Source organism: Streptomyces polygonati (assembly GCF_042650325.1).
GTDB lineage: Bacteria > Actinomycetota > Actinomycetes > Streptomycetales > Streptomycetaceae > Actinacidiphila > Actinacidiphila polygonati.
In genome coordinates this window covers 1-44,810 of record NZ_JBHSBB010000017.1, presented here as the reverse complement: position 1 = coordinate 44,810, position 44,810 = coordinate 1, and the positions used below count along the sequence as shown (strand labels likewise).

Here is a 44,810-nt window from a genome sequence, read left to right as displayed (position 1 = left end):
CCGCCCTCGTCAAAGCCGTCCTCACCCTGCATCTGGCCAGCTCAGAGCCATGATGGAAAAGCCTCACTGAGGCTTTCTCAGCGGTGATCAGTTCCATGCGCTGTGGACGAGGTTCTGGGCTTGATCCGCTTTGACGGACATCCGCGATCAGGGGTTCTGCCCCGGGAGGATGTCCATCATGGAGAGCACGGGGAAGAAGAAGCCACGCCCTCGCCGCTCGTTCACGCCGGAGTTCAAGACCGAGATCGTCGAGCTGTGCCGGCGCGGTGACCGCTCGATGGGTCAGGTCGCCAAGGACTTCGATCTGACCGAGACAGCGGTGCGCGACTGGGTCAGGCAGGCTGAGGTCGACGCGGGTGAGCGTGACGGCCTGACCAGCGGCGAACGCGAGGAACTGGCCGCCCTGCGGCGGGAGAACCGCCGCCTGCGCGAGGACGTCGACATCCTCAAGCGGGCCACCTTAACCAACCACCTGGGATCCGGACCTCGCCCCGGCCATGCAGCAGGCGAATCGTGCCCTCTACGAAGAGGCTGTCTCCGATGCGCTCCTCAACCATCTGGGCGCCACCATCCCGAACTGACAAACGTGAACCTTCGCTTGGCACAGACCACGTCGCGCAGGCCCTTCCCGGTCCCAACCAGGAGCGTCCAGGGGCCTGTTATCATGTCGCCGGGCCATGGGCTCCGGCCCGTCAAGCTGTCGTTGTCGGTGGGGCCGCCTAGGATCAGTGCATGGCAACTGGCAGACACTGGCTTGGGCCAATCAGATTCCAGCAGTGTGAGGCCTATACCTCACCCCGCTTGATGGAGCCGTGATCGGATGCCGAAGCGCAGCGTCCAGCAGCGGGCCGGATACCGAGGTGAGGCATTCGTCGACACACCGACCGGGAGGTCTCCGGGGTTGCCGTCCTGGCCCAGGTGAAGGCCACAGAGGTCGGATTCACAGGCGAGACTGCTGCTGGGTTCAAGTTCACCTGCAAGGCCGACCACATCGATTACTGGCTTCGGCTGGGCCGGCCGGTCGTGCTGATCTGCGTTGACCTGCGTGTCCAGCAGGCATGGTGGAAGCGCGTCGACACCTGGTTCGCCGACCCCGAGCGCAAGGCGCGACACGTCGTCCAGTTCGACAAGAACGCCGACCGCTTCGACCCCGACGTCTTCAGCCGGCTGTCGGCTCTGGGCGTTCCCGCCGGCGAGCCGCTACCCCGGCTCGCGAGCAGCGAGCAACTGATCTCGAACCTGCTTATCGTCGAGGGGTTCGCCCCCGTCATCTACGAGGCTTCGACGCCGTGCCGCGACCGCGGCGAAGCGTGGGAGCGGATGCGCTCGAACAGCAACACGTTCGAGAGCGGCTTCCTTCTGGCCGCCGGACGCATCTTCTCACTGCGCCGTCCGGATCAGGGTCCGCTTGCCGTGCTGGTCGACGGCCCGGTGAAGACGGTCCCGACCGCTTCCTGGGCGAATTCCGAAGACCCTGATGTGCAGCGTCGCTTCGTGTCTCTGTTGAACTTCACCCTGCGCGCGGCGCACCATCCCGAGCTGGTCTGGCATGCCAAGAAGAAGGTCGTCTTCATGCAGGCGCCGCCAGACCGCTCGAACCGGAGGATTAAGGGTCGCTATCGGGGCAGCCGCGGACGCAGCTTCTTCACCCCGTACTTCGGCAAGAACGACGACACCAAGATCAGCTTCTGCCGTCACTATGCCGCCGGCTTGTACTTCCGTCGCTGGGGCAGCCAATGGTTCCTGGAGATCAACCCCACGTACCACTTCACCATAGACGGCCGACGCGACTCGTTCTATGACGCGGAGTACGTCAAGAAGATCAAACGCATGGAACGCAACAACGCCGTCTACCAGCTTGTACGCGCCTGGGCCGACTATCTGCAAGGCGACGACAACCTGTTCAGCAACAGGGACGAACGCATCCGGTTCGGCCCCCTCCTGGAGCTGGACTGCGACGCCGCGATCGACGAGACGATCTGGATCCCGCAGGAGGCCCCGAAGCCGGGCGGAAACGGGCTGGCCGAAGGACTATGGGAGCTACCGGAATGAGAGCGCACGTGCTGCACGAGCCGGAGCTGGAGTTTCGCGCGGGAAACCGGCACATCGACCCCCGCTACGGCATCAGCGTTTTCGGCCCCGCCGACGCCGACTCCCCGACCGCGCCACACCGCATCCCGATCGGCGTAGTCGGTCCAACCCAGGCCGTCGACGGCATCCGCTCCTGGTTGCTGCGCTGCCAGGAGCGGATCGAGGCCAAAGACACGAAAAGCGGGCAGGAGAACCTGCACCAGCTGTTCCCCGGTTTCGCCGCAGACTCCCCGTTCGGTGCCGAGCTCGTCTTCGACGACTCTCTCGTCCGTGAGATCCCCGAACGCCAACTGCGCCGCTTGGCCCGCACCGACTTCGCCTCCGCCACCGCCGAGGCGGTAGAGATCTATGCCGACGCCGCCCGCTCGCTGGCCGAGACCGGCCGCTGCCGCGTCGTAATCTGCGCCCGCCCCGAAGAGCTCAACGACAGCGAAGACCGGCCGCCAGCCGCAGGAGGCGCGTCCGAACACGATGAGGAACAAGAGGAGCGCGACACGGGCGGTGATTTCCACGACCTGCTCAAAGCCGCCGCGCTCACGCTGTCAGCACCGCTGCAGTTGATGCGCAAGGAGACCTGGACCGGTACTCCGGCAAGGACAGGCAGCCAAGCAGGCCGGCCCCTGCAGGACGAAGCCACCAGGGCGTGGAACCTGCACACCGCCCTGTACTACAAAGCGGGCGGCACGCCCTGGCGCATGCAGCGCCACAGCTCCGACATGGCTACCTGCTACGTCGGTGTGAGCTTCTACCGCACCGCCAAAGAACAGGAGCTGCACACCGCCGTCGCACAGGTATTCAACGAGCGCGGCGACGGCGTCGTTGTACGCGGCGGCACTGCCCAGATATCCAAGAGCGACCTACAGCCCCACCTACCAACCGCCGACGCCCGGCGGCTTCTGCTGGACGCGCTGACCGAGTACCGCAGCACCCACGGCCACCAGCCCGCGCGCATTGTCGTGCACAAGACCTCGAACTTCACTCCGAGCGAGATCGAAGGTTTCCACAACGCCGCCGACGAACGCGACATCGACCACGTCGACATGCTGTGGATCCAGCGGCGAGGCGCCCCGCACCTGTACCGGACCGGGCAACTCCCGCCGCTGCGCGGCACCACAGTCCAGCTGGACGCACGCTCCCTGCTGCTCTACACCCGCGGTTCGGTGCCGTACTTCCGGACCTACCCGGGAATGTACGTCCCGCAGCCGCTGCTCATCCGATCCGCATCGCAGGGCACCGACCCGCTGATCGCCGGCACCGACATACTCGCCCTGTCCAAGATGAACTGGAACAACGCACAGCTCGACGAACGCGACCCGCTCACCCTGCGCACCGCCTTCCGCGTCGGCTCCATCCTCAAACACCTACCAGCCGATGCCCGAATCGCCACCCGCTACGCCTACTACATGTAGTAGGTACGCCCATCAAGACCCGGAGGCACGAGGTCCCGAATAGGCACGCTGACATCGGATGACCATTGAGGACGAGAGCGTCGGACGAAGTCCGCGAAGTCCCTTGGGCCGGGCAGCTTCAGATGGATCCGCTGGCGACTGTCAGCCCACCATATCTCGAACTCGGCAACAATGCCTTCCGCCGGCCGGCCCTCACTCTGCTCCCGGAGCATCAGAACGTCAACGAACTCTCCACCCGGCGCCCATTTCCACAAAGATCACGACCACACCCGGCCGAGGAACTTCCACTGTCGAGTTGGCGCTCTATTCGTCCGAATCGGCGGGCCGGTCGTAGGAGGTCAGCAAGCCCTCGATGCGCTGGTTGTTGATGGACTGCCGGTCGTAGAGGCATTTCGCGTAGCGGGACAGGAGGACCTCAACGCTGTTCCCGGCCCGCTGTGCGACCTCCGCGCGGTCTGCTCCCGCGCACAGCCAGGTGGACAGGGCAGAATGCCTCAGGTCGTACGGGCGCCGTGCAAGCGGTGTACCGGCCAGTGCCGGCGCTAGGGCCAGTTCTCTGGTCTCCTGCCAGACCCGGTAGTAGCTGATGATGCCGCCGCGCTCGGTGAAGAACAGCCTCCCGTCGTCGGCGGTGCAGAACGTGGCGACGCTGTCCCGCCACATGGCCACCAGGTGCGGCGGCAGGGGTACGACTCTCGTCTCCCCCGGCGGCCGGTTCTTCAGACCGCGCTCGTCGTGCAGCAGACCAGTATCGGTCCACCGCTTGCCCGCCTGCGGCAAAGTGCGGTTCGCGATCAGCCGCCCCCATCCACTCGACGGCAGACGGCAGTCCGGAAGAGCGACAGCAATGGCCTCCTCCGGCCGCAGCCCCGCGTAGTACATGCCGGCGAACAGACCCACCAGCCGCCGACCGCGCGCCCGCCGGTACCCACCGACGTAGGACATGGCGGTCAGCAGGTCCCGAGCCTGATGCGGGTTGGCCACCACCCTCGGATCCACCGACACAGCCGCCTTCGGCAGCCTCCAGCGAACCTTCGCCAGAGGATGGGCACCCAACTCTCCCCGCTCGACTGCGTAGTGCAGGGCATGCACCAGCACCTTCCGCTTACGGCGCATCGTCTCCACGGCCGCCTCACCACCGTCGATCCGGCGCCGCAACGACTCCAGCACGGCACGCGCCAGCACCGGATCGTGCAGATCGATCAGGGGCCGGGACGCCTTCGCCACCCAGGCCAGCACCAGTTGGTCCTCCCGGGGTACCTCCTCCATCCCCGGCAGCACAAAGGCCCAGCGGCGCAGCGCACACCGCAGCACGTTCTCCCTCGGCCGGCCGGGGACATCACAGAGCATCGCCAGGGTGACCGCGGTCAGCGCATCACTCACCTCGTTCCTGGTCTTCGCCGCCCGGCCCGGCCAGTGCGCCCGCGCATACTCGGTCGCGAAGACATACCAGCTCATCTGCGACGGACCCCGGGCCCCGTAGGCAGAGCCCGTACCCTGCGCCAGCCCGGCACGAAGGGCCCGCACCAGCTCCGCGCCGAACTCGCCCGACATCTCAGCAACCGAGCTGTCACGCCCCCGTGTACGACATCCCCGCCTTCCTGAGTCAGGCCCTCGTCCACCGGGGGCTCGGCCCCTTCCGCCCCTCGATCGTCCCGGTCCTCGTTCACACCCATGCCCGCCTCCTCGTGATCGACAGACGCATCAATGCCCGCACAAGCGAGCCAGACATCCACCATTTCGAGCGCACCCGGACCACGCCGAATTGACGCCCAGCCCCAGAACCCTCGCAAGCCAACCTCCAGCGCCCGCCACGGAGATCTGCAGGCCAGCCACAGAGCGGAACAGCCCTCCGCCGCCCTCATCGGAGACTCTCCACCCCCGTCCGCCAGCCGGGAGGATGAACGACTGCCCGCGGGCAGCCCGCGCTCCCCCGAAACGCACCACCCCCCGTGCGCCCCCTGTACTCCATCACGCCACCCTTCACCCGCATGGTCCGCGGGAGCCACGGAATCCTTCAAAGGTGGCCTCCAGCCAGCACGAGATCACGACCCCGAGGAAAAAACGGCTGAAAAGGGACATTCACGTAGCGTGGGCTATTGGTGGGCCGAGCCGACTGACGTACCCTCAGATAATGCTCTGACCTGCGATTACTTTCTGTAAACCAACGGCCTCCGGAGCCGTTGCTCTTTTTTGCCCCGCCGAGCTTCCTCGGCGTGCGGGCCTTCGCTCTCGACTGAGGTGGCTTGTCACTCTCTCCTCGACGCCGCGCCCACTCATCGCACCGAGGCACCAACTGCCCCTTCTTGGCGTCACGTGCGCGCTTACCAGTTCCGTCCGCGACGTGCCCCGCTGGTGCCACGCTGCGAGTGCCCGGCCGACTGGCAACAGCCTTCCGACGGGCTGATAACACGGAAAATGCCGTCAGGCAAAACGCATTTCCTGATGAAGATGGAAACGAGACCCCGGTTCAGCTGGTGGCTGTTCTCCTGTGGAGAACAGCCACCGCCTGGCTGGACTTGGAAGGGCTTCCGCCCATCGTTGGGTCTTGTTCCTGAAGCCGACATCAAGGAAGTGCATTGCCGCAGGACTCCGCCATACCAACAACTGACACGGGCGCGCCCCCGCACCCCGTCGAAGTCGCCCCGGCAAGGCTGCGGGCGTCACCGCTGCTGACCACCGAGGAGGTGGCCCGGCTGCTGCGGGTCGATCCGTCCTCGGTGCGACGGTGGCGGGCCGAACAGCCGCCGCAGGGACCTCCGTTCATCCGCTTGTCGGAGCGCGTCGTCCTCTACGACACCGGCGACCTGCAGGACTGGCTTGATGAGCGGCGCACCGCACCCGGTACCCGGCGAAGGGCGGCGTGAGTGCCCTACCGCCACCAACTCCCAATCGCGGTCCCGCTGTCGCACGACATCGAGCACCGCCCCGGCCGCAAGCTCCCCTACAAGGCACGCGTTCGCTGGACCGACCCCTCCACCAAACAGCGCCGCTCGGTCGCCCAGATGCACCCCGACCAGGAGTCGGCGCAGGAGTGGATCGACTCCCTGCTCGCCTCCGCATCCCGCGGAATCAACCCGGCCACCGCGACCCAGACGCTCGCCGAATACGGCACCACCCACATGACGCTGGCGCTGCGCGGCCTGGAAGCCAAGACCACCGACCCGTATCTGGCCGGCTGGCGGCTGCGCGTCGTGCCCGCGCTGGGACATCTGCCGGTCACCATGGTCACCAACGGCGCCGTCGACCGCACCGCCTACGCCTGGATCGCCGACGGCGAAGGCCGCTCCACCGTCAAGAACACCCTCGCCGTCCTGGTCCGTGTCATGGAACAAGCCGTCCACGACGGCCTCATCACCGCCAACCCCGCCCGCATCACAGGGTGGCAGCGCCAGTACCAGCTCGCCGAGGACGAACTCGACGACCCCCGCGCCCTCGCCCTGCCCGACTGGGACGCCCTCCAGGAACTCGCCGCAGCACTCGTCGCGCGCTCCGCCGACCAGTACCCCGGCTGGGGTGACGTGGTGACCTTCGCCGCCTGCACCGCCGCCCGCATCGGCGAGGTCTCCGGCGTGCGGGTCAAGGACATCGACACCACGAACTGGATCTGGACCCTGCGCCGCCAGACCACCCCCTCCCCCGGCGGCCTCGCCGACAAGAACACCAAGGGCAAGGTCGCCCGACGCGTCCCGCTGATCGAGGAGGTACGCCCCATGGTGGCCCAACGCCTCCTGACCCTGCGGGACAAGCCCGACGCCCGCCTGTTCACCGGCCCCCGAGGCGGACGCATCACCACCGCCGTCCTACGCGACGCCACCCACTGGGACGACGCCGTCCAGTCCCTCGGCTACGAACACCTGCGCCGCCACGACCTGCGCCACACCGGCCTGACATGGATGGCCGACGCCGGCGTCCCCCTGCACGTCCTGCGCCTCATCGCCGGACACGGCTCCCCGCACACCACCCAGCGCTACCTCCACCCCGACCTGCAGTCCGTGGTCCACGCAGGCCGCACCCTCAGCAACCACCTGACCACCACCCCCGGCCTCCCGCCGCCCGCCCCCGGCATGTCCGCGACCCTCCGGAGGTTGTAGGAACCGGACAACCCTGCTCACGGTGGAGACGGTCCCGGCTCCTGACAAAACTGCCCTGACCTGCGGGTTTTCCGCGACCGTGGTCCCCAGGTGTGGTCCCCAGAAACCTGACACCCCGTCACATGAAAACCGCTGCCGACAAGCCGAAGAGCCCGCTGACCTGGCTTTACGCCAGCCCAGCGGGCCCTTCTCGCACCGTCGGGACGACAGGATTTGAACCTGCGACCCCTTGACCCCCAGCGTTCGGAAATAAGTGCGATGGGTGTTCACCAGTCCAATTACGCAGGTCAGGGCCTATCTCATCCACCCCGCATGACACCTGATAACACCTCATGACGCACAGTCCGTGAGAGCCGCGTGAGAGGCAGGTGCGCTGCAGTGAGTTGTCGTATCGCGGGCGCGACCGTGCTCGGTCCCGGCTCCCCGTTCCGGCTCAGATACCTTGAGCCACATGCCAAGGCGACCCGTACGTGCCTGCACCGGGAGGCCGAGGTCGTCGACATCATGCACTTCGCGGCCGCCCAGACCGCGCTGCGGATGGCGGAGGCAGTCAACAGCCGATGCTCGATCAGTACGACCGCTGGCGATCACCGCACGGTGGTGCCCCACGGACCCGCGGCCGCGGGGTCGACCACTGCGAGGTCGGACCACACCGTGACGAGGCCGCTGAGCGCGCCGGGCGGCAGCACGTTCCCCAGCAGGTCGCCGCTAGCCTTCCGCGCTGGGCCAGACCTCCCGAGCCTAGCCGGCCACGGCGTCATCGTCGCGTTCCATGGCGCGTCGGGCCGGGACCTGGCAGGACCAGCCGTTACGGACCAGCAGCTTGCGCACTCCCTGGATCGTGTAGGCCAGGTGGAAGCGCCGGCCGATCACGGTCTTGATCCGGCCCAGGGTCCAGCGCTGGTCCTCCCAGCCATGTGCGGCCGGCCCCTTGGCCAGCTCCGCCTCCAACCGGGCGAACTGCTTCCCGCTCAATCTCGGCAGCGACGCCGGGCCCTGCGACCGCAAGGACCGCGGACCGCCCTCAGCCCACACGTGACGCCATCGCTGCACCGAGCGGACACTGACCCGCAGGTCTTTGGCGATTGACGTGCTGCCCTCACCCCCGGCGAACCGATCTCCCGCCTGAAGCCGTAACCCCTCGCGCCTGCCACGCCGTTCGGCGGTCAGCCCGCCACCTTGCGGATACCGCATCCTCCCGGGATACCGCAGCCAGGCACCGGACGCCAGCCCCTACGACGCCACGAGTTCAACCTCAGTAGTCAGCTGACCAGCAGTGTTGCAACGACCCCTCGAATTCGCCCATCGAACGAGGGCTCATGCAAGATCGAGGCTAGACTTTCCATCCTGCCCTCCGTTTCAAAAGCAGCTGCTCCGAGACAGAAAACCATCCCGGAGCGTCGAGCCAAATCCTGATTAAGTCGTCTACTTCACAGCTACTATTTACACCACTACTGGGCTCCGTTCGGCGAATTCCCAGACTTTTCGCTATTTTTATCTTCGGGCCAGGCCGGAAGTTGGACGGCCGGGGTGCGATAGGCGCGGATCAGTTCTGCCAGGCGCCATGTACGGCTGGCGTCGGCCACCGTCCAGACCACCAGTGCCAGCACCGCCACGACTAGCACACCGAGCACTACTGCAACCATGGGTCGACCTCCCACCACAGCCCCACCCACTCCTATCACCACTCCTGCCCCGGCCACGGCCCTGGCCTTTATCCCGCCCACCGCGCTCAACCCCCGCTGGTAGGACGGCGCCGGCTTTCACGGATACCCGTCCGGACTGGCCACGCACGAGTCACCAATCGCATGGCGTGCCGCGTCTGTCGGCGCCGCCGACCCGCACCCTCGGCCAGATCCCACAGTTCCCCCCGCCACTCCTCCGCGTACCGCGTCCGCTCGGCCGCGGGCAAAATCCGTAACGCCACTCGGACCAACCACCCCGCACACGCAGCCGTCCGCACTCGTCCCGCCGCTAAAACCCCATCAAGCGCAGCAGCAGCACCAAGCTCAACCACAATCTTCCGCGCCTGGGCTCCGGCCCTCTCCAGCACGACAACGACGCCACGGACGCTATTGAGGTCGACATCGCGGTCAAGACTGCGGACGAGGTCAAGGCCAAGGCCAAGACCACGGAGGGGGTCAATGTCACGGACGAGATCGCGCACAACATCAAGATGGAGGACAAGGTCACCGACGAGTTCGCGGGCCCGGTCAAGGCGGACGAGGTCAAGAGCGAGTTCGAGTTCGCGAGCGCGGTCGCGAGCAAATTCGACCTCGCGGGCGAGGGCGAGGGCCAAGTCGCTGGCAAGGGTGAGGGTGGAGTCGCGGGCGAGGACACGGACACCAGGGGAACTGCCAGAGGTCATGAGGTAGCGCCTCCAGCCAAGCCCGGGCCCAGCGCTCGCAGCGCACTTCGCTTGGCCGACGCAGCCGCTAGGGCTATTCGAGCCCGCTCCGCGCCGTCCGGGTTGAGCCGGTAGTACCGCCGACGTGGCCGACCCGCCTCACTTGCATCGACCTCCTCCCAACGGGAGTCCAGCCAGCCGGCCGACTCGAGTCGCGCCAGGATCGGATGGATCGTTCCCGAGGGGAGCTCCGCTACTGCACAGATCTGCAACCCGTATAGCTCCTCCGTAGGCTTCACCAGCAACGCCCGCAACACCGCCTGCGTCTGCGGCGTCATCCGCGGTCCAGCAGGGCCAGGCGGACCCTCATTTCGCTTCACCATGCCTGAACTCTACCAAGCCCTTGGTAGAGCTAAGGCATGAACGTCACTTGAGGTGATCCTTTGCGCGCGTAACGGACAAAGATCCAGAAATGGACGATCATCGCTGCTGATCACAGCGTCGGCATGTATCGCTGAGGCTAATCGAATGCCACAGCGGCTGATCGGGCGTCAGAATCGATCTCTTGGAGGCCTTCGGCGGCGATGCGCTGCTGCTGCTCGGTGACACTGGGGACCCGGGCGTCGGTTCCGCGGCGCACGCCGGGGGCACATGCCGGACGCCGTGATCTCAGTCCGCGTCTTGGGGCTGGGATGGCCGCGATGCGTGCGGCTTCATCCGGGTACATGGTCGCCATGCCGGATTGGTCAGCAGGTTCTCGGAGCAGCTGGTCAGTGCGAAGTTCACGGTGACCGGTACGTACGTGTCCGGGATACCGTCCGGGGCGGGAGCGGCCTCTTGCGATTAGCTTTCTGACGGCCAGTTGCAGCACGGCATGCGTTTCGCCGTGCTGCGTCTTGCCCTTACGCACCTCCTCGAAGAGCCGGCCGCGTCCAGCCGCTGGCCGGCCTAGCCCGCTCCGCAGCATTGCGCGGGAACTCCCAGCCGGGCTGCGCGGCGGATCACTGCTCGCCGTCGGCTCCGTCGTCCTGGTGCTGGGTGCGCTCCAGGAACAGGGCGAAGCCGCGGTCCGCGCGGGCGAGCAGGTCCGGGGAGGGAACGCCGTAGCGGCGCGGCCGGGGGCCGCTGGCCTCCGGGACCGCAGCGGTGGCGTCCGTGCCGGTGTTCGCGCGCATGCAACCCCGCCCCTCCGGCTGGTGGCCTGTCGGTGATTTCGACGCTACGCAAGGCTGCGGGCCGGTCTCAACGGAGTTGCGGAAAATTGCGGAGGTTCACCCCAGGGTGTCGATCGCGGCCCGGATGAGGGCGCGGGCGGCGTCCTCCGTACACCACCATCTCCGCCAGGGCGGCGAACGCCTTAGCGTAGTTGGCCAGTTCGCGGGGCTGGTGGACGCTGATCCCGGCGGTGAGGGTCTCGATGACGGCGTGCTGGCCGTCGTAGAGGTAGAACGTCTCAGGCGGCCACACGGTGTGCGGTGCACCGAGCGGGATGATCCCCAGCAACACGGATGCCAGCGGCATCACGGTGAGCAGGTGGGTGAGCTGGCCGGCCATCACCTGGGGGGTTCCGACGCCGGTGCGCAGGACCCATTCCTCGATCAGGACCAGGAAGCGGTGGTGGCCCTGGTAGAGGAAACGGGAGCGGGCCAGGCGGGCGGCGACGGCTTCGGGGGATGTCGTCGGGGGTGCCCTGGAAGTCGGTGATGGTGCGCATCAGCGCTTCGGCGTAGGGGGCGGTCTGGAAGAACCCGGGGATGACGTTGGAGACATAGGCCCGGCACACCCGGGCGGCGGCGTTGCGGGCGAAGACGTCCTGCTGAGCCCTGCTCATCCGGGCCCGGTGCTGGCGTCTCCGCTCCACGTACATCGACTCCACGGCGCGGCTGGTGGCGATCAGGTCGTCGGCCTGGTCGCCGACGCCGCACGCTTCGCACCAGGCGCGGATGTCGGAGTCGGTGGGGGCGGCTTTCGCGCGCAGGAGGCGGGAGGTCTTGGCCAGGTGCCAGCCGCACCGCGCGCACAGCGCCCGGCCGTTGACCCCGGTCTCGCGCATCAGGTGGGCCAGGCGCACTGCGAGGGCCGCGCGGGCGGCCTGAGCGCTGGACGACGGGGAGTCGGGCACGGTGCCGGCTGTCCTGGTGCCGGGTCAGACGGTGTACTGCTCGTGCGGAACCGCGCGCTGCCAGACCGTCTCGAACGCGTGGGCGCACAGCGCGGCCACGGCCGGGGCTCGGTGCGCACCCGGCCCGGTTCGGCCCAGTCGCCGCTGCCGGTGAAGTGGTGGAACTGCACCAGCCGGCCGTCCAGGAGCCAGAAGTCGTTGCCGGGCAGCGCGATGTCGGACGCCCGCCGGCGGGGCAGCCAGCGCACGTCCTCCCCGGCCAGGAGGTTGAGTGCGGTGATGACGTGCTCGTGGCGGATGTAGTCGGTGACCGGCTCCGAGACAATCCTCGCGCGGCGCATCACCAGGCCGCGGGCGACCGCGCCCTTGACCAGCGGCATCCACTGCGGCCAGAACGAGCGGGCCGGATCCAGGTTCGGCGTGCCGGTGCGCAGGAAGTCCTCGAAGTCCGCGGCTTCGCCGCCCACCGCGTAGACGTCGCGCATCTCCAGATGCACGGCGCTGCACCCGGTGGCCGCCAGGAGATCAGCGAACGTCGCGGTGTCCAGCGGCTCGCTCCGCCGCATCGCACGCCTCCCTCAAGATCGGCACCATGCGGGCCGGAATCAGGATCACCCGCTCATGGGCGGGGATCCCCGCCGCGTGACCGGGCACCTACTGGATGGAGCCGACCTGAGTCCTCAGCAGCTCTCCGGCTTCCTCGCCCTGCAGGACCAGATCCGCGCTCTCCTCCACCCACACCGTCGGCGATCCCTCGCACCCGGTGTTCGGATCGATCCCCACGAACCGTAACGTCATCGCGTGCTCCCGTGTCGAGCCGATTGCGCACAGTTGCCCAACCGACCGTCCCGTGTGCGCAGGCCGTTGGTCAAGTCCGGTGCCGCAGCCAGCTCGCGCGGCTGGTACGGAGAACCTGCCCGGCCTCCGATCGGTCGGCCCCGCGTTGGCGGAGTAGCCGGAAACCCTGTCCGGCCCGGGCCCGCGCTGACACACTCGGCGTGCTGGACCACCGAAGGCGACGGAGGAAGCGTTGAGTCAGCAGGAAAAGCCCTGGCAGCCCGGCCCGGGCGATATGCCCTTCACCACCAACCTGATCAACCCGCACGGTGACCGACACCTCAGCTTCAACGAAGAGGACGGCCGCTTCTACCGGCTGTGGCAGCACCGCGCCCCCGAGCCTCTGCACGCCGGAAAAGCGATCCTGCTGCGCCCCAGCGACATCGACCAGATCATCAAGTTCTCCATGCTCTGGCTCGAAAGACACCCCGGCAGCCAGCGCGGCAGCGACCTGGCCGACGAAGTCGCCGCCGGAGCGAAGGCGGCGGTGCTTCACTTCGCCCAGGCCGCCCAGGCTCCCATGCAGCGATAGCCGCTGCGCCCCGCCCGCCGCGCCCCAGCCTTGAACAAACGACGCCCGGGCGCGGCGCTGTTCTTCCCTGCGGGCGACCTGCCGCGCGAGGACATCGCGGTCGACGCAGGGGCCGACCGCGGCCAGGACCAGGCGCTGGAGCTCGGCCGACTCCAGCGCCTCTACCTCCCACTGCACCGGGCGGGGCGGGGTCGAAGCCGTAGCGGCGGGCGAAGGCCGGCCACCTCGGATCACCCCGTATCCCCTCCGTCACGCGTCATCGGGGCAGCGCACGCCGCTGCGACAAGCGGTAGATGAGGTCGCCGGTCAGCGTGGCGGAGCCGCAGTCCGGCACCGGGGCGAAGCCGTACCTGCTGATGACGCCGGCAGCCGTCAGGTCGTCCGCCCCGTCGCCCGGGGTGGTGTCGATGTCGTACCTGACGGTGTTGTCGCAGATACTGGCGGTGTGCGCCCGGGTGCCCGGGCCGGCCGGGTAGCTGGTGAAGGCTTTCTTGATGTCGGCCTCGGCCAGCCGCGAGGTGAGGAAGATGTTGTAGACCTCATTGCGGATCGGGAATGCCGTGTTCAGTACGGGCGCGGTGGCAGGGCCGGTCGTCGGGGCAACGCTGTCGACCGAACGCAGCTGCGCCCCGTGCCGGCGGTCCTGCGCGTGGGTGGTGGCGGAGCCGGACTGGCCGATCCACGAGGCCACCGAGAACGGCATGAGGTCCTCGGCATGGTCCACGGCCACTGTGCGCTGCAGCGCGCTCCCATCGTTCTCCTGCACCGGGCGGCCGTCCTTGGCGACGTTGCTCACACACGGCGGCAGCGACTCGCCATAAGTGCTGAAGCCCAGCGTGGAAGCCCACAGCGCCCAGAGACCGGAGCCGGCCTGGGGTACCAGCGGGTGCACGGTGATGCCGTTGATCGTCGGGAAGACCCCGGCCGGCAGCGGGTTGCCCGCCATGTCCAGGCAGTTGTAGACCCGCTTCAGGTCCGAGCGGGGGTAGGGGTACGGGAGATTGTTGTAGACGAGGTTGCCGGGCAGGGCGCTGCCGGACTTCACCGCCACCGTGACCGCGTCCTGCGCGAACGGGACGAACGTATAGGGGCCGGTGGCGTTGGGCCCGATGTCCGAGCGGGCGAAGTCGAAGTTGCCCGTCCCGGCCACGATGTCGTCGTGGACCGCGACCATGCCCCAGAACGAGCCGTCGGGACGCAGGAGGGAGGCGTGGCCCATACGGGTGACGATGTAGTCATTCGGCAGCCCGGTCGCCGGGTTGACCGCGTCGTACGAACCGATCACCAGGAGCCTAGGATTGCCGTCCGGGTCGGGGATCACACTGCTCAGGCCGTTCATCACGTCCTGGGTCGTGCCGGACCCCACACCGACCAATTCACGGAAAGGCAACGATGGCGAGGTGACCGGCGGGTCGGCCCGTGCCGCGGGCATGAGCAGCCCGGCGCTCAGAGCAGCGACACCGGCCGCGACCGCAGCCCGCCTGACTAATCGCCTCTTCATGTTCATCTGCACGTGCGTCCTCCGTTGACGAAGCCGATGGGAACCCCGGCGCCCCGAAATCCTCCCCGCCCCCGGCCCAGCGGATCAACCGCCCCACGGCGCCCGCGAGATGACCGTCCAGGGACTGGGAACGGACGCGAATTCTCCCCTCAGCGGCCCCCAGGACACCTCGACCACACGAACCAGCCACCCCCGGAAAGAAAACCCAGGTCCGCCCCGTCCGAAGCCCTGAGCCTGCTGTGCGCAGCCGACCAGCACCACGAGGCTGAGCCGTCGGCCCCGAGGAAGGCCAAGTCACTGCGGAACGCCTGCCGCCATCAAGGCCCACGCGGTCTCCAATTCGCGTATGGAACCCGTCGGTCCTCCCGAGTCTGCTTCAGACCACCCAGTCCGCCATCGGCGCCATCGCCCGGCCGTCGCTGCTGCTGAGTCTCGCTCCACTGTCCTGCGTTTTCTGTCACGCCGGTTTCTCGTCGGCTGTCCCACGGGGATCTCGCTCCGCCCTGCTGACCGGCACGTCAGGACCCTGCGACTGGCAAACGGCAAGAAGCGGCGAGATGAGAACCGAGGTGAGAATCAGCAGCTCCCGGCCTGACACCTCCATGGCGGGCATGGAACGGTCGTAGACCAGCCGGCGGTAGTAGTCCTTGTCCGCCAGGACAGTGCCGGTCTCGGTGTACCGGTCGGCCTCCACCATCAGCAGCGGCACCCCACAGCCCTTATCCCGGTACACCACGCCCGCACGGAAATTTCGCTTCCCCGAAGCGGTGAGCGGGTAGGCCACCTCGGTCCGCCGCCAGCTGATACCGCCCATCCCGCCCTTGCGGTCCGGGACACCGAACTTCCCCGCCGGACCCGCCGTGTCTACCACCAGATGCCTCCAGCTCCCAGCGTGACTGTGGAGGCTCTCCATGGCCGCCTGAGCCCCCGACAACCGGTTGACGCCAGGGGGCAGCACGGCCTGGGCCAAGCCGCACAGCCCGGTCGGCGGCCCAGTGCGTACCCACCGGACCGCGTCAGCCCGCTACCACCGGGAGCTCGCGACGGACTGCATGAGGCATCACGGGTCTGTACGGTCTTCGGTGTAACTCCCGATCATGGAAGTAGCACCTGATGAGCGACGTGAGTGTCTCGGTTGGGGCGGTTGATGAGGTCCGGTCGGTTGTGCAGCCGGCGGACCTGCTGGACGAGCAGTTGATCGGGCAGTTGGTCGACCGGGCCCGTGCGGGTGGGTTGCAGCTGACCGGCGAGGGCGGGCTGCTGCAGCAACTGACCAAGCGGGTACTGGAGTCCGCCCTCGAAGGCGGGATGACCGACCACCTCGGCTACGCGAAGCACGACCCGGCCGGTGCCGGCAGTTGAAGGACGTAGTTACGCCGGTTCCTCGCATACTCCTCTTCGTCCCGCTCGCCGGACCCGCACCATCTGGCAGTACTGGTACGTTCCGGCTTTGTCAGGGCCGCTCCCGCCCTCCCCGGCACCACCCGGGTCAGGCTGCCCTCAGCTACACTGACCTGCTGCGACAGGCAGAAGTGACGGTCTTTCACCTCCACTCGAACCACAGCGCCTCACGGCGCAACCAAGATCCCCGACAGAGTCAAGTTTAGAACGGCATGAGGTACGTGCGGCTCAGCCGACCCGAGGGGAATTCAGGCTCGCAAGCTGTCGGGCTCCGCCTGCGTCCCCCCACTGGCCGGGCCCCGATGGTGAGAAGACCGTGCAACTCGCGTCTTGTCCGGGAGCCAGAAGGACCGGGCCCACGCCTCCGCGCCTGCCTTCCTGGACGCGGCGCTGTGCGCGTGTCGGCCGTCCGCCGCTGCTCGTCCGCCGGATCTGTGCCGTGTGATGGAAGAGGGGCGTCGCCATGCGGAAGCTCCCGAAATTATCGCTTCCGTCTTACCACGACAAACTCCACCGGTCGCGATCCCGAACTAGACATGCAGACATTGCTATATACTGATGTCACGATTGGACAAACCATGGCTGCCCTCGGGGCACCAGACAAGGAGCGAACACATGTCCACGGCGACTGAACACCGGCCGCACCCCGATCACGCTCACCGGCACGGCGAGGGCTGCGGGCACGTAGCCGTGCCGCACGAGGGCCATGTCGATTACGCGCACGACGGCCACCTGCACCGGACCCACGGCGACCACGTCGATGAGTGCGGCACCTCGCGGCACGCACCTCACGAGGGCCACGACCACGGGCACGGCCCGGACTGCGGCCATGTAGCCGTCCCGCACGAGGCACACACCGACTATGTCCACGACGGGCACCGGCACGCTCAGCACGAGGGACACTGGGACGACCACTGAACCTCTCCGGATCAGTCGGTCCTCATGATCAAGATTCCGCACACGGCGATCCTCCTGATGACCCCTTACAAGCTGCCAGCGATTTGCTGAAGGCGCTGGCTTCGCCGGTGCGGATGGGGACCGTCAGGGAACTGGCCTAGGGCGGCCGTCAGGTGCACGAACCGGTCTCGGCCCCGGGGGTGACGCAGCCGCTGGTATCCCAGCACCTCCCGATACTGCGCACATCGCGGATCGTGGTCGCACGCCGGGATGCCCGGGCGACGACCTACTCGCTGACGGACGTGCACGTGGCGCATATCGTGCTGGATGCCATCCGTCATAGCCAGGAGTGAAGAGCAAACACCGCCGTAGGCGACGAGGGGGGTTTCATGGACGCCGCCGAGCACCCTGCGCGGAGCCGGTCCACCCGGCAGCGCGCGGCCGTGGAAGCGGTGCTGGTGGAGACGAAGGAGTTCCGCACCGCGCAGGAACTGCACGACATACTCAAGCTCCGCGGCAACGCGGTGGGGCAGACCACCGTCTACCGGGCACTGCAGGCGATGGCGGCCGCAGGCGCCGTCGACGTGTTGCGGACCGCCGACGGCGAATCGGTCTACCGGCGCTGCTCCAAGGGGCACCACCACCATCTGGTGTGCCGCCACTGCGGCAGGACCATCGAGGTCGCCGGGCCGGCCGTGGAGGGATGGGCGGACGCGGTCGCCGCCGAGCACGGCTTCGTCGCGATATCCCACACCATGGAGGTCTTCGGCACGTGCACGGAGTGCGCGCGAGCGGCACGGACGGGGACCGGATCCCTGCCCGCTTAATACGTATGTGAGTAGTCCCTCCCCCAGCTGTCGCCGGGAGGTGCCCCCACCGCCGGGCGATCGCATCTTCCGGACGCCGCAGGACTCGCCCTTCGGGCGGACGACGCCACTTCTCACACACGCCCTGGTAAAGGCAAGTCACTCCCCCGGGCGTCGGATATAGGGCGCCACGCTGCGCAGCTTCTCCCTTGTCTCCTCGAACTCCCTTTCGGGCGTGGATCCGCCCATGATGCCAGCTCCCGCCCTGAGCCATGTGGTGCTCCCTCGGTGGAAGATCGTCCTCAGGACCAGCGCCGCGTCCAACGCCCCATCGGTGTCAGCAGTGATCACAGCCCCGCCGTACAGCCCTCGCGGCCCGTCTTCGTACCGGGACAGTGCGGCGAGTGCCTGGCGTTTGGGCACTCCTGTCGCTGTCACCGCAGGGAAGAGGGCGCCCAGCGCGTCCCAGGGGCCGAGGTCGTCCCGCAGCTTCCCGGAGACCATGGAAGCGAGGTGCTGGACGGAACCGCGTTCCTTCACCTCCATGAACTCCTCCACGACGACCGAGTCGGGTCGGCAGACCTCCGCGATCTCCCGGCAGGCGAGGCGGACGGAGATGGCGTGTTCGTGTACTTCCTTCGGATCGGCCAGCAGTTCGCGGCGCAGTCGCTCGTTCTCGCCGGTGTCCGGGCCCAGCGCCCGGGTGCCGGCGAGTGGCTGGGTGGCGACCCTGCCATCGGGTCCGACCTCGACGACGGTCTCCGGACTGAAGCCGGCCGCCTGCCAGCCGCCCAGGTCGAGCAGGAAGGAGCGGGCGGGGGTATTGGCGGCCCGCCCGGCCAGGTAGGTCGCGGGGAGATCGACGGGGATGTGGCCGAGTGGCACGCTGCGCGAGAGAACTGCTTTGTCGAGGCGGCCTGCCCTGATGTCCTCGATGATCTCGGCGACGGCTTCGCGGTAGTGGGAGGGGTCGGCAGCAGTCATGTCGGAGTCCGGGCGCGTGCCGGGCGCCGGCGCGTGATGGGAGGGTGCGGTCGTCAGGAGGTCTGCGGCTTTCCGCTGCCAGTCCGCGTCCGTTGCTCGAACTGTCGCCCGGCCGGGGCTCAGTGCCACTTCGACGCAGGGTAGGAAGAGGTGCACCAGGGTGTCCTCGCCGGCGTCCCTTCCGTGAAGTTGGTGGGCCAGTTCGAAGGTGGCCCAGCCGTATGCTCGTCTGCCGTCCTGCTGCGCCTGGGCCAGTGCCTGGAGTGCCTCGGCGATCCGATCGAGCGGGCGACCGGCTGTGGGGATGGTCCAGGCTCCGTCCGCGGTGTGCGCTGTGAGGTGCGTGGCGGACGCGCGCAGGACAGCGGACGCACCGGCGGCGACATGCACGACGCCCGCACGTTCGTAGAGCACGTAGGGGTCGCCGATGCCGGCGGTGACCAGGGCGACGGCGGTTTGGATGGGATCCTGGGCGTACGGCATCGACATGCGGTGCAGGGCCAGAGGGACATCGGCGGCCCAGGCGGAGATGGCGGTGGTGTGTTCGGTGGTGGTGCTCATGGCGGGAAGTGTCTCCGTGTCAGGAGGCGGCGCCGAGGCGCCAGCCCTCGGTCGTGGTCCGCTGCTGCCAGAAGGCGGTGTAGGTGCCACCCGCAGCGAGCAGTTCGCGGTGGGTGCCGCGCTCGGTGATCCGGCCGTCTTCCAGAACGAGGATCTGGTCGGCGGTCTGGACGGTGCGCAACCGGTGTGCGATCACCAGCAGGGTTTTCTCGTGTGCCAGCGACGACACGGCGGCGTCGACCACGCTCTCGTTCTCCGGGTCGAGAGCTGCCGTCGCCTCGTCGAGGACAAGGATCGGCGCATCCTTGAGGACTGCGCGGGCTATGGAAACCCGCTGCCGCTGGCCTCCGGAGAGCGCGGTTCCGCCCTCGCCCACACGTGTGGCCCAGCCGTCGGGAAGCTCGGTCACAACACGGTCCAGGCCCGCAAGGGCTGCGGCCCTGCGGAGTTGCTCGTCTGTGGCCGCCGGATCGCCGAGCCTGACATTGTCTTCGATCGTGCCGCCGAAGAGGAAGACGTCCTGGAAAACGAAGGACACCATCGCGGTCAGTTGGTCGGGATGAATGTCCCGTACGTCGACACCGCCGATGGCTACCGTGCCTTCTGTGGCGTCGAAGAAGCGCGCCAGTAGTCGTGCGACGGTGGTCTTGCCCGCTCCTGAGGGGCCGACGAGCGCGGTGACTCCGGGCGCGGGCAGGCGCAGCGTCACAGCGTCGAGAACCGGAGCGGACGGGTGCGACTCGGAGCCGCGGTCAGTGCTCGGATAGGCGAACGTCACGCCGCTGAACAGCACCGACGCGTCCGCAGGTCTCTGTCCCGCGAACGGTTGGGGAAAAGGCTTCTCGCCGAGTACGGAGTTCAGTCGCTCAAGACTGTTCTGCGCCGTCCTCAACCCGGCCCCCAGATCCCCCGCAGCGGACACAGCGTCGACGAACCGAGCGGCGAGTACCGCGAGCGCGATCAGGGTCGGGGCGGTCAACGAGCCGTCGAGCAGCCGCTCCACCGTCAACGCCAGGATCAGGGCGAGGACCATACGTGCCGCGAAGGCGAACGTGACCAGTCCCGGAGTGCCCCGCACGATCAACGCCCGGTCGGCGCGGGCCTGAGCCAGGAGGGCGTCATCAAGTTCCGTGTAGCCCTCCGCGGCGCGGCCGAAGGCCCGCAGGACCGGCTGACTGCGGGCGAACTCCAGGACACGGTCAGCCGCTTCCCGACTCGCCGTGTCACGGCCCTGGTCGAGCCGCTGCACGACGGAGGTGCTCCATATGTACACGGCGGCGAGGACGGGCGCGGACGCCAGCAGCGCGACAGCGACCCGCCAGTCGAAGAAGAACGTCGCGACCGCAAGGGTGGCCGGAGTGAGCAGGGCGGCGACGCAGGGGCGCAGCAGGTGGGCCGGCACATTCATGAGCTGGATGACGCTGCCGCTGGCGAGGCTTCCGAGTTCGGCGGCGCGGCCGGGCGTGAACCAGCCGACGGGCAGTGCGAGTGCGGTGTCCGCCAGCCGGTGGTGCAAGGCGCGGGCCAACCCGGAGCCGACGGTGAACCCGCTGCTGAGGCAGGCAGCCTGCACGGCGAGGTAGCCCGCGGAGCAGCCGCCGAGGGCCGCGAGCCACGGCCACACGTCGTGGGGATCTGGCCCCAGCAGCGTACGCAGCAGTGGGACGAGCAAGGCGAAGGCGACACCCTGGAGGACAGCCGCAGCGGTCAGGAGGATCAGGAGCCGCTTGAGTGGTCCTGAGTCCTCGGGGCCGAGGGCGCGGAGCAGTTGGCGGATCACGGGCGGGCGGCCTTCCGGTCGGATACGGCGGATTCGGGCTCGTCGGCGCCCGCATGACCCGGCTCTTCGGCAGTCGGCGCCGGGGCTGGTGCCCGGGGGGAGGTTTCGGCAACCGGATCGGCTGCGTCGGCTGCCGGCGTGGCGGACCTGTCCGCCACGCCGTCGCGGGCCGATCCGTGCGCCTTTGTCGCGGCCTCCGCCCCGGATCGATCCGGCGGCCGCCCTTCCTGGGCGCGCCACATCTGCGCGTAGCGGCCGTTCCGGCGGAGGAGTTCCTCGTGTCGGCCCTGTTCGACGATGCGGCCCGCGTCGAGTACGACGATGCTGTCGGCCGACGCCACGGTCGCCAGGCGGTGCGCCACCACCAGGAGGGTGCGGCCTGCCGCCAGCGTCGACAGGGCCTCCTGGATCAGCGCCTCCGAGCCCGGGTCGGCGAAGGCCGTCGCCTCGTCCAGCACGATGACCTGGGGGTTCCCGAGTAGAGCGCGGGCGATCGAGATGCGCTGTGACTCGCCTCCCGACAGGTGTGTTCCGCCGTTCAGAACGGTGTCGTATCCGTTGGGCAGCGCCAGGATCCGGTCGTGGATCTGGGCAGCCTGTGCCATCTGGCGTACGTCGTCGTCCGTGGCATCGGGGCGGCCGAGGCGGATGTTGTCCGCGACGCTCGCCCGCAGCAGCCGTACGTCCTGGAGCACGAAGCCGATGTGCCGGTACAGCTCGGTCAGCGGGATGTCACGTATGTCCGCGCCGCCGAGGGTGATGCTGCCCGCCGTCACGTCGTGGAAGCGTGCGAGCAGGGCGGCGAGCGTCGATTTGCCGGAGCCGGAAGGGCCTACCAGAGCGGTGACCGTGCCGGGGCGCAGGTCGAGATCGATGCCGGTGAGGGCGTCGACTCGGCCGTCGTAGGAGAAGGAGACGTTGTGCAGTGCCACCCGCGATCCCTGGGGTACGGCAGGGTGTTCCGCTTCGGGCAGCGCGGGGGTGTCGAGGAGAGTGGTGATACGTCGCGCTGCCGCCTGCCCGGCACGCAGCTGTTGCATACGGGAGCCCACCACCCCCATGGGCGCGCTGATCAGCGGTCCGATGAGGACGAATGCGACCAGGTCCGCGGCCGGCATCGCACCGGAGGTGACCAGCGCCGCTCCTACGCAGACCGACGCGAGCAGTACGGCCACCGGCGTGACCACCAGCAGCGCTGCCGTCGAAGGGAGCAGCGTGCGGCGCACCCAGCGGGTGAAGAACTGCGAGAAACCTTCGGTGGCGGCGACGAATCGCTCGTACGCGTTGCGTCCGCGCCCGAAGGTCTTGACGACGGCGATACCGGTCGCGAACTCGACAGCGGCCGTGGTGATCCGTGCCTGCGCCGCGCCGTATTCGGCCATCTGCTCCTTGGCGCCCGCCATGGCGCGCCCGAACAGGAACACTCCGAGCGCGAGTGGTGCGAGGCTCGGCAGCGCGAGCCGCCAGTCGACGGTGAACAGATAGATGAGCGCGAAGGTGGGTGCGGTCAGCAGCGATGTGACGTCGAGAAGGGTGTGCGCGACCAGCATGTGCAATGCCTGGACGTCGTCCTGCACGGCGCTTTTGATGGCGCCCGAGGTCATGTCGGTGACTTTGGCGAGCGGCAGTCGGCCGATGTGGCGGGCGAGGTCGCGGCGCAGGCTCAGCTGCAGGGTGTTGTCGGCGAGATGGCTCACGACGTTGGCGGCGTAGCCGAGGGCGAGGGCGGCGAGTCCGCTGCCGCATGCGAGGCTGACGAGCGGCCAGGTCCGCCCGCCGGTCGGAGCGGATCCGTCGGTGAGGCGGGTGGCGAGGACCGCGATGGCCACCAACGGCACGACACCGCACAGCGCGGCGACGGCCTGGAGGGCGATGGCCGCGCGCAGGGGGCGGCGCACGCGGCCCAGGATGCGGCGCACCGGGGGGACGGTCGCCTGGACGGGGGCGGCTGCCCCCGGCGGGGCGGCGTCAGATCGTCCGGTCACTTGGTCAGTACTCCGATCTCGGGGATCGCGTTTCCGCCCGCCTCGACGATCCGGCGGGCGGTCATCCCGGACTCCCGGGCGAGTTGGGCGACATCGAAGGTGTGCCAGTCGTAGCTGTCGGCGACCTCGCGTACGGTGCGGCCTTCGTGGATGACTTTCCAGGTGGTGGTGAAGCGCATCGCGTCGCCTTCCGCCGGCTCGCCGCCGATCCACCATTCGTACGTCTGCTGTCCGATCGTTTCGCGCAGCGACATCGTCGGCGGGATGACGCGGGGAGCAGTGACACCCATCAGCTCAACGACGATCAGGCCCCCTTCGGGGAGGCGCCCGGCCAGCTTGCGCCACAAGATCATGCGCTCGGAACGGCTGAGGTGCCCTGCCACCCCGAAGATCACCACGGCAGACAGCCGGTCGGGCAGCGCCATGTCCTGCGCCGCGCCGTCGGTGACCGTGACCCGTGCCCGCAGACCGGGGTCGCGGGCGACCCTGGCCATGAGCTGCGCGCGCATCGTGGCGGACGGCTCGGCGGCCAGGATCTCCGCGCCGGGCAGGGCGGCAGCGATGACTTCGGTGACTCTGCCCGTGCCCGCGCCGATTTCCAGTACCGGGCCGCGCCCGGTGTCGATGCCGGCCAGGACGCGGGCCAGCGGCGGACCGCTGCTCGCGATGTGGCGGACGGCGACCATGTCGTAGAACTCGGCCGACGGTGAGTAGTGGTCGATCACGGAGGGTTTCTCTCCTCTCTGACGCCCCGCCGGTTCCTCGTACCGGGGCGACGCGGGGTTACGGCGTGCTGGGCCACTCCCCGGCGGTTGCCAGGGACGGGTCGAGACGGCGCAGGACCGTCGCGATCACCTGGGCGCGCTGCGGACCGAGGTAGAAATGGCCACCTGGGAAGGTGTGCACGTGGGTGCGCCGGTTGGTCAGGCCCGCCCATCCGCCGGTGCCGTCTCCGCCGCGGTCTGGGGCAAGCTCCGCGTCCGCCTCGCCGGTGAGGACGGTGATGGGGCACTCCAGGAGCTGTCGTGCGGAGGGCTCGGGGCAGTAGGTCTCGATCAACCGGTAGTCGTTGCGGATGTAGCCAAGAACCGCGGCGCGCAGTTCGGGGTCCGCCAGTACCTCGCGGTCTGTGCCGCCCAGGCGTTCGAGCTCGTCACACAGCAGCTCGTCGCTCTGGCGGTGCACCTGGCCCGGGCGGGCGGTCCCAGGCGCCTCGCGGCCGGAGGCGAAAAGCCGCCGAGGCGGCTGCGCGCCCGCGCGCCGCAGTTGGTGGGCCAGTTCCCAGGCGACGGCAGAACCCATGCTGTGGCCGAAGAGCGCGTACGGCCGGTCGAGCACGGGCAGCAGTTCGTCGGCGAGGCCCCCCGCCAACTCGTCCATGCTGTCGGTCATCTTGTCGCCCCAGCGGTCTTCCCTGCCCGCGTATTGCACGGCGACCAGCTCGACATCGGGCGGCAGGAGTGTCGCCCATGACCGGTAGAAGCCCGCACCACCCCCTGCGTGCGGAAGGCAGACCAGTTGCAGCCTGGCCGCCGGACGAGGCTGCCAGCACCGCAGCGACGGCCCGCGGCGCCAGCTGTCCGAGCCCCTCTCCCGGCCGATGTCCCTGATCTCCGGGCTCACCAGGTCACCGGCATCCGCTCGACTCCGAAGGTGTGCGCGTCCGGCATGAACTCGATCTCCCCGTACGGCACCGCGAGCCTCAGGGTGGGAACCCTGCGGATCAGGGTCTCCAGAGCGATCCCCACCTCCAGGCGGGCCACGTTCTGGCCAATGCACTGGTGCGGGCCGTGGCCGAACGCCATGTGCCGGTTGTCGGCGCGGTGGAAGTCGACGCGTTCCGGGTCCGCGAAGACCGCCGGGTCGTGGTTGGCACCCGCGAGCAGGCCGATGATCCCGTCGCCGGCCGGAACTGTGCCGCCGGGCAGGTCGATATCGGCCGTGGCGACCCGCGCCGGCAGGGCGTCGGAGATCGAGGTCACCCGCAGCAGTTCTTCGACGGCTGCCGGCAGGAGGTCCGGATCATCGCGGAGCTCAGCCATCAGCTCAGGTCGCTCCAGGAGCAGCAAAGTGGACAGCGCGATCATGCTGGTGCTGCTGACCCGGCCACCGTTGATCGTGATCCCGATGACCGACAGCAGCTCGTCGTGGGTGAGGTGGCCCGGTATGAGGTGGTCGGTGACCAGTTGGGACAACAGATCGTCCCCGGGCTCTGCCCGGCGCCGCTCCACCAGCTCCGAGATCAGCTTGAACAGACCGCCAAGGGCGGCGGCCATCTCGTCCTGCGTGCTCGTCCGCGAGCCGGAGACCCGGGTGACGTCGCGGAAGAACTCCAGGTTCTCAGCCGGGATGCCGAGCAGGACGCAGATGACGGAGGTGGACATCGCGTTGGCGTAGTAGGTGATGAAGTCGACGGGTCCGGTCTGCGCGAGCATGTCGTCGATGAGGTCGTCGGCGATGGCTTGGATGGCGGGGCGCATCGCGCGGGCCTTGCGCAGGGTGAACTCGGGCTGGAGCATCTTGCGATAGCGGGTGTGGTCGGGCGCGTCCGTGCGCAGGAACGGCCGCAGCTTGGCACCGATCTCGTGCTCGGCCTGGCTGAACGCGGGGAAGCTGGCCTCTCGGATGTCGGCGCTGATCCGTGGATCGGCCAGCAGCGCCCTGACGTCCTCGTACCGGGTCGCGATCCACGCCTCTTTGCCGGTCGGCAGGGTGACCCGTGCGACGGGCTCGTCGGCGCGGACCTCGGCGTACTGCTGGGGCGGGGCGAAGGGGCAGGTGCGGCGCATCGGGAAGTCGTGGGACGCGGCGGCTGGCAGAGCGGACTCGGGAACAGGAGTGGTCATCGCTTGTCCTTGGTATGAGTGAGCAGAGCTGGTTCGGGCGCGGGTTCACGCGTGAGGACGGCAAGAGGCGGGGCGCCGGCGCGGACCGGCAGGGGGCGGGCGTGAAGCCCCGATTCCCTGGCCACGAGCTCAAGACCGAAGGGCAGCCATCGGTAGGAGTCGTGCACTTCGCGCAGGGGGGCGCCGTCGGAGCTGCCGATCTCGCGCACCCGCCAGGTGGTGTGCAGCCGCATCCCGTCTCCGTCGTCGGAGGACTCGTCCGGCGAGCCCGACAGCCACCACTCGTAGCGGTGCCGGCCCGCGGTGGCGGTGGCGAGCCGGGTCAGAGGCAGTTCGGCAGGCGCGGTGAGCTGCATGAGTTCGACAACGACACGTCCGTCGGGCGTGAGCCTGGCCAGCAGCCGGTCCCACAGCTGCCGCCGTTGCGGCGCGTCGAGGTGCCCGAGGACTCCGCACAGCACAACGGCGCAGATACGGTCGGGGAGGTGGAGGCCGGGAGCCGCGCCGTCGGTCACGGTCACCCGGGCGCGCAGGTCGGGATCGCCGAAGACGCGACTGGTGAGTACGGCGCGCATCCCGACCGCCGGCTCCGCAGCGAGAATTTCGACACCTGGCAGGGCCCGGGCAACGGCCTCGGTGACCAGGCCGGTCCCCGCGCCGATGTCAACGACGGTGGCGCCGACGGTGTCGAGCCCGGACAGCGCCGCGGCCACCGCCGGGCCGCTCGCCGTGGCGATGTGCCCCGCGGCGACGAGGTCGAAGAACTCCGCGGACGGCGTGTAGGGGACGGTTTTCCGCACCGCCGTTTTCCGGGTGGCGCTGCGGTCGTCGGCGGATCCGGCGTATCGCCCGGGGAAGAGTTCCTCAACGGCGAGCGGCCTGGGCTTCGAGGGCCGCACCACCTCGGGTGGTCCCAGTCCTGCCACCAGTTGGGACCAGACACGGCAGACTGCCAAGTCGTACTGCACCCCGCCGGTGTCCCCGGCTTCGCCGGGGCGCCCGTCGATCATGTCCCGCAGTCCGTCCAGCGCCCGGCCGACGGCATCGGGCCACATACGGCCGAACACCTCGTGGAACGAACCCGACTCGCCGATCACGGAGGTCGTCCGCAGGCCGAAGGACTCCGTGCCCGGGCCGTCCAGGACGAAGCGGCGGTCGGTGTCCCGCTCGGCGTGCAGCCGCGGGCTCCACAGCACGGGACCGTGCGTGTCGGCCAGGGTGAGGACACCGCCCTCGGTGCCGAGGCTGATCCGGTGCCAGTGCAACGCGTGATTGTCGCGGTCGGCGGGATCCATCTGGTGATGAACCCGCAAGGTCAGCGGTACACCCCCCAGTACACCCTGCACCGTGCGGAACGGCTGGGATCCGAAGCCCTCGGGCAGGGGCGCCGGGCCTGCGAAGCGCCAGGGTCGCAATGATCCAAGCGACCGGCCGAGGATGTCGATCAGCGGATGCATGAGGTGGACGGGTGTCGCCGCGTCCACGAACAGCGGCTGCTGCCGGGCGGTGAGCTTGCGGGACGCCGCGATGAACTCCCGCACGGGGTCGAGATGGGGATAGTGGGTGTTGACGCGGTAGTGGACACCGTGGTGACGCGCGGCCCGCACGCAGGCGGTCAACTCGTCCAGGTGCAGGGGGTGTTCCTGGAGTACATGAATGCCGCGGCTCATGAGCCGGGTGGCCAGTTCGGTGCCCGCTCCGCCGGAGATCGCCGAGCCGACCACCACACATGCCATGTCGATTCCGCGGTCGGGTAGTTCGTCGAGGTCCGTGTACAGCGGCACCCCCAGCTTGTCCGCGTAGGCGCGGGACACAGCGGAACCCCGCGACAGGAGGCCCACCAGGACGTACCCCTCGCGGGATCGGCTCGCCTCGGCGTAGAAACGGCCGAAGTTGGTGCCGCAGACGAGCACGCGCACGGGGCGTTCGCGGGTCACAGGGTTCCCTCCTCGGCCATGTCGGTGGATTCCGCGCCGTCCTCGGTCAGGTCGAAGCCCTCGACGGAACCGCCGGTTCGTATCCGGTCCACGACCGCGTCCGGGTCGAGGACGTCGGTGGCGTAGTGCACCCCTGGCGTGATCTCGCCGCGCAGCACGGCGGTGACGGCCATCGTTCCGACGGCCGCGGTGAGCCGGTAGCTGCTCGAGGTGCGTACGGTCAGCCGCCGTCCCGTGCGCCGCCCGAGATGGGAACCGGTGAGATGGAAATCCATGACGTAGTAGGGGGTGTGCCCGGCGAGGTCGAGGCGGGCGGCGAGCATCAGAGTCTCGGCGAGTTCCTCGCGGTCCGCACCTTCGGCGATGCGGCCCGGCATCTCGTTCAGGGTGCTGCGCACCCGTGGACCCGGGTGGACGTTGAACCAGTCGAGCCGGTCGAGGCCGAGGTGGTACGCGAGCCGTTCGGTCTCCGCGCCCAGGAAGGGCTGTACGGCGACCCGGCCGGGAAAGCCCGGGACCTGGGCGCCCTCGGCCACCCGCAGTGCCCGCGGCTCCTTGCGGCCCGCCCTCCAGGCCGCAAGGGGCTCCCCGTAGGCGGCGCCGTCCGCGCCTCCCGTGGAGAGCGAGAGCAGCAGGTCGGCGGCGACCGTCGGCGTACAGGGTTCGAGACCCCCGCAGTACGCGGTGAGTGCCGTGGCCCTGGAATGCCCCTGCCGCGCCAGCCACCGCGGCAGGATGCCGGACAGACCGGGCAGCGTTCCTGCGGACAGCACCACACTGAGCCCCGGCGGTGCGGATCCGGCCGCCGCCAGGTCCTCGGCGGCCGGATCGTCTCCCGCGACGTCCACGCAGTGTGCCCCGGCTGCCAGCGCGGCCGCGGGTACGGTGGCCCGCAGGCGGTACGTCGGTCCGGCGCAGTTCAGCACAACCGCGCAACCCGCGGCGAAGCGGGCGAGGCTCGCGGGATCGTCGGCATCGACCTCGGCAACGCTCGCGTCACCGCCGCCGCGGCCCGCTTCGGACGCGGCGACCTCGTGGAGTGCCTCCGGCCTGCGCCCGCCGAGCCGCAGCGCGGTGTGCCCGAGTGCCCGCAATTCCCGTACGGCGGCGCGTCCCACGGCGCCGGAGGCTCCCAGCACCCCGATCACCGGGTGCCGGCTCATCGGGTCACCGCCCCGTCGGTCAACGCCTCCAGGTGTTTCAGCACGGCAGGCGCGTGTTCCACCGACAGACAGCTGAAATGGTCCCCGGGGATGTCCAGGATGTTCAGGCTGCCGAGTGTCAGCTCTTCCCAGTACTCGGTGACGGCTTCCTTGCTGCCCGGGAAGGGGTACGCGCCGCTGTGCCGCAGGAAGGTGATGTCGTCCGCGTAGGGTTCGGCGTCGTACCGGGTGATGGCGAACACGCTCTGCCGGAAGGCCCGGAAGAGCCTGGTCATGTGGTCGGGGGCGTAGATGCCGGCCGCGGCGGGCACCGCCTCGCACATCCGCGCGATCCGCGCGCCGCGCGGAATCCGCGCCAGGGTGGCGAAGCGGTCGCCGACGTCGGCGTATTCCCCGGCCAGCGCGGCGAGACCGCCGTCGCGGAGCACTCCGGGGCTCTGAGCGAGGACGGCGTCGGCCGCGCCCGCCACCCGGTTCTCGTCGGCCGGGAAGCCGAGGTCGGCCGGGTTGATGCCCATCATGACGGCGAAGGAGTACTCCGAGAGGAGTTCGTCATCGAGCCGGAACCGCGGGCTGTGGCTGCTGATCACGGTGAGGCTCTCCACCCGGGCGCCGGACTCCGCGAGATTCCGTGCCACTTCGGTGGCGACCAGGCCGCCGAGGCAGTAACCGACCACGTGGAAGCTGCGGGAGCCGTTCGCGGTCAGAGCGCGCGCGTAGTCCGCGGCCAGCTGCTCGATCAGTCCTTCGGGCGGGGCGTTCAAGAAGCGCTCCAGGCCGGGGACTTCGAGACCCACGACATTCGTTTTGCCGGGTGAGCGCCGGCGTATCTCGGTGATCAGCGCCCGGTACGGCATGATGGTGCCGGTTCCCGCGTGGACGAGAACGGTCGTGGTCTCCTCCGGTGTGCCGCTGCCGTGCAGGTGCACCACCGGGCTCACCGGTGCGGCGGCGGAAGAGGTCTTTTCCCCGTCGGAGCCGCCGACCGCGCGCAGGAAGGCACCGAGACCGGCCACCGTGGGCCGCCGCAGCATGTGCCGCAGCACAACCTCCCATTCGAGCTCCGCCGCCTGCGGCACGTGCTCGCGGAGCTGACCGACCATGCGGGCCACCAGCAGCGAATCGCCGCCCAGCGCGAAGAAGTCGTCCTGTCGGCCCACGCGTTCCACGGAGAGCAGTTGGGCCCACAGATCCGCCAGGCCGCTTTCCAGCTCGTCGAGCGGCTGGTCGGCGGCGGCGTCTGCGGATTCCGGGCCCCGGTCCGTCTCCCGGGGCAGAAAGGACACCAGACGCGCCCGGTCGGTCTTGCCGTTGGCGGTGCGCGGCAGCGCGTCCAGAACCTGCCAGACGGAGGGCACCATGTATTCGGGCAGCCGGTTGGCCGCCGCCCGCACCAGTTCCCCGACGGGCACGTGGGTGCGGTCCGCCTTCACCCGGGCGAGCACGAGATCCTGCCCGGTCGCGGTGAGCGGATCGCCGGGCTCGGGAAGGACCCGCACGCCGGTGGCGCCGTGTTCGGTCAGCAGATCCGTCCACTGCCTCCGGGTCAGGAACGACTGCCCCGCCGCCGCCCGCAGATCCGTCCACTCCCGCCCCGCGACCTCAAGGAACTCCATCGACACCTGGAGCGGATAGTGGTCGTCGCGAGTGTTCTCGACGAACGCGAGGTGCCCGCCGGCCACGAGGAGTTCGCCGAGCCGGCTGAGCGCCAGCTCGGCGTCCGAAGCCGTGTGCAGGGTGTTGGCGCACACCACCACGTCATAGGTGTTGGGCAGGAAGCCCTGTTCGCGCGGATCGCGGTCCACGTCGAAACGCCGGTAGCGCACCCACGGGTGGTCCGCGAACCGTTCACGGGCCTCACCCAGGAAGAACGGCGAGGGGTCGGTGAAGGTGTATTCCACGCCGAACGGCGACAAGGCCGGGATGAGTTCACCGGCCGTGCCAGCGACACCGCCCCCGACTTCAAGGATCCGCAGGCGCTCCTCACCGGTGTGTGCCGAAGCGATCTGCGCGCAGGCTGCGGCAAGGGCCCGGTTGAGATGACGGATTGCGAGATTGTCCCGGTATGCGGCGTCGGCGGCGTCAAGCGCGGCTCCGGGGAACAACAGGGCCTTGACATCCACGTCCCCGCTGACGAGTCCGGGCAGTTGGTCGTCGCAAGTGCGCATGACATCGAGGAGCTGGGACGACCAGCCCACCTCGCGCTCCAGCGTCACCGCCCGCTCCCACGCCGACGCCTGCTCCTCCGCGCTCACCGCCCGCAGACCCTGGTACCGCCCGGACGCCGGGTCGTGGATGAGCCGGTCTTCGGCCACCAGGGCGCGCAGCCAGCGGCGCACGATGTGCCGGTGGCGGGGCGTCGCACGCAGTTCCGCGTAGATCTCATCGAGACTGCGGCGGGTACCCGTCACATTGAAGACCTTGCTCAACGTGCGGCTCATGGCGTTGAGGGCTACGTCGTCGAGTGTGCGGAGGAAGGCGCGCAGCCCCTCGCCGTCGACGGTCTCCGATGCCGCGCGTACGACAGCAGCGGCAGCCTCGTACGCGGCCGCCGAGTCGCTGGCTGCGCTCCCCTGGCGTGTCGGTGGACGCCGGGTGGTCTCGACGAACGCGGCGAGCCGTCGGCCGCCCGAGGCGGAGTCGTCCACGACGACAGCGCCAGCGGCCACCGCGGGGTGGGCCTGCACAGCGGCCTCGACCTCGGCCAGCTCCACCCGGTAACCGCGGATCTTCACCTGGGCGTCCTCCCGGCCCAGGAATTCGATGTCCCCGCTGGGCAGGTAACGGCCCAGGTCGCCCGTCCGGTAGAGCCGGGCCCCGGTCTCCGGGTGCGTGACGAACCGTTCCGCCGTACGGGCGTCGTCGCCGAGGTAGCCGAGTGCGACACCAGCTCCGCCGATGTACAACTCGCCGGGGACCCAGTCGGGGCGGGGCCGCATGGCCTGGTCGAGGACGTGGAAGGTCTGGTTGGTCAGCGGTCGCCCGTACGGGATGCTCGGCCGCGTCACGTCGACCTCGCCCACAGGGTGGGCGATGGACCAGATGGCGCCCTCGGTCGCGCCGCCGAGGGACACGATCCGCATGCCGGGCAGTACTGCGCGTGCCTCGTCGGGCAGCGCTACGGGAATCCAGTCGCCGGACAGCAGCGCGAGGCGAGGGCCGCGGATGCCGTCGGGACCGGCCTCGCCTTCGCCGCCGATCGCGGACAGCGGCGCGGGACGAAGCCAGTCGCAGAGCATCTGAAGCTGCCCTGGCACCGAGTTCCACACAGTGATGTGTTCACGGGCGACGAGTTCGGCCCAGTGGGAGGGGTCGCCTCGCCGTTCGGAGGCCGGCAGCACCAGCGTTCCGCCGACCGAGAGCGGCCCGAAGATGTCGTACACCGACAGGTCGAAGCCCAGGCCCGCCAGGCCCAGGACGCGGTCGTCGCAGGTCACCTGATGCCGGGTGTTGATGTCCCGCACCGTGTTGGCGGCGGCGCCGTGGCTGATCATCACACCCTTGGGCGTGCCGGTGGATCCTGAGGTGTAGATGACGTACGCGAGATCGTCGAGCCCGGCTCGCGGGCCCGGCGAGGAGGGGGACCGAGGTTCCTCAGGGAGTTCGTCCACGGCGAGGACGGTGAGGCCCGCCGGGAGGTCGTCCGCCTCCGCCAGCCACGACTGGGTCAGCACGGTCCGCACTGCCGCATCGGAGAGGATCGTGTCCCGACGTGCGGCCGGCTGCGCGCTGTCCACCGGCAGGTACGCGCCGCCGGCGAGCAGCGTGCCCAGCACGGCGACGATCTGCTCCCAGCCCTTCTCCATCCATATCGCGACGGGCTCGGCGGGCCGCAGCCCGTCGGCGGTGAGCCGTTCCGCGACCGCTCGGGCGGAATCCGCGAGACGGCCGTAGGTGAGGTCACGCCCGGGCGATCGCACGGCGAGGGCGCCGGGGGTGCGCCGCGCCTGGGCGAAGACCGGTTCGTGCAGCAGCTCGTTCGGCAGCGCGCCGCCAGTGGCGTTGATCCGGGCCCGCCGCTCCGCCTGTGCCGCGGGCAGACCGATCCCAGCGGGCCGAGCCCACACCTCGTCACGTCCGGCCAGTTGTCCCACGAACGAGATCCAGGTCTCGAACATCTCCTGGGCGAGTCCGGCGGGCAGCACACCGGTGCGCACGTCCCAGGACAGGACGAGGCTGTCGCCACGAGTCATCACCTGGCAGTCGAGCCAGACCTGGGGGGTCTGGGTGGCCGCGTAGGAGACCTGCGGCGGAACGGACGACCGCGTCTGGGATGTCGCGCCGAGCGCGCTGGTGAACACGACCGGCATCAGCACCGGAGTACCGGCCCGGTGGGACAGTTCGGCCAGTACCTCGGAGCCGCTGAACAGCGGATGGGCCAGGTCATCGAGGAGCCGGCCGCCCAGGGCGCGCGCCCGGTCGGTGAACGTGGCCTGCGCGTCCGCCAGGTCGACGGCGAGGAGTTCGAGGGAGGTGAAGTCACCGACGACCCGGTCGATGTCCTCATGCAGGGCGGGCCGGTCGACCGTCGGCACGTTCAGCGTGAAACGTGTGCTGCGTGACCAGCGGCCGACGACTTCCGCGTATGCGGTGAGCAGGGCCGTCGACAGGGGTACGCCCTGGGCGGCCGCCCGGTTCGCGAGCGCGCGGGTGGTGTCCGCGTCCAGTACCCGCTCGTGCCGTTCGAACCGGACTGCGCCGGGTGCGGGGACGATGGACGGCGCGGCCCAGCCTTCCGCCAGGGGAAGTTCGGGCGCGGGCGGCAGATCGGGCAGACGTTCCGTCCAGTACGAGCGGTCGGCCGCGTACCGGGGGGTCTCGGTGAGGGCGCGCCGGGCCAGCACACCATCACGGAAGGTGATCGACGGCGGCGCTTGGACGGTGCCGGGCTCTTCCAGTAGCTGGTTGAACTCGGCGAGCAGCAGGCGCAGGCTCGCGTGGTCGACCACGAGCATGTCGATGGAGACGTGCAGGACGGCGCGTCGCGGAGAACGGGTGAGGTGCAGCCTGAACAGCGGCCAGGTGTCGGTCGGTCCGGTGAGATGGGAGAGCCGGTCCCGGGCACGCTCGATTTCGGTGGACAGCGCGGTCTCGTCGGGCGTCTGGCTGAGCGTTACGTCGACAGGGGGCACCTGGGGCAGCACTCGCTGGTAGCCGTCCGGATGCACGACCGCGCGGAGCATGTCGTGGCGGGCGACCAGGGTGTTCCATGTCTCCGCGACCTGCGTCGGGGACAGCGGCGACCCGGTCGTGGGGTAGTCGAGTTCGACGTAGGCATGGCACGCGATGTTGCCGTACGCGTACGCGTCGGCTCGTCCGATGAGGTAGGCGGCCTGGATGTCGGTGAGCGGGAAGGGCTCGTAGCGGTCCTCCTCACTGTGTTCGACTGCGCGTGGGGCGGAGGAATCCGCGAGGTGTGCGAGAACGGCTTCCTTGTGGGCGCGCAGCTCTTCTCGCCGCTGCTGGGTGAAGTAGCCCTTGGGGGCGCGATAGCGCAGCTGCCCGTCCTCCGCCCACAACCGGACCCCGTCGTGCTCGTAGCGCGCGAGCAGATCGGGGATGGCAGAGGGGCCTGCGGCCGGTGTTTCGGTGTTCTGCACGGTCACAGTTCTCCTGTTTCGGTTTCGAAGTCTTCGGCGGCCAGGGCCGCCGCGACTTCCGCGCCCAGGGCCGCGATCGTCGGGGCGGCCAGCACGGTGCGGACGTCGACGCGCGCGCCGAGGCTCCGCTCGATGGCGCCGACCAGTCGGATCGCGGCAAGGCTGTCGCCGCCAGCGGCGAAGAAGTTGACGTGCCGGTCGCTTACAGGACCCGGCAGCAGGGCGTTCCACAAGTCGGCGATCCTGGTCTCGACCGCTCCATCGGGCCGCTCCGTGCCCGGTGCCGAGGGGGTGGCGTTCTCGGCCAGCACGGCGAGTGCCGGCCGGTCGATCTTGCCGTTGGCGGTCAGCGGCAGCGAGGGGAGGACGTGGACCGAGGTGGGCTGGGCGTAGGGGGCGAGCCGGTCGGTGAGCCAGGACCGCAGCCAGCCGTCCGACCCGGGGACCGGCATGTGGTCGCCGCGCTGGGCGAGGGCTTCGCCGTCGAGCACCACGAAGGCCTCGAGCCGGCGGGCGGTTCGGGGCCCGGTGGCCACGACGGCCGCTCGCGCGACGCTCGGGTGGGCCTTGACGGCCGTCTCGACCTCGCCTGCCTCGATACGGTGACCCGCGATCTTGAGCTGCGCGTCGGTACGGCCGAGAAACTCCAGGATGCCGCCGGGGCGGTACCGTCCCAGATCGCCTGTGCGGTACCAGCGTCGGCCGCCGTGTGTGACGAACTTGGCCGCGGTTCTGTCGAGGTCGCCGAGGTAGCCGTCGGCGAGTCCGGCACCCCCGATCCACAGCTCCCCCGCGACCCAGTCGGGACAGTCTCGGCCAGCGGAATCGGCGACCCGGTAGCGCTGGCCGGTGAGCGGGAAGCCGTAGGGCACCGACGTCCAGCCGGGTTCGGGCGCCGATGCCGTCGCGTCGTAGGCGTTCGACCAGATGGATGCCTCGGTGGCGCCGCCCATGGCGGTGAAGCGGCAGCGGCCACCGGTACGTTCGTGCAGCCGGCCGGGCAGGTCGAGGCCGATCCAGTCGCCGGAGACGAGCGCCGCTCGCAGGCCGGCCAGGGAGGTGCCGACGGGACCGATCCCGTCACGCTCGTCGGCATCGAGCAGCAGATCGAGCAATGCCGGCACGGTGTTCCAAACGCTGACACCGTGCTCGCGTATCAGTGCCCGCCAGCTTCCGGGTTCGCGCCGCTGCTCCTCCGAGGGAAGGACGAGAGCTCCGCCGGCTGCCAGCAGCCCGAAGATGTCGTACACGGACAGGTCGAAGTCCAGTGCGGACAGCGCGAGTACGCGGTCCGCCGGGCCGATCCGGTGGCGCTGGTTGATGTCGGCCACCGTGTTCCAGGCCGCCGCGTGGCTGATCCGCACGCCCTTGGGTTCACCGGTGGAGCCCGAGGTGTAGATCGTGTACGCCACGGAACCGGTCGGCACCTGCCGCGGCGCGTCAAGGGGTGCGGCGGCCAGTGCTTCGGCGGGCGTGAGGACCCCTCCCGGGCCCGTGCCGTCACCCTCGCCGATGGTCAGCCGTATGTCCGCCGCCCGGAGGATGCGGGCTCTGCGCGCTTCGGGCTGTTCCACCCCCAACGGGACGTAGGCCGCTCCTGCCGCCAGCACGCCCAGCGCCGCGACCACCTGTTCCGGTCCCTTGGGCAGGGTCACGGCGACCGGGTCGCCGTCCACGACGCCGCGTTGCCGCAGGGCGGCCCCCGTGCGCAACGCCGCGTCAGCGGTCTGTCCGTACGTGAGGGTGCGGCCATCGGCGGCGATCAGTGCCACCGCGCCGGGTTCCTCGGCCGCCCGTTCGAAGAATCCCGCGTGCAGCAGGCGCGGCCGCGCGGGGCGTGAGTCGTTCAGCCGCTCGCGCCGGACTCTCTGGCCGGGCGGCAGAAGCTCCGGTACGGGCGTGTTCCAGTCGCCTTCGGCCAAGTGGTGCAGCAATCGCGAGTGGGCGTCGACCATGGCGTCCAACACGCCGTCGTGGAAGAGCTCTTCGACCGCGTCCCACGTGATGACCAGCTCACCGTTCTCTTCGGTGACCTGGTGGTCGAGACAGACCTGCGGTGACTGTGTGACGCCCCAGACCCGGGCGGGAAACCGCCGGGAGCGGTCCGCAAGTGACGCGTCGCCCACGCCGAGGGCGCTGGTGAACACGACCGGCGCGGCGGTTTGCAGCGTGGCGGTGCGCCGGGCAAGTTCGCGCAGCAGCCAGGAAGCTGGCACGTCCTGGTGGTCCAGATCCTGCGCCTGGCGTCCCTGGAGTGCGTGCAGAGTCGGCAGCCAGGGACCGTCGGCACGCTGGTAGCCCGCCAGGGAAAGTGAGGTGAAGTCGCCCACGACGTGGAGCACATGGGGATGGATCTCGTGGCGGTTGAAGAGGGTGAGGGTCACGGAGACCGCGTCGGTACCGCTCCACGCGGTGAGGGTCTCGCCGTAGGCGGCGAGCAGCACGGTCGAGGCCGTGAGGCCGTTCCGTACGGCTCGTGCCTTGATCGCGCGCCAGGACCCGGTGTCAAGTACGGTGCGCCGCCGGGTGAAGCGCGGCAGGTCCACCTCGGCCGGGTCGACCCGGTAGGGAAGCCGGGGGGCCGGCGGCAGACTGTCCAGCCGGCTGCTCCAGTGCGCCTTCGTCTCCGCGGCTGCCTCCGGATCGGCGACGGTCCGCGCGGCGAGCGCCGCCTGGTAATCGCGGAACGTGAGATCCAGCTCAGGCAGCGGGTCCCGGTCGTCGTCCGGGGAGCCGTAGAGGATCCCCCATTCGGTGTACAGGGTGACGATGGACAGCGCGTCGAGGACGATGTAGTCGAGCCCGACACCGATCCGGGTGCGTACCTCGCCCGTGTCGCTTTGATAGCGGACGGCCCGGATGTCGAAGAGCGGCCAGCGGGCGGGGTCCCGGATCTGGTGCGACATGTCCGCCCGCAACCGGGCGAGGACCGGTTCCGCGTCCTCGCCCGGTGCCATCTCGCGGACGGAGATGGCGAAGGGCGGCACCTCGGCGAGCACCCGCTGCGTGCTGTCCTCGATGACGGCGCGCAGCATCCCGTGCCTGCGGACCAGTGCGCGCCAGGCACGTTCCAGGCGCGGCAGGTCGACGTCCGTACCGTCGAACTCGCTGTAGTGCCAGGTACCGACGCCGCCAAGGGTGAATCCCGAACCGCGTCCGGTGGCATAGGCCGACTGGACCTCGGTGAGGGGGAAGGGCTCGTGCGCCCGCGCGGGGTCGGGCTCGGTGCGGAGGGGGAGTGGGCTGGCGGTCGCTGCCGGGGGTGCCGATGCCAGGGTGAGGCGCGCGGCGAACTCCCGTAGGACGGGGGTGGCGAACAGGGCTCCGACTCCCGCCCCGGACACGCCTGCGGCCTTCAGCCGGGAGACCATGCGGGTGGCGACGAGCGAGTCGCCGCCGAGGGCGAAGAAGGAGTCGTTCCGGCCCACGGCGGGCAGCCGGAGGAGTTCGGACCACAGCTCTGCGACGCGCTTCTCGACCGGTCCGGCAGGCGCCTCCGCCCCTTCGCGGCCCTCGGAGGTCTTCCGATGCCGGCCGTCTGCCTCGATCAGCTCCCGGACGGCCGCGCGGTCCAGTTTCCCATTGGGGTTGAGCGGTAGACCGGTCGCTACGAGGACATGCTCGGGAAGCATGTACGACGGGAGTCGTGTCCCGGCCCACGCCACCAGGTCGTCGGGCCGCAGAACGTGTCCCCGGCCGGCAACGGGCGAGACCATGACGGCGAGTCGTCCCGCGGTGCTCTCGGGCGCGTCGATGACGGCCGCCACCGCGTGCAGTACGTCCGGATGGCTTCGCAGTGCCGCCTCGATCTCGCCCAGTTCGATGCGGTGGCCGCGGATCTTGACCTGGTGGTCCGCCCGCCCGAGGAATTCGAGGCGGCCGTCGGGCCGATAGCGGGCCAGGTCGCCGCTGCGGTACCAGCGTTCACCGTCGTGCTCGACGAAGCGAGCCGCGGTGCGTTCGGCGTCACCCCGGTACCCGTTGGCGAGGGCCCGGCCGCCGATCCACAGTTCGCCGGCGACGAGATCGGGCCGGTCGTGCCCACGCTCATCGACGACCCTTGCCCGCACCCCCGGCAGGGGCACTCCGTACGGTATGGACTTCCAGGCCGGATCGACGCCTTCCCGGCCCACCTCGCAGACGGTGGAGTGAATGGCGGCCTCGGTCATGCCGCCGAGAGCGACGAACCGGCAGCCGGGCGCGAGTGCGCGCAGGCGGGCCGGCTGGTCGAGGCCGACCCAGTCTCCGCCGAGCAGCGCCAGCCGCAGCGAGCCGAGCCGCACATCGCCAGCCTGCCCGGGAGCGGCGCCCGTGGCCGCCGCCGCGAGGAGCAGATCCAGCAGTGCTGGAACGCAGTTGAGGACGGTGACGCGGTGCGTTTCCATCAGCTCGGCCCAGCGGCCGGCGTCGCGGCGGTCTTCCTCCCTCACGGTCACCACCCTGCCGCCGACCGACAAAGGCGCGAAGATGTCGTACACCGACAGGTCGAAGTCCAGCGCGGACAGCGCGAGGGTGGCGTCATCGGGGCCGACGGAGAACAGCCCGGCCAGCGCGTCGATGGTGCTGACGGCGGCGCGGTGGGGGACTTCGACGCCCTTGGGGACTCCGGTGGAGCCGGAGGTGAAGATCACATAGGCAGCGTCGGCCGGCCTCACCTCGCGCACTGGTGCCGGCTCGGCGGCCCCGGTCTCGCTCATGCGCACTACTCGCGCACCACGGATCTGCTCGACGAGAGGCGCATGCTCGTCATCGGTGAGTACAATCGCGGCCCCTGCGATCCGGTGGATGTGCTCCCTGCGCGCCGCCGGCTGGTCGAGTCCGACCGGCACATAGGCGGCTCCGGCAGCCAGCACTCCGAGCACCGCGATCAGCTGCCGCACGCCCTTCGGAAGGCTGACGGCTACGGTGTCGCCAGGTCGTACCTCCAGGGAGCTGAGCGAACCGGCCACCCGCCGTGCGGCCAGGGCAAGTTGTCCGTAGGTCAGGACCGTTCCGCCCTCGCCCACGACGGCGGTGCTGCCGGGCTTCTCCTCGGCGAGCGCGAAAAACCTTCCGTGCAAGGACCGCTGAGGCACTTCTTCTGGCAGGCGATCGTCCCGCCGGGCCGCGCGCGCACGGCGCTGAAGGGCGGCCACGGGCAGCCGCGAGCCGACCGGGGAGCGCCAGGCCGCCTCCGACGAGACGAGGTCGTCCACGAGAGTGCGATAGGCAGCGAACGCCGCCTCCGGCACGCCCGGCGCGAACAGGCCACCCCGGACGTCCCAGTTGAGCAGCAGACCAGCGTCGAGTTCGGTGACCTGCGCGTCCAGGACAACCTGTGGGCCCTGCGAGATGATCCACACGGGTCGGCCCAGGACGCTCTGCACCTCCTGCTCGAAAATCTCGCCGAGGCCGATGGCACTGGTGTAGACGACGGGCGCGAGCACGGGCGAGCCCTGGCGCCTGGAAAGATCGCGTAGCACCTCCACACCGGAGTAGGCGCTGTGCGCGAGGGCGGTCCGGATGCCGTCCTGCACGCGACGGACCTGCTCGACGAAGGGCAGCTCCTGGCGCAGGTCTGCGTCCAGCAGCAGGGAACTGCTGAAGTCCCCGATCAGCTCGGCTACGTCGGGACTGATCAGCTCCCGGTCGAAGACCGGGAGGTTGAGCAGAAAGCGCCGACTGTCGCTCCAGGTGGCCACGGCCTCGGCGAACGCGGTGGCCAGTGCGGCGGCGGGGGTGACGCCGTAGCTCCGCGCGCGGGCGATGAAAGTTGCCTTCGCCTGTCCGTCGAGCCAGTGGTGGAGGCGACAGGAACGGGTGAGGTCGGTGTCGGAGGAAGAGATGGGGTGCAGCGGATCGACAGTGAAGGGGAGCCTGGGCGGCGACGGAAGGTCGGCCAGGCGCTCGCGCCACCACTGGGCGGCCCGCTCGTGCTCGACGGCCTGGTGATCCTTGTGGGCGGCGAGGTAGGAGGGGTAATCGAGGGTGAGCGGAGGAAGATCCGACTCGTCGCCGTCGCTGTAGAGCCGCCCCAGGTCACGGAGGAGGACGCGAAGGCTCAGGGCGTCCCCGGCCATCATGTCGAGGTCGATGTGCAAGCGGGTCGCGCCGGCGGGCAGGAGGGTCAGAGCGACAAGCAGTACCTGCCCCGCGGTGACGTCCATACGGGCATGGGTGTAACGCTCACGCACCTGGTCGAGCGTCGCTTCCACTTCGGCGGCGGACGCTTCGCGAAGGTCCCGGACGACGAGTTCGGCGGTGTGCGCCCGCGGGGCGGCCAGGTACTGTCGGCCCTCGTCGTCGAAGCGGGCGCGGAGCATCCCGTGGCGGACCGCGAGGGCGTTCAGGGCATGCCGCAGGCGCGCGGGATCCACCCCCTCGCCGTCCAGCTCCGTGTAGAAGTGGGCGGCGACCCCCCCGAGCGGCTGACCGTCCTGACGGCCGATCCAGTAGGCCTGCTGCATGGTGGCGAGAGGTGCGGTCGGCTCAACAGCCGCGGACATCGTGCCACCAGACCGGGGTGGCGCCTGCCGCCCTCGCGGCAGGCACAACAGCTCAATCCACCGCTTGAGCACCGGCTCGTCCACCAGATCGCTGAACCCGACCGGGCTGCCGTTCCGGCGCCAGCCGCCTACCAGCGACATCAGCGACAGCGAGTCCAGACCTTGCTCGAAGAGGTCGCGGTCGTCATCGAGTTCCTCGTGCGAGACCTCCAGAGTCCGGGCCACAGTCTCGCGGACCTCATCGGGGGTCAGGGCCGGGCGGTCGCCACTCACGGATAGTCCCCTTCGTCAGCATTATCGAAAACGAACATCGTTTTCGTTAAGATCTAACCACACCTGACGCGGGGCCACCAAGGCCGCGGAGTCGGTGAGCAGGACACATCGGAAGGGAAGAGCGATGATCCGGACACATCCGGGATGGCCCGAGGCCGCCGCCGAGGCATACCGCAGAGCGGGTCACTGGGCGGGGCTGACGTTCGACACCTACTTGCGGAACTGGGCCCGGGACCGGCCCGGAAGGGCGGCGCTGATCGCGGACGGCCGGCGCTGGACCTACGAGGAGCTCGACACCGAAGTCTCGGACTTGGCTGCGGGGCTGCGGGAACTCGGGCTGAGCCGTGGCGACCGGATCGTCCTGCACCTGCCCAACTGCGCCGAGTTCGTCATGCTGTGGTTCGCTCTACAACGCATTGGCGCGGTACCGGTGCACGCGATGCCCGCGCACAGAAGTGAGGAAGTACGCCATCTCATACGGGTGTCGGGTGCGGTGGCGTACGTCGTTCCCGTCCGCCACCAACGCTTCGACTACCTCACACTCGCGGCGGAGATGCTGGTGAGCGAGCCCACACTGACCAGGGTGATCGTCCACGGAGAGGCGCCGGCCGAGCAGGGCTTCACCGCCCTTCGGGAACTGAAGGGCCTCGGGGACGCGGACACGCCGCCGCGAGACAGTGGCACGACCGCCTCCGACCTGGCGGTGCTGTTGTTGTCGGGCGGCACCACGGGCACCCCCAAGCTGATTCCGCGCACGCACGACGACTACGCCTATAACGCCCGCGCCACCGCGGCGGCCTGCGGCGCCGACGAGGACACCGTCTATCTCGCCGCGCTGCCCCTCGGCTTCAACTTCACCCTCGCGTGCCCAGGAGTTCTGGGGACCTTCATGGCGGGCGGCACGGTGGTCGTCGCTCCCGACCCGAGTCCGCAGACGGCCTTTCCGCTGATCGAACGTCACGGCGTGACCATCACCGCGCTGACCCCGGCGCTGCTTCCGCACTGGCAGGAGGAGAACCGGAATGCTCCGCAAGCCCTGCGCGGCCTCCGCGTTCTTCAGGTGGGAGGCGCCAGGCTGGCCGACGAGACAGCCAGGGCACTCCACCGCGAGATGAAGCTCACCGTGCAGCAGGTCTTCGGAATGGCCGAGGGCCTGATCTGCGTCACACGGCTCGACGACCCGGAGGAGCTGATCTGCGGCACCCAGGGCCGGCCGGTCTCCCCCGCCGACGAGATCCGCATCGTCGACACCAGGGGGAACGACGTCTCGGAAAGCGGCGAAGGCGAACTGCTGACCCGCGGTCCGTACACACTGCGGGGCTACTATCGCGCGCCGGAACACAACGCCCGTTCCTTCACCTCGGACGGCTTCTACGCCACCGGGGACATCGTCAGGCGACTCCCCTCCGGTCACCTGGTGGTGGCGGGGCGCATCAAGGACCAGATCAACAGAGGCGGCGAGAAGATAGCCGCCACCGAGGTGGAGGAACATCTTCTGGCACACCCGGCGATCAACGCCGCCGCCCTGGTGGCGATGCCGGACGAGAGGTGGGGCGAACGCGCCGTCGCCTTTCTCGTGTGCGACCCAGCCTCGGCCCCGCCCTCGCGACGTGACATCGCGGCACACCTGCGGAATCGGGGTCTCGCCGCCTACAAGGCACCCGACCAGGTGCTCCCTGTCGCCTCTCTGCCCCTGACACCGCTGGGGAAGGTTGACAAGCAGGCCCTGGCAGAGCAGCACATTCGGTCGACGAGCCCGCGCTGACGATCGTTCGAGCAGGTTCTCCGGCTCCCGGCCGGAGCCAACCGAGCCGGTCGCCGGGGCCGCTGGGCCCGGCACCGGCTGCTTCGGTGCACAGGCTCCTCCCGGCGGAGTTGGGCCCAGTCGAGGCGCCAGGTCGAAAAACCGGCCTCGCCCATGTGGAGGGCGCCCGACATGGCTCTCTGCCTTTACCCGACCGTGGTGGTTATTTGACTCGCCTTTCACTACGTTCGACCCCGTCGTCAATCAACGGAGCTCCGGGGCAGTCCAGTTGGCCTCTCTCGGAGCTCCGTCGAAGCAACCGGCGGCATGCGCCATCCAAAGTCCCAAGAGATCCGCGTCATTTTGTCATGATCTTGACATGCGGTGCTGTGGGAGCCGATCCCCCCATGGAGGGCAGTTACTTTGCAGTCGATGAGTCACGGCCGGTTCAGACAGGCCGTCCGCCGCGCCACCCTCGCGCTTGTCGCGACCGGCGCCCTGATCACCGGCGGCCTGATGGCCACCGCGGCGCCTTCGGTCGCCGCGACCCCGGCGGCCACCCATGCCGCCACCAGCCCCACCGCCGGTACCGGCGCCACTGGCCCCGCCGCCGGCTCGACCTCGTCGGCGCCGGCCCAGCACCTGTGTGCCACCGCCAGCAAGGGCTTCATGTCCTGTCTGTCGCTGGTCCGCACCGATGTCGCGCACCACCTGGGCATCAGCCCGAACGCCACCCCGTCCGGCTACGGCCCCACCGACCTGCAGAGCGCCTACGCCCTGCCGTCCGGCGCCGGAGCCGGCGCCACGGTTGGCATCGTGGACGCGCAGGACGATCCGAACGCCGAGGCGGACCTGGCCACGTACCGCGCCCAGTACGGACTGCCGGCCTGCACCACGGCCAACGGCTGCTTCAAGAAGGTGAACCAGACCGGGGGCACCAGCTACCCCACCGCCGACTCCGGCTGGGCCGGGGAGATCTCACTCGACCTGGACATGGTCAGCGCGGTCTGCCCGCAGTGCCACATCCTGCTCGTCGAGGCCACCTCCGCGAGCATGACCAACCTGGGCACCGCGGTGAACACCGCGGTCTCCCTCGGGGCAAAGTACGTCTCCAACAGCTACGGAGGCAGCGAGTCGTCTTCGGACACCTCCTACGACAGCTCGTACTTCAACCACCCGGGCGTCGCCATCACCGTCAGCGCCGGCGACGAGGGCTACGGCGCCGAGTACCCGGCCGCCTCCAAGTACGTCACCTCGGTCGGCGGCACCGCGCTGACCCGCTCCAGCGGCACCTCCCGCGGCTGGACCGAGTCGGTCTGGCACACCTCCAGCACCGAGGGCACCGGCTCGGGCTGCTCGGCCTACGACGCCAAGCCCACCTGGCAGACCGACACCGGCTGCGCCAAGCGGACCAT

Annotated in this window: 27 protein-coding genes and 5 pseudogenes; 12 read left to right on the top strand and 20 right to left on the bottom strand. The window is 69.5% G+C overall.

Going from position 1 to position 44,810, the window contains the following annotated elements; all coding sequences use genetic code 11:
* Positions 1-169 precede the first annotated feature (169 nt).
* The 3 genes from ACFO3J_RS25270 to ACFO3J_RS25260 all read left to right on the top strand — a co-directional run bounded on the left by ACFO3J_RS25270 (position 170) and on the right by ACFO3J_RS25260 (position 3,500).
* A complete protein-coding gene (locus ACFO3J_RS25270; protein WP_386433524.1) occupies positions 170-805 on the top strand; it encodes a transposase in 636 nt (211 codons plus the stop codon).
* Between the two features lie 62 nt (positions 806-867).
* Entirely contained in the window at positions 868-2,052 is a 1,185-nt protein-coding gene (locus ACFO3J_RS25265) for a DUF4365 domain-containing protein (protein ID WP_386433527.1), read from the top strand.
* 8 nt (positions 2,053-2,060) lie between these two features.
* A complete protein-coding gene (locus tag ACFO3J_RS25260; RefSeq protein ID WP_386433521.1) occupies positions 2,061-3,500 on the top strand; it encodes an argonaute/piwi family protein in 1,440 nt (479 codons plus the stop codon).
* 303 nt (positions 3,501-3,803) lie between these two features.
* On the opposite strand, the gene ACFO3J_RS25255 is transcribed toward ACFO3J_RS25260, so the two are convergent.
* Entirely contained in the window at positions 3,804-5,054 is a 1,251-nt protein-coding gene (locus tag ACFO3J_RS25255) for a tyrosine-type recombinase/integrase (protein WP_386433518.1), read from the bottom strand.
* 26 nt (positions 5,055-5,080) lie between these two features.
* On the opposite strand from ACFO3J_RS25255, the gene ACFO3J_RS25250 reads away from it, so the two are divergent.
* The 3 genes from ACFO3J_RS25250 to ACFO3J_RS25240 all read left to right on the top strand — a co-directional run bounded on the left by ACFO3J_RS25250 (position 5,081) and on the right by ACFO3J_RS25240 (position 7,594).
* Positions 5,081-5,269, top strand: a complete 189-nt coding sequence (locus ACFO3J_RS25250) for a hypothetical protein (protein ID WP_386433515.1) — start codon at positions 5,081-5,083, stop codon at positions 5,267-5,269.
* Between the two features lie 810 nt (positions 5,270-6,079).
* On the top strand, positions 6,080-6,367 hold the full coding sequence (locus tag ACFO3J_RS25245; RefSeq protein WP_386433512.1) for a helix-turn-helix transcriptional regulator: 288 nt from the start codon (positions 6,080-6,082) through the stop codon (positions 6,365-6,367).
* Positions 6,368-7,594, top strand: a complete 1,227-nt coding sequence (locus ACFO3J_RS25240) for a tyrosine-type recombinase/integrase (protein ID WP_386433510.1) — start codon at positions 6,368-6,370, stop codon at positions 7,592-7,594.
* A 700-nt stretch (positions 7,595-8,294) separates the two neighbouring features.
* Here the strand turns inward: ACFO3J_RS25240 and ACFO3J_RS25235 are convergent.
* From ACFO3J_RS25235 to ACFO3J_RS25205, 7 genes and pseudogenes are all read right to left on the bottom strand, one after another.
* A pseudogene (locus ACFO3J_RS25235) lies at positions 8,295-8,788 on the bottom strand (winged helix-turn-helix domain-containing protein); the annotation flags it as partial.
* Between the two features lie 257 nt (positions 8,789-9,045).
* Positions 9,046-9,240, bottom strand: a complete 195-nt coding sequence (locus ACFO3J_RS25230; RefSeq protein WP_386433505.1) for a hypothetical protein — start codon at positions 9,238-9,240, stop codon at positions 9,046-9,048.
* A 718-nt stretch (positions 9,241-9,958) separates the two neighbouring features.
* The gene (locus ACFO3J_RS25225) at positions 9,959-10,279 is read right to left on the bottom strand and encodes a PadR family transcriptional regulator (RefSeq protein ID WP_386433502.1); all 321 of its coding nucleotides are present in this window, start codon (positions 10,277-10,279) and stop codon (positions 9,959-9,961) included.
* 663 nt (positions 10,280-10,942) lie between these two features.
* Positions 10,943-11,116, bottom strand: a complete 174-nt coding sequence (locus ACFO3J_RS25220) for a hypothetical protein (protein WP_386433499.1) — start codon at positions 11,114-11,116, stop codon at positions 10,943-10,945.
* Between the two features lie 96 nt (positions 11,117-11,212).
* A pseudogene (locus ACFO3J_RS25215) lies at positions 11,213-12,063 on the bottom strand (DUF5753 domain-containing protein).
* 24 nt (positions 12,064-12,087) lie between these two features.
* A pseudogene (locus ACFO3J_RS25210) lies at positions 12,088-12,629 on the bottom strand (DUF6879 family protein).
* A pseudogene (locus ACFO3J_RS25205) lies at positions 12,589-12,861 on the bottom strand (hypothetical protein). The pseudogenes ACFO3J_RS25210 and ACFO3J_RS25205 overlap by 41 nt, the downstream one beginning before the upstream one ends.
* Before the next feature lie 232 nt (positions 12,862-13,093).
* Between ACFO3J_RS25205 and ACFO3J_RS25200 the strand changes: the two are divergent.
* Entirely contained in the window at positions 13,094-13,432 is a 339-nt protein-coding gene (locus tag ACFO3J_RS25200) for a hypothetical protein (protein ID WP_386433496.1), read from the top strand.
* 256 nt (positions 13,433-13,688) lie between these two features.
* On the opposite strand, the gene ACFO3J_RS25195 is transcribed toward ACFO3J_RS25200, so the two are convergent.
* Together ACFO3J_RS25195 and ACFO3J_RS25190 are read right to left on the bottom strand one after the other, a co-directional pair.
* Positions 13,689-14,798: a hypothetical protein gene (locus ACFO3J_RS25195; protein WP_386433493.1), complete on the bottom strand. Its 1,110-nt coding sequence runs from the start codon at positions 14,796-14,798 to the stop codon at positions 13,689-13,691.
* Between the two features lie 592 nt (positions 14,799-15,390).
* Positions 15,391-15,846 (bottom strand): hypothetical protein, encoded by a 456-nt coding sequence (locus ACFO3J_RS25190; protein ID WP_386433490.1) that lies wholly within the window; start codon positions 15,844-15,846, stop codon positions 15,391-15,393.
* Between the two features lie 200 nt (positions 15,847-16,046).
* On the opposite strand from ACFO3J_RS25190, the pseudogene ACFO3J_RS25185 reads away from it, so the two are divergent.
* The 3 genes and pseudogenes from ACFO3J_RS25185 to ACFO3J_RS25175 all read left to right on the top strand — a co-directional run.
* A pseudogene (locus ACFO3J_RS25185) lies at positions 16,047-16,292 on the top strand (IS256 family transposase); the annotation flags it as partial.
* A gap of 657 nt (positions 16,293-16,949) precedes the next feature.
* On the top strand, positions 16,950-17,252 hold the full coding sequence (locus ACFO3J_RS25180; RefSeq protein ID WP_386433487.1) for a hypothetical protein: 303 nt from the start codon (positions 16,950-16,952) through the stop codon (positions 17,250-17,252).
* A 368-nt stretch (positions 17,253-17,620) separates the two neighbouring features.
* Positions 17,621-18,058, top strand: a complete 438-nt coding sequence (locus ACFO3J_RS25175) for a Fur family transcriptional regulator (RefSeq protein ID WP_386433484.1) — start codon at positions 17,621-17,623, stop codon at positions 18,056-18,058.
* 138 nt (positions 18,059-18,196) lie between these two features.
* Here the strand turns inward: ACFO3J_RS25175 and ACFO3J_RS25170 are convergent, their stop codons facing one another.
* The 10 genes from ACFO3J_RS25170 to ACFO3J_RS25125 form a co-directional block, all read right to left on the bottom strand.
* On the bottom strand, positions 18,197-19,582 hold the full coding sequence (locus ACFO3J_RS25170) for a salicylate synthase (RefSeq protein ID WP_386433481.1): 1,386 nt from the start codon (positions 19,580-19,582) through the stop codon (positions 18,197-18,199).
* A 19-nt stretch (positions 19,583-19,601) separates the two neighbouring features.
* Entirely contained in the window at positions 19,602-21,362 is a 1,761-nt protein-coding gene (locus ACFO3J_RS25165) for an ABC transporter ATP-binding protein (protein WP_386433478.1), read from the bottom strand.
* Entirely contained in the window at positions 21,359-23,260 is a 1,902-nt protein-coding gene (locus tag ACFO3J_RS25160) for an ABC transporter ATP-binding protein (protein ID WP_386433474.1), read from the bottom strand. The genes ACFO3J_RS25165 and ACFO3J_RS25160 overlap by 4 nt, the downstream gene beginning before the upstream one ends.
* A gap of 83 nt (positions 23,261-23,343) precedes the next feature.
* Positions 23,344-24,072 carry a class I SAM-dependent methyltransferase gene (locus ACFO3J_RS25155; RefSeq protein ID WP_386433471.1) on the bottom strand — a complete coding sequence of 243 codons (729 nt, stop codon included), beginning with the start codon at positions 24,070-24,072 and terminating at the stop codon, positions 23,344-23,346.
* A gap of 58 nt (positions 24,073-24,130) precedes the next feature.
* Positions 24,131-24,970, bottom strand: a complete 840-nt coding sequence (locus ACFO3J_RS25150) for a thioesterase II family protein (RefSeq protein ID WP_386433469.1) — start codon at positions 24,968-24,970, stop codon at positions 24,131-24,133.
* The gene (locus tag ACFO3J_RS25145; protein ID WP_386433466.1) at positions 24,967-26,193 is read right to left on the bottom strand and encodes a cytochrome P450; all 1,227 of its coding nucleotides are present in this window, start codon (positions 26,191-26,193) and stop codon (positions 24,967-24,969) included. The genes ACFO3J_RS25150 and ACFO3J_RS25145 overlap by 4 nt, the downstream gene beginning before the upstream one ends.
* Positions 26,190-28,130 carry a Gfo/Idh/MocA family oxidoreductase gene (locus ACFO3J_RS25140; protein WP_386433463.1) on the bottom strand — a complete coding sequence of 647 codons (1,941 nt, stop codon included), beginning with the start codon at positions 28,128-28,130 and terminating at the stop codon, positions 26,190-26,192. The genes ACFO3J_RS25145 and ACFO3J_RS25140 overlap by 4 nt, the downstream gene beginning before the upstream one ends.
* Positions 28,127-29,293, bottom strand: coding sequence for a saccharopine dehydrogenase NADP-binding domain-containing protein (locus tag ACFO3J_RS25135; protein WP_386433460.1), 1,167 nt, complete (start codon positions 29,291-29,293; stop codon positions 28,127-28,129). Before ACFO3J_RS25135 ends, ACFO3J_RS25140 begins: the two co-directional genes overlap by 4 nt.
* On the bottom strand, positions 29,290-34,893 hold the full coding sequence (locus ACFO3J_RS25130) for an amino acid adenylation domain-containing protein (protein WP_386433457.1): 5,604 nt from the start codon (positions 34,891-34,893) through the stop codon (positions 29,290-29,292). Before ACFO3J_RS25130 ends, ACFO3J_RS25135 begins: the two co-directional genes overlap by 4 nt.
* A gap of 2 nt (positions 34,894-34,895) precedes the next feature.
* Complete coding sequence (locus tag ACFO3J_RS25125; RefSeq protein ID WP_386433454.1) at positions 34,896-41,651, bottom strand: amino acid adenylation domain-containing protein; 6,756 nt, start codon at positions 41,649-41,651, stop codon at positions 34,896-34,898.
* A gap of 124 nt (positions 41,652-41,775) precedes the next feature.
* Between ACFO3J_RS25125 and ACFO3J_RS25120 the strand changes: the two genes are divergently transcribed.
* Both ACFO3J_RS25120 and ACFO3J_RS25115 read left to right on the top strand, forming a co-directional pair.
* Complete coding sequence (locus ACFO3J_RS25120) at positions 41,776-43,416, top strand: (2,3-dihydroxybenzoyl)adenylate synthase (protein ID WP_386433451.1); 1,641 nt, start codon at positions 41,776-41,778, stop codon at positions 43,414-43,416.
* Between the two features lie 411 nt (positions 43,417-43,827).
* On the top strand, positions 43,828-44,810 hold a 983-nt coding region (locus tag ACFO3J_RS25115; RefSeq protein ID WP_449343653.1), incomplete at its 3' end, for a S53 family peptidase.

Coding starts and splice junctions, on each gene's coding strand:
- ACFO3J_RS25270 (WP_386433524.1), top strand. CDS start 170: ATGTCCATCATGGAGAGCACGGGGAAGAAGAAGCCACGCCCTCGCCGC.
- ACFO3J_RS25255 (WP_386433518.1), bottom strand. CDS start 5,054: ATGTCGGGCGAGTTCGGCGCGGAGCTGGTGCGGGCCCTTCGTGCCGGG.
- ACFO3J_RS25230 (WP_386433505.1), bottom strand. CDS start 9,240: ATGGTTGCAGTAGTGCTCGGTGTGCTAGTCGTGGCGGTGCTGGCACTG.
- ACFO3J_RS25225 (WP_386433502.1), bottom strand. CDS start 10,279: ATGACGCCGCAGACGCAGGCGGTGTTGCGGGCGTTGCTGGTGAAGCCT.
- ACFO3J_RS25220 (WP_386433499.1), bottom strand. CDS start 11,116: ATGCGCGCGAACACCGGCACGGACGCCACCGCTGCGGTCCCGGAGGCC.
- ACFO3J_RS25190 (WP_386433490.1), bottom strand. CDS start 15,846: ATGGAGAGCCTCCACAGTCACGCTGGGAGCTGGAGGCATCTGGTGGTA.
- ACFO3J_RS25180 (WP_386433487.1), top strand. CDS start 16,950: ATGTCCACGGCGACTGAACACCGGCCGCACCCCGATCACGCTCACCGG.
- ACFO3J_RS25175 (WP_386433484.1), top strand. CDS start 17,621: ATGGACGCCGCCGAGCACCCTGCGCGGAGCCGGTCCACCCGGCAGCGC.
- ACFO3J_RS25170 (WP_386433481.1), bottom strand. CDS start 19,582: ATGAGCACCACCACCGAACACACCACCGCCATCTCCGCCTGGGCCGCC.
- ACFO3J_RS25145 (WP_386433466.1), bottom strand. CDS start 26,193: ATGACCACTCCTGTTCCCGAGTCCGCTCTGCCAGCCGCCGCGTCCCAC.
- ACFO3J_RS25135 (WP_386433460.1), bottom strand. CDS start 29,293: ATGAGCCGGCACCCGGTGATCGGGGTGCTGGGAGCCTCCGGCGCCGTG.
- ACFO3J_RS25120 (WP_386433451.1), top strand. CDS start 41,776: ATGATCCGGACACATCCGGGATGGCCCGAGGCCGCCGCCGAGGCATAC.